General features: G+C 69.9%; 51 protein-coding genes (1 of these 51 only partly in view). 41 read left to right on the top strand and 10 right to left on the bottom strand.

Annotation, left to right across the window (positions count from 1 at the left end):
* The 5 genes in view from CBM2594_RS18050 to CBM2594_RS18030 are tightly spaced (at most 10 nt apart) and all read right to left on the bottom strand, a layout consistent with a single transcriptional unit that may run on beyond the window.
* Positions 1-725 carry the 5' portion of an ABC transporter permease gene (locus tag CBM2594_RS18050; protein ID WP_232346664.1) on the bottom strand. Its footprint begins 100 nt before the window's first position, so 725 of the gene's 825 nt are visible here — the first part of the coding sequence; its start codon is at positions 723-725; its stop codon lies off the left edge, out of view.
* A gap of 10 nt (positions 726-735) precedes the next feature.
* On the bottom strand, positions 736-1,938 hold the full coding sequence (locus tag CBM2594_RS18045) for a branched-chain amino acid ABC transporter substrate-binding protein (protein WP_116358191.1): 1,203 nt from the start codon (positions 1,936-1,938) through the stop codon (positions 736-738).
* Positions 1,931-2,959: a PQQ-dependent catabolism-associated beta-propeller protein gene (locus CBM2594_RS18040; protein ID WP_116358190.1), complete on the bottom strand. Its 1,029-nt coding sequence runs from the start codon at positions 2,957-2,959 to the stop codon at positions 1,931-1,933. The genes CBM2594_RS18045 and CBM2594_RS18040 overlap by 8 nt, the downstream gene beginning before the upstream one ends.
* Positions 2,956-3,735, bottom strand: coding sequence for an ABC transporter ATP-binding protein (locus CBM2594_RS18035; RefSeq protein WP_116358189.1), 780 nt, complete (start codon positions 3,733-3,735; stop codon positions 2,956-2,958). The genes CBM2594_RS18040 and CBM2594_RS18035 overlap by 4 nt, the downstream gene beginning before the upstream one ends.
* Positions 3,732-4,757: a tripartite tricarboxylate transporter substrate binding protein gene (locus CBM2594_RS18030; RefSeq protein ID WP_232346663.1), complete on the bottom strand. Its 1,026-nt coding sequence runs from the start codon at positions 4,755-4,757 to the stop codon at positions 3,732-3,734. Before CBM2594_RS18030 ends, CBM2594_RS18035 begins: the two co-directional genes overlap by 4 nt.
* 293 nt (positions 4,758-5,050) lie before the next feature.
* On the opposite strand from CBM2594_RS18030, the gene CBM2594_RS18025 reads away from it, so the two are divergent.
* From CBM2594_RS18025 to ccmI, 19 genes are all read left to right on the top strand, one after another.
* Positions 5,051-7,504 (top strand): TonB-dependent receptor, encoded by a 2,454-nt coding sequence (locus CBM2594_RS18025; protein WP_116358188.1) that lies wholly within the window; start codon positions 5,051-5,053, stop codon positions 7,502-7,504.
* 101 nt (positions 7,505-7,605) lie between these two features.
* Positions 7,606-7,800, top strand: coding sequence for a hypothetical protein (locus CBM2594_RS18020; protein ID WP_062802722.1), 195 nt, complete (start codon positions 7,606-7,608; stop codon positions 7,798-7,800).
* 81 nt (positions 7,801-7,881) lie between these two features.
* Complete coding sequence (locus tag CBM2594_RS18015; protein WP_116358187.1) at positions 7,882-8,409, top strand: hypothetical protein; 528 nt, start codon at positions 7,882-7,884, stop codon at positions 8,407-8,409.
* A 145-nt stretch (positions 8,410-8,554) separates the two neighbouring features.
* Positions 8,555-9,781 (top strand): phosphoglycerate dehydrogenase, encoded by a 1,227-nt coding sequence (gene serA, locus CBM2594_RS18010; RefSeq protein ID WP_116358186.1) that lies wholly within the window; start codon positions 8,555-8,557, stop codon positions 9,779-9,781.
* Between the two features lie 180 nt (positions 9,782-9,961).
* Positions 9,962-10,282 carry a hypothetical protein gene (locus tag CBM2594_RS18005; protein ID WP_116358185.1) on the top strand — a complete coding sequence of 107 codons (321 nt, stop codon included), beginning with the start codon at positions 9,962-9,964 and terminating at the stop codon, positions 10,280-10,282.
* A 203-nt stretch (positions 10,283-10,485) separates the two neighbouring features.
* A complete protein-coding gene (gene napE / locus CBM2594_RS18000; protein ID WP_116358184.1) occupies positions 10,486-10,650 on the top strand; it encodes a periplasmic nitrate reductase, NapE protein in 165 nt (54 codons plus the stop codon).
* Positions 10,651-10,765: 115 nt separating this feature from the next.
* Entirely contained in the window at positions 10,766-11,104 is a 339-nt protein-coding gene (locus CBM2594_RS17995; RefSeq protein ID WP_116358183.1) for a chaperone NapD, read from the top strand.
* Positions 11,101-13,596 (top strand): periplasmic nitrate reductase subunit alpha, encoded by a 2,496-nt coding sequence (napA, locus tag CBM2594_RS17990; protein ID WP_174078481.1) that lies wholly within the window; start codon positions 11,101-11,103, stop codon positions 13,594-13,596. The genes CBM2594_RS17995 and napA overlap by 4 nt, the downstream gene beginning before the upstream one ends.
* A gap of 26 nt (positions 13,597-13,622) precedes the next feature.
* Positions 13,623-14,123: a nitrate reductase cytochrome c-type subunit gene (locus CBM2594_RS17985; protein ID WP_116358182.1), complete on the top strand. Its 501-nt coding sequence runs from the start codon at positions 13,623-13,625 to the stop codon at positions 14,121-14,123.
* Between the two features lie 12 nt (positions 14,124-14,135).
* Positions 14,136-14,723 (top strand): NapC/NirT family cytochrome c, encoded by a 588-nt coding sequence (locus tag CBM2594_RS17980; protein WP_174078483.1) that lies wholly within the window; start codon positions 14,136-14,138, stop codon positions 14,721-14,723.
* On the top strand, positions 14,720-15,367 hold the full coding sequence (ccmA, locus tag CBM2594_RS17975; RefSeq protein ID WP_232346661.1) for a cytochrome c biogenesis heme-transporting ATPase CcmA: 648 nt from the start codon (positions 14,720-14,722) through the stop codon (positions 15,365-15,367). Before CBM2594_RS17980 ends, ccmA begins: the two co-directional genes overlap by 4 nt.
* A 5-nt stretch (positions 15,368-15,372) precedes the next feature.
* Positions 15,373-16,050, top strand: a complete 678-nt coding sequence (gene ccmB / locus CBM2594_RS17970; protein ID WP_116358180.1) for a heme exporter protein CcmB — start codon at positions 15,373-15,375, stop codon at positions 16,048-16,050.
* Positions 16,047-16,832, top strand: a complete 786-nt coding sequence (locus tag CBM2594_RS17965) for a heme ABC transporter permease (protein WP_116358179.1) — start codon at positions 16,047-16,049, stop codon at positions 16,830-16,832. Before ccmB ends, CBM2594_RS17965 begins: the two co-directional genes overlap by 4 nt.
* Positions 16,829-16,972, top strand: a complete 144-nt coding sequence (ccmD, locus tag CBM2594_RS17960) for a heme exporter protein CcmD (RefSeq protein ID WP_116358178.1) — start codon at positions 16,829-16,831, stop codon at positions 16,970-16,972. The genes CBM2594_RS17965 and ccmD overlap by 4 nt, the downstream gene beginning before the upstream one ends.
* Entirely contained in the window at positions 16,969-17,442 is a 474-nt protein-coding gene (gene ccmE, locus CBM2594_RS17955) for a cytochrome c maturation protein CcmE (RefSeq protein WP_116358177.1), read from the top strand. Before ccmD ends, ccmE begins: the two co-directional genes overlap by 4 nt.
* A complete protein-coding gene (locus CBM2594_RS17950) occupies positions 17,439-19,469 on the top strand; it encodes a heme lyase CcmF/NrfE family subunit (RefSeq protein ID WP_116358176.1) in 2,031 nt (676 codons plus the stop codon). Before ccmE ends, CBM2594_RS17950 begins: the two co-directional genes overlap by 4 nt.
* Positions 19,466-20,008, top strand: coding sequence for a DsbE family thiol:disulfide interchange protein (locus CBM2594_RS17945; protein WP_116358175.1), 543 nt, complete (start codon positions 19,466-19,468; stop codon positions 20,006-20,008). Before CBM2594_RS17950 ends, CBM2594_RS17945 begins: the two co-directional genes overlap by 4 nt.
* Positions 20,001-20,474 carry a cytochrome c-type biogenesis protein gene (locus CBM2594_RS17940; protein ID WP_116358174.1) on the top strand — a complete coding sequence of 158 codons (474 nt, stop codon included), beginning with the start codon at positions 20,001-20,003 and terminating at the stop codon, positions 20,472-20,474. Before CBM2594_RS17945 ends, CBM2594_RS17940 begins: the two co-directional genes overlap by 8 nt.
* Positions 20,471-21,676 (top strand): c-type cytochrome biogenesis protein CcmI, encoded by a 1,206-nt coding sequence (gene ccmI / locus CBM2594_RS17935; RefSeq protein WP_116358173.1) that lies wholly within the window; start codon positions 20,471-20,473, stop codon positions 21,674-21,676. The genes CBM2594_RS17940 and ccmI overlap by 4 nt, the downstream gene beginning before the upstream one ends.
* A gap of 14 nt (positions 21,677-21,690) precedes the next feature.
* On the opposite strand, the gene CBM2594_RS17930 is transcribed toward ccmI, so the two are convergent.
* Both CBM2594_RS17930 and kbl read right to left on the bottom strand, forming a co-directional pair.
* Positions 21,691-22,647 (bottom strand): L-threonine 3-dehydrogenase, encoded by a 957-nt coding sequence (locus CBM2594_RS17930; RefSeq protein WP_116358172.1) that lies wholly within the window; start codon positions 22,645-22,647, stop codon positions 21,691-21,693.
* A complete protein-coding gene (gene kbl, locus CBM2594_RS17925) occupies positions 22,647-23,846 on the bottom strand; it encodes a glycine C-acetyltransferase (protein WP_116358171.1) in 1,200 nt (399 codons plus the stop codon). Before kbl ends, CBM2594_RS17930 begins: the two co-directional genes overlap by 1 nt.
* Positions 23,847-23,961: 115 nt before the next feature.
* On the opposite strand from kbl, the gene CBM2594_RS17920 reads away from it, so the two are divergent.
* The 12 genes from CBM2594_RS17920 to CBM2594_RS17865 all read left to right on the top strand — a co-directional run bounded on the left by CBM2594_RS17920 (position 23,962) and on the right by CBM2594_RS17865 (position 39,258).
* The gene (locus CBM2594_RS17920) at positions 23,962-24,558 is read left to right on the top strand and encodes a helix-turn-helix domain-containing protein (protein ID WP_116358170.1); all 597 of its coding nucleotides are present in this window, start codon (positions 23,962-23,964) and stop codon (positions 24,556-24,558) included.
* A 322-nt stretch (positions 24,559-24,880) separates the two neighbouring features.
* Positions 24,881-25,348 carry a nucleoside deaminase gene (locus CBM2594_RS17915; protein WP_116358169.1) on the top strand — a complete coding sequence of 156 codons (468 nt, stop codon included), beginning with the start codon at positions 24,881-24,883 and terminating at the stop codon, positions 25,346-25,348.
* Positions 25,349-25,675: 327 nt separating this feature from the next.
* Positions 25,676-25,885 (top strand): hypothetical protein, encoded by a 210-nt coding sequence (locus CBM2594_RS17910; protein WP_116358168.1) that lies wholly within the window; start codon positions 25,676-25,678, stop codon positions 25,883-25,885.
* 49 nt (positions 25,886-25,934) lie between these two features.
* Complete coding sequence (locus tag CBM2594_RS17905; RefSeq protein ID WP_116358167.1) at positions 25,935-26,633, top strand: intradiol ring-cleavage dioxygenase; 699 nt, start codon at positions 25,935-25,937, stop codon at positions 26,631-26,633.
* 272 nt (positions 26,634-26,905) lie between these two features.
* The gene (locus tag CBM2594_RS17900; RefSeq protein WP_116358166.1) at positions 26,906-28,048 is read left to right on the top strand and encodes a TRAP transporter substrate-binding protein; all 1,143 of its coding nucleotides are present in this window, start codon (positions 26,906-26,908) and stop codon (positions 28,046-28,048) included.
* Between the two features lie 18 nt (positions 28,049-28,066).
* Positions 28,067-28,696, top strand: coding sequence for a TRAP transporter small permease subunit (locus CBM2594_RS17895; RefSeq protein WP_116358165.1), 630 nt, complete (start codon positions 28,067-28,069; stop codon positions 28,694-28,696).
* Positions 28,693-30,615, top strand: coding sequence for a TRAP transporter large permease (locus tag CBM2594_RS17890; RefSeq protein ID WP_116358164.1), 1,923 nt, complete (start codon positions 28,693-28,695; stop codon positions 30,613-30,615). Before CBM2594_RS17895 ends, CBM2594_RS17890 begins: the two co-directional genes overlap by 4 nt.
* Before the next feature lie 34 nt (positions 30,616-30,649).
* Complete coding sequence (locus CBM2594_RS17885) at positions 30,650-32,116, top strand: MFS transporter (RefSeq protein WP_116358163.1); 1,467 nt, start codon at positions 30,650-30,652, stop codon at positions 32,114-32,116.
* A gap of 494 nt (positions 32,117-32,610) precedes the next feature.
* Positions 32,611-34,020, top strand: coding sequence for an HlyD family efflux transporter periplasmic adaptor subunit (locus CBM2594_RS17880; protein WP_116358162.1), 1,410 nt, complete (start codon positions 32,611-32,613; stop codon positions 34,018-34,020).
* A 21-nt stretch (positions 34,021-34,041) separates the two neighbouring features.
* Entirely contained in the window at positions 34,042-35,415 is a 1,374-nt protein-coding gene (locus CBM2594_RS17875; RefSeq protein ID WP_116358161.1) for a hypothetical protein, read from the top strand.
* 2 nt (positions 35,416-35,417) lie between these two features.
* Complete coding sequence (locus tag CBM2594_RS17870; protein ID WP_116358160.1) at positions 35,418-37,379, top strand: glycosyltransferase; 1,962 nt, start codon at positions 35,418-35,420, stop codon at positions 37,377-37,379.
* A 37-nt stretch (positions 37,380-37,416) separates the two neighbouring features.
* Complete coding sequence (locus tag CBM2594_RS17865) at positions 37,417-39,258, top strand: efflux transporter outer membrane subunit (protein WP_116358159.1); 1,842 nt, start codon at positions 37,417-37,419, stop codon at positions 39,256-39,258.
* Positions 39,259-39,283: 25 nt separating this feature from the next.
* Here the strand turns inward: CBM2594_RS17865 and CBM2594_RS17860 are convergent, their stop codons facing one another.
* Together CBM2594_RS17860 and CBM2594_RS17855 are read right to left on the bottom strand one after the other, a co-directional pair.
* Complete coding sequence (locus CBM2594_RS17860; RefSeq protein WP_116358158.1) at positions 39,284-40,459, bottom strand: DUF1624 domain-containing protein; 1,176 nt, start codon at positions 40,457-40,459, stop codon at positions 39,284-39,286.
* Positions 40,460-40,469: 10 nt separating this feature from the next.
* Complete coding sequence (locus CBM2594_RS17855; RefSeq protein WP_116358157.1) at positions 40,470-42,641, bottom strand: TonB-dependent siderophore receptor; 2,172 nt, start codon at positions 42,639-42,641, stop codon at positions 40,470-40,472.
* Positions 42,642-42,740: 99 nt separating this feature from the next.
* On the opposite strand from CBM2594_RS17855, the gene CBM2594_RS17850 reads away from it, so the two are divergent.
* Complete coding sequence (locus CBM2594_RS17850) at positions 42,741-43,163, top strand: Fur family transcriptional regulator (protein ID WP_116358156.1); 423 nt, start codon at positions 42,741-42,743, stop codon at positions 43,161-43,163.
* 133 nt (positions 43,164-43,296) lie between these two features.
* Positions 43,297-44,172 (top strand): EamA family transporter, encoded by an 876-nt coding sequence (locus tag CBM2594_RS17845; protein ID WP_116358155.1) that lies wholly within the window; start codon positions 43,297-43,299, stop codon positions 44,170-44,172.
* A gap of 20 nt (positions 44,173-44,192) precedes the next feature.
* Here CBM2594_RS17845 and CBM2594_RS17840 read toward each other — a convergent pair whose 3' ends face one another.
* Positions 44,193-44,771: a GNAT family N-acetyltransferase gene (locus CBM2594_RS17840; protein ID WP_116358154.1), complete on the bottom strand. Its 579-nt coding sequence runs from the start codon at positions 44,769-44,771 to the stop codon at positions 44,193-44,195.
* A gap of 78 nt (positions 44,772-44,849) precedes the next feature.
* Here CBM2594_RS17840 and CBM2594_RS17835 point away from each other — a divergent pair, with 78 nt between their 5' ends.
* From CBM2594_RS17835 to CBM2594_RS17800, 8 genes are all read left to right on the top strand, one after another.
* Positions 44,850-45,314 carry a winged helix-turn-helix transcriptional regulator gene (locus CBM2594_RS17835; RefSeq protein WP_116358153.1) on the top strand — a complete coding sequence of 155 codons (465 nt, stop codon included), beginning with the start codon at positions 44,850-44,852 and terminating at the stop codon, positions 45,312-45,314.
* 329 nt (positions 45,315-45,643) lie between these two features.
* Complete coding sequence (locus CBM2594_RS17830; RefSeq protein ID WP_116358152.1) at positions 45,644-46,963, top strand: MFS transporter; 1,320 nt, start codon at positions 45,644-45,646, stop codon at positions 46,961-46,963.
* Between the two features lie 65 nt (positions 46,964-47,028).
* Positions 47,029-49,590 (top strand): nitrite reductase large subunit NirB, encoded by a 2,562-nt coding sequence (nirB, locus tag CBM2594_RS17825; RefSeq protein ID WP_116358151.1) that lies wholly within the window; start codon positions 47,029-47,031, stop codon positions 49,588-49,590.
* A gap of 26 nt (positions 49,591-49,616) precedes the next feature.
* Complete coding sequence (gene nirD, locus CBM2594_RS17820; protein ID WP_116358150.1) at positions 49,617-50,000, top strand: nitrite reductase small subunit NirD; 384 nt, start codon at positions 49,617-49,619, stop codon at positions 49,998-50,000.
* Positions 50,001-50,057: 57 nt separating this feature from the next.
* Positions 50,058-51,299, top strand: coding sequence for an FAD-dependent oxidoreductase (locus tag CBM2594_RS17815; RefSeq protein WP_116359666.1), 1,242 nt, complete (start codon positions 50,058-50,060; stop codon positions 51,297-51,299).
* Positions 51,300-51,339: 40 nt separating this feature from the next.
* Positions 51,340-54,063 (top strand): nitrate reductase, encoded by a 2,724-nt coding sequence (locus tag CBM2594_RS17810; RefSeq protein ID WP_116358149.1) that lies wholly within the window; start codon positions 51,340-51,342, stop codon positions 54,061-54,063.
* 129 nt (positions 54,064-54,192) lie between these two features.
* Positions 54,193-55,200, top strand: coding sequence for a tripartite tricarboxylate transporter substrate-binding protein (locus CBM2594_RS17805; RefSeq protein ID WP_116358148.1), 1,008 nt, complete (start codon positions 54,193-54,195; stop codon positions 55,198-55,200).
* A gap of 239 nt (positions 55,201-55,439) precedes the next feature.
* Positions 55,440-56,588: an MFS transporter gene (locus CBM2594_RS17800; RefSeq protein WP_116358147.1), complete on the top strand. Its 1,149-nt coding sequence runs from the start codon at positions 55,440-55,442 to the stop codon at positions 56,586-56,588.
* Positions 56,589-56,643: the final 55 nt, after the last annotated feature.

Below are 56,643 nucleotides of genomic sequence, written 5' to 3'. Positions count from 1 at the left end.
CTCTGCGGCGCCAGCTGCCCGTACAGCGCAAAGCGGATCGCCTCCACCGCGTGCGTGAACGGGTTCAGCCGCGCCAGCTGGTACACCGCGTCGGCGCCCGATTCCTGCAGGCGCCACAGCGGATACAGCGCCGAGCTGATGAAGAACATCGGGAAGATGACGAAGTTCATGGTCCCGGCAAAGTTCTCCAGCTGGCGCACATGGACCGACAGCAGCAGGCCCAGCGCGCCCAGCATCAGCGCCGCCAGCGTCATCGCGCCCAGGCCGGCCAGCAGGTGCAGCGGCGCGAAACGGATGCCGAACGCCGCCGCCACCAGCAGGAACGCCGCCATCTGCAGCAGCGACAGCAGCGTGCCCGCCGCCAGCTTGCAGCCCAGCAGCCAGCCCCGCGGCAGCGGCGCGGTCAGCAGCAGCCGCATCACGCCCATCTCGCGGTCGTACACCATGGCCAGCGAGGACTGCATGCCGTTGAACAGGGCGATCATGCCCAGCAGCCCGGGCGCGACATAGACCTGGTATTCGATGTAGGTGTCGTACGGCGGCGCAATCGCGACGCCCAGTGCATTCTGGAAGCCCGCGGCGAATACCAGCAGCCACAGCAGCGGGCGCACCAGCGACGACAGCAGCCGCCCGGGCTGGCGCAGGTACTTGCGCAGCTCGCGCCCGCAAACGGCGCGCAGCGCGCGCCAGCGATGGCTCGGCAGTGGGGAAATGGTAGCGGGCATGGTCGGGGGGTCAGGTCGGGGCGCGGCACGCGGTATCGGCCTGGTCGGCGCCCAGGGTGTCGAGATTGTTGAGCGGATGCAGCACGCCTTCGGCGGGCGCGGTGCCGGCCACGCCGTCCGGATGGGCCAGCATCAGCGGCTGGCGCAGCTGGCGGTCCCAGCGCCGGAACGACAGCGGCGGCCCCTTGAAGCCGTCCACCACCACCTGCCCCGCGGCCAGCGCCCGGGCCTGTGCGGCGAAGCCCGCGGGCTGCCGCACCACGCTCTCGGCAATGGCCTTGACCGCGACCCAGGCGGCCCAGTCGTAGCCGGTCATCGGCCGGCCCGCGGCCCGGGCGAAGCGCCGGTTGAGCTGCGGCGCGCCGTTGCGCTCCCAGGCCCAGTGCCAGGCCTGCGCACCCAGGCCGCTGGCGCCCACCACCGGGCGCGGCAGCTGCGTGGCGTAGGGCAGGCCGCGCGCGAACTCGCCGTCGGCGTCGGCGACCACCACCACGTCGTAGTCGACGCCGCCGCTCAGCAGCCTGACATTGGCCTGGTCGCGCTCGCGCGGATCGTTGGACAGGCGGAACACGCGCTGCGCGCTCCAGGCGATGCCGAAGCGCCGCGCCGCGCCCACCAGCGCCTCGCGCTGCGCGGCGTCGGCCGCGGACGGCCCGCTCAGCAGCAGCGCGCGGCGCCACTTGCGCGCGGCCAGGTATTGCATCAGCGCGTCGGCGCGCATGCGCTGGCTGGGCAGCGTATGCAGCAACACCGGCGCGCAGCCGGCGCCGCGCAGCGCATCGTCATCGGCCGAGACATTGAACAGCAGCGCCTCGCCCGGCTTGACCGCGTCCGCCGCGGCCCTGACCGAAGCGGGCGGCAGGTCGAGCAGGATGTAGCGCGTGCCCTGGCGCGCCAGCGCCGCGACCAGCGCCGCCACCTCGGCCGCGGTGCGGGCCTGCTGCCCCTCGACCCGGAGCGACTGGCCCGCGGCCTCCAGCGCATAGCGCGCTTCCGCCGCCGCGACCCGGGCGCCATCGAGCGCAGGGCCGTGCGGCTGGTCGGGATAGCGCTGTGCCAGCCGCCGCGGCGCATGGCGGGCATCATCGGCCTGCGACACCACCGCGACGCGCACCTCAGCGGCGTGCAACGGCGCCGGCAGCGCAAGCCCCAACGCGAACTCCAACGCAAGCGCCAGCGCGCAGGCCAGCACTGCCGGCGCCCGCTCAGTCATCGATCGCCACCGAATGCGGCACGCGCCCCGCCCTGAGCGTGGCCACCGCCTTGCGGCTGGCGGTGTCGACCACGCTGACATCGTCGGACAAGCCGTTGGCGACATAGAGCCGGGCGTTGTCGCGGCTCAGCGCCAGCCCCCAGGCGCGCCGCCCCACCAGCACGTAGTCCTGCACGCGGCGCGACGCCACCTCCACCACCGCGACATGGTTGGCGCGGCCCAGGCCGACATAGGCGTGCGTGCCGTCGCTGGCCGCCGCCATCCCGACCGGGGTCACGTCTTCGGCGCGCATGCCGCGCGGCGCGAAGGCAATGGTCCGGACCACCTCGAGCGTATCGGTGCGGATCACGCTGACGCTGGCCGACAGCTCGTTGGAGACCCACAGCTCCTTGCCGCCGCGCACCAGCAGCAACCGGCGCGGCCGGTTGCCGACGCGGATATTGCGCACCACCTTGCGCGAGGCCACGTCGACCACGTGCACCAGGTTCGCCACCTCGGAGGCCACGTACACCTGGCGTCCGTCCGCGCTGACCCTGACGCCTTCCGGCTCCTCGCCCACCGCCACCGCGAACACGCGCTTGCCGGTGCCGGTGTCGTAGGCCGACAGCAGCGCATCTTCCTCGTTCGATACGTAGAGCGTGCGGCCGTCCTGGCTGAGGTCGAACAGTTCCGGATCGTCGCCGACCGGCAGCGAGGCCACGGTCTTGCGCGTGGCCACGTCGACCACGTCGACGCGGTGGTCGTCGCTGCAGGCCACGTACAGCCGCGCGCGGTCCGGCGACAGCTGCAGGTGGCGCGGCCGCCGGCACTGGCGCCATGCCGCGAGCTGCTGGCCGCTGCGGGCATCGTAGGCGGTCAGCGCATCGTCCTTTTCGCTGGAGACAAAGACCTGGCGGGTCGCGGCGCGCGCGGCGCCGGCCTGGCCGCCCTGGGCCCCCTCGGCCAGGCCGGCGGCAACCAGCAGGGTGGTGGCCAGCAGCCAGGCGCCGGCAAGCCAGGCGGGGGACGGCATCGGGCTCATGCGGTGACCTCCGTTGGCGCGGCGCGGGCGAGCGACGGCGTCATCGCCAGGAACGCGGTTTCCAGCGTCGCGGCTCCGGTCACGCCCAGCAGCGCGGCCGGGGTGCCGTCGAAGCGCACCGCGCCGCGGTCCAGCACGACCACGCGATCGGCCTGCTCCACTTCCTGCACCAGGTGGGTGGCCCACAGCACGCCGGCGCGCGCGTGCCGCGCCCGCCGCCGGCACTCGGCCAGCAATTGCACGCGCGAGGCCGGGTCCAGCCCCACCGTCGGCTCGTCCAGCAGCAGCATGGCCGGCTCGTGCAGCAGCGCGCGCGCCAGCTCGACCTTGCGCCGGCTGCCGCCCGACAGCTCGCGCACCGGCGCCTGGGCGCGCGCCGCCAGGCCGAACCCCTGCAGCAGGCACGCGATCCGCTGCGCCGCCACGCGGCGCGGCAGGCCATGCAGGTCCGCATGGAAGCGCAGGTTGGCCTGCACCGGCAGGTCCAGGTCGATGGCGGGCTGCTGGAACACGATGCCCAGCTGCGCCAGCGCGCGCACGGGCTCGCGCCGCATGTCGCAGCCCATCACCGTGACCTGCCCGGCATCGGCGACGAACAGGCCGCCGAGGATCTGGAACAGCGTGGTCTTGCCCGCGCCGTTGGGGCCCAGCAGCGCGACGAATTCGCCGCGGCGCACGCACAGCGAGACCCCGTCCAGCGCGACGCGGGCGCCGAACGCCTTGCGCACGGCATCGCAGCCGAGCGCCAGCGTATCGCGCGATGGCGCCGCGCTCATAGCTGCCCCCGCGTCCGCGCCGTGCCCGCGCGCGCGGCAAAGCTCCGTTCGGTCTCCCATGCCTGGCGCAGGAAGGCTTCATATTGCGCGGTGCCCAGGTAAGTCAGCTCCTGGTCGTAGCGGGCCAGCTCGGCAAGATGGCGCGGCTGCTGCATGGCGGCGCGGAACGCATCGTGCAGGCGCCTGACGATGGCCGCATCGGTGCCGCGCGGCACGCCGATGCCGTAGGGCGAGTTGTGGACCGCATCGGCAAAGCCCAGCTCGGCCACGGTCGGCACCTCGGGCCAGTGCGCCGGGCGCTGCGCGCTGAACACCGCCAGCAGGCGCAGCTTGCCGGCCTCGACGAACGGCGCGAAGCCGGTGGAATTGACCCCCGCCATCAGCGAGCCGTTGGCCACCGCCAGCATCTGGTCGGCGGTGCCGTGGTACGGCACGTGGAGGTAGCGCACACCGCTGCGGCCCAGCACATCCTCCATCGCCAGGTGGGCAGTGGTGCCGATGCCGGTGGAGCCCACCGTCAGCTGGCCCGGGTGCGCGCGGCCCCAGGCAATCAGGTCGCGCAACGAGCGCCACGGGCTGTCGGCGGGCACCACGATGCCGAAGGTATAGCCGGAGATCATCAGCACCGGCTGGATGTCGCGCAGCGGCTGCCACGCCGTCTTCTGCTGGTGCGGGAACCGGTACACCGTCAGCGGCAGCTGGCCGATGGTGTAGCCGTCCGGCCGCGCGGCGGCAAGCAGCCCGCCCACCAGCGTGCCGCCGGCGCCGGGGCGGTTTTCCACCACGATCGGCTGCCCCAGTTCGCGCCCGGCCAGCTCGGCCAGGATGCGCATGGAGATATCGGTGGCGCCGCCTGCCGGCCACGGCACCACCAGCGTAAGCGGACGCGACGGGTAGGCTGCCGCACCCTCGGCCCGCGCCAGCCCCGCCGGCAGCAGGCCGAGGCACATCGACAGCAGGCAGGCAAGGCAACGGAACATGGCGAAGGCACCGGACAGGTTGGGATGCGCAGTGCTGAGCAAGGCCGATACCATGTGCGACGCAGCAACGCACGCCGCCCGCCCGCGGCCGTTGCCTGGCCGGCCCGGCGCCGCTTTTGGGCGCTGCGCCGCTGCGGCGCGTGGTGCAATGCGCCGCGTCGGCACTGTGCCGCGATGGAACACTGGCCCGCTGGCGCCACGCACGACTGTCCTGTTTTGTGACAGGCGCGCGCCGGCACCATGGCCCGGCGCCGCACGGTACGAAAACTGCTGAGTCCCTCCCGACAGGCGCTGCCCGACGCAGGCATGCGCCGCCTATCCGGAGGAGACCGACCATGCCAGCCATCTTGCGCCCCGCGCCGCCCGGCGCGCGGCCATCCCGCCTGCCACGCCGCGCTGTGGCCGCTCGGCGGCCCCGCGCGGCAACCCGTGCCGCGATGCTGTGCGCGGCCATCGCATTGCTGTGCCAGCGTGCCGCTGTGGCGCAACAGGACACCGCTGCGCCAAACCAGGACACGGTCCTGTTGCCCGAGGTACTGGTCGTCGCCGCCGCGCCGCTGCCCGGCATCGGCGTGGCCAGCGACCTGGTGCCCTACACCGTGCAGACCGTGCGCGGCAGCGAGCTCGGCGGCGCGCGCGCCGGCAACCTGGCCGACTACCTGAACCGCCACCTCGCCGGCGTCAACGTCAACGACATCCAGGGCAGCCCGTTCCAGACCGACATCACCTACCGCGGCTTCCGCGCCTCATCGATCCCGGGCGTGCCGCAGGGCCTGTCGGTGTACCTGGACGGGATCCGCGTCAACGAGCCCTTCGGCGACGTGGTGAGCTGGGACATGATCCCCGAGGCGGCGCTGGCGAGCGCGTCGCTGGTGTCCAGCGCCAACCCCGCCTACGGCCTGAACACGCTGGGCGGCGCGCTGGCGATGACCACGCGTTCCGGGCTGGACTCGCCCGGCTTCGGCGCCGATCTCTCCTACGGCAGCCATGCCCGCAAGCGCGCCGACCTGTCCGGCGGCATGCGCAGCGACAGCGGCTGGCACGCGTTCGCCGCCGGCACGCTGTTCCAGGAACACGGCTGGCGCGACCACTCCGAGGGCCGGCTCGGCAACGTCTTTGCCAAGGCGGGCTATGCCGGCGCCAGCACCAGCTGGGACGCCTCCGTGCTGCACGGGCGCAGCACCCTGACCGGCAACGGGCTGGTGCCCAGCTATCGCGCCGGCGACGGCGGCACGCTGCCCGAGCTCTACCAGGCCAACCGGCGCGCGGTCTACACCTATCCCGACCAGACCCGCAACCTGGTCACGCAGGCCGCGCTCAACGCCCGCCACTGGTTCGACGACAAGACCAGCGTTGCCGCGCTGGCCTACGTGCGCAACAGCCGCCGCGACACCGCCAACGGCGACGTCAACCCCGACTACGAAGACTATGCCGAAGACTGCGAAGACGGCTTCAACGCCGACGGCAGCCCGCGCGGCGACGACTGCGAGATGACCCGCGCCGAGGGCGCGGCGCTGCACCCGGCCGTGCTCAACACCAGCCACATGCGGCAGCAGACCGTCGGCATGGCGCTGAGCCTGGCGCGCGAGACCGAACGCCACGTGCTCAATGCCGGCCTGACGCTCGACCGCAGCCGCCTGACCTATTCGCAATACGCGCAGCCCGGCACTTTTACCGAAGACCGCGGCGTGGTGGCCGACCCCGCCGAGGCCAATGCACTGTTCTCGGGGGTCGGCGGCAACGCGCGCACGCTGGGGGTGTACCTGTCCGATACCTGGTCGCTGACCCCCACCACCTTCCTGACCGCCTCGGCCCGGTGGAACCACGCCAGCGTCAGCAACACGCTGCGCAACAGCGATGGCAGCGAGCAGCCGCGCGAGAGTTTTACCTATCGCCGCCTCAACCCGGCGCTGGGGCTGGCGCAGAAGCTCGGCGGCGGCGTCACGGTGTTCGGCGGCTATGCGCAGAACAATCGTGTGCCGACCGTGCTCGAACTCGGCTGCGCCGACCCGGAGCGGCCCTGCCGGCTGCCGGCCGGCCTGCAGGCCGATCCTTACCTGAAGCAGGTGGTGTCGCATTCGTACGAGGCCGGCGTGCGCTGGCACCCGCGCCCGCACACCGAGGTCACGGCCTCGCTCTATCGCATCGACAACCACGACGACATCCTGTTCCTGCGCGCGCCGAACACCCAGCTCGGCTACTTCGCCAACTTCGACCGCACCCGCAACCAGGGGCTCGACCTCACCGCGCGCCACCGCCTGGGCGCGGTCACGCTGCGGCTGGCCTACAGCTACCTGCAGGCCACTTACCAGTCCGCCGGCGCGCTCGCCGCCGGCGAGCGCACCATCGATATCCGCCCGGGCATGCGCATGGCCGGCCTGCCCCGCCATACGCTCAAGCTGGGCGCGGACTGGCAGGCGCTGGCCGGACTGGTGCTGGGCGCCGACCTGGTGGCGGTATCAGGCGCGGCTTCCAGCGGCAACGAGGACGGGCTGCGCAGCGACCCGCAGGCGGGCGCCGCGCCCCGGACCGCGGACTGGAGCACGCCGGGCTACGCCACCCTCAACCTGCGCGCGGCGTATCAGGTCAGCAAGCGCTTCGAGATCTACGCGCGCGTGGCCAACCTGCTGGACCGCCGCTACGAGACCTACGGCCAGATCGCCAACGACGTGTTTCCCGGCGGCAGCCTGGTGCGCCCGCACGTGGCGCCCGGCGATGCGGCCAGCGCGCTGTTCGTGGCGCCGGGGGCGCCCCGCAGTTTCTGGCTGGGGCTGGTGTTCCGGATGTAGCAGTCGCCGACGCCGCCACCTTCACCATTCCTTACAGACAACGGCGCTGGCAACATTTATTCTCCTGTCGCAAACGGAATCCCCACAACAAGGAGAATGCAATGAAATCCGTCCTGGCCCTTCTGGTCGCGTGCAGCGCACTGCTCGGCGGCTGCGTGGTCGCTCCCTATGACACCTACGGCGGCGGCCCGCAGGGCTGCCCGCCGGGACAAGCCAAGAAAGGCAACTGCCGCGTCGACGCGTACGGCAACGAGTCGTTCTGCCCGCCGGGCCAGGCCAAGAAGGGCCGCTGCTAAGACCGCGCGCGGCCGGTTGCGCCAGGCGGGCCGGCGGCCGGACAATGGCGGCTGCGGACATTCTTTTCGCAGGAGCGCGCCATGCCACCCCGGTCCCTGCCCGGCCGATGCCTCGGCCCCCTCTGTCTGGCCGCCGCCATGCTCGGCGCCTGCGCCTCGCTGCAGCCGGAACAGACCGGCAGGCAGATGATCGGCAGCCCTGAAAGTGCCGTGCGCCAGACTTTCGGACCGCCGACCGAAACCCACCGCCTGGCCGACGGCACCACCCGCTGGCTGTGGTCGCGCCAGCCCTTCGGCCATCAGGTCTACGCCGCCGATTTCGACGCGGCGGGCCGGCTGACCCGCTACCGCCAGATGCTGACCGAGGCCGAAATCTATCGGGCCCAGGTCGGGGTCTGGACCAAGCAGGACGTGCAGCAGCACTTCGGGCTGCCGCGCGAGCCGGTGCAGTACTACCCGCTGATGCAGCGCGAAGCGTGGTCCTGGCGCATGTACAAGGACGGGCTGCAGACCGCGCACTTCAGCTGCTACTTCGACAACGCCGGGGTCCTGCGCCAGACCATGATCATCGTCGATCCGCTCGGCGGCGACGCGCGCCGCGCGCGCTGAGGCCGCTGCCGCGTGGCGACCGCGCGGTGACCGAATCGCGTCCGTATGCGACGGCCGGTGCCAATGCCGGCAGCAGGGGCTCCCCGGCCCGGGTACCGTTTTGCGCGCAGAATGGAGGCGATGCGGCAATGCCCGCCAACCCTCCATGCGGAAAACGAACGTGACCACAGCCATCCTGCTCGAGAACATCCACCAGAGCGCCAATGCCCGGCTGGCCGAAGCCGGCCTGCAGGTCGAGCGCCGCACCGGCGCGCTGGCCGGCGCCGAACTGCGCCAGGTGCTGGCCAGCCATGACGTGGTCGGCATCCGCTCGGCGACCCACCTGCGCGCCGACGATATCCGCAGCGCGCCCGGACTGCTCTCGATCGGCTGCTTCTGCATCGGTACCTCGCAGGTCGACCTGGACGCCGCCACCGCCGCCGGCATCCCGGTGTTCAATGCGCCCTTCTCCAACACCCGTTCGGTGGCCGAGCTGGTGGTGGCCGAAGCGGTGATGCTGCTGCGCCGGATTCCCGAGAAGAACACGCTGGCGCATGCCGGCACCTGGGCCAAGGGCGCCACCGGCGCGTTCGAGGCGCGCGGCAAGACCATCGCCATCGTCGGCTACGGCAATATCGGCTCGCAGGTCGGCGTGCTGGCCGAATCGATGGGCATGCGCGTGGTCTACTACGATGTGCTGGCGCGGCTCTCGCACGGTTCGGCCCGCGCCGCGGGCTCGCTGGAAGAAGCCGTGTCGCAGGCCGAGGTGGTGACCCTGCACGTGCCAGCCACGCCGCGCACGCGCAACATGATCGACGCCAACATCCTGGCGGCGTTCAAGCCGGGCGCGATCCTGATCAATGCCTCGCGCGGCAGCGTGGTCGACATCGCCGCGCTGGCCGCGGCGCTGCGCGAGAAGCGGCTGGGCGGCGCGGCCATCGACGTGTTCCCGGAAGAGCCCAAGACCAACCACGACCCCTTCACCAGCGCGCTGCAGAACCTGCCCAACGTACTGCTGACCCCGCACGTCGGCGGCAGCACCGAAGAAGCGCAGGAGAACATCGGCACCGAAGTCGCGGCCAAGCTCGCGCACTTCCTCGCCACCGGCGGCACCATCGGCGCGGTCAACTTCCCCGAGGTCGACCCGGGTCCGCTGCATGCCCCGGCGCGCCTGCTCAACGTGCACGGCAACGCGCCCGGCGCGCTGGCTGCGCTGAACACGCTGCTGGCGCAGGAAAGCGTCAACATCACCGGCCAGCATCTGCAGACGCGCGGCCACACCGGCTACGTGGTCACCGACCTGGACCGCACGCCCTCGGCGCAGCTGATGCAGGCGCTGCAGACCCACGCCGGCTTTGCGCGCTCGCGGCTGATCCTGCGCGGCGCGGCATAGGCACGCCGCAGCCCACGTCCGCCCCACCTGCAATTGCCACCGAAGTGTCATAAAACCTAAGAATGCTCTGAACCGAGAGCTATGCTGAAGGTAGCCCACACGCAGCTTGGTGGGCCGGCACGGTACCGCGATAAGAATGGCGGCCCGGGTTGGGCCGCACTAACAATCGTGAGGTGAAACATGTCGCTTGATCGGAGCAGGAAGGCCGTCGTCACGCTGCTGGCGGCCGCAGGGATCGGCAGCGCTGCCGCGCAGACCGGCACCATTACGTTCCTGGGGGCGATCGTGTCCCCGTCATGCGGTTTCCGTCCGACCGCGGGCCTGGTGCATGCCAGTTGCCAGCAGCCCTCCGGGCAGACCATCTCGGCACCCTTCGCGGTGGCGCCAGGCCGGCTCATTGGGCCGACGCGCATCGGCGTGGCCGCCCTCGACGTGGCACCGGCACATGCCGGGCAGCGCGGACCGGCGTCCGCCTACCTGGTCACGGTGACCTATCACTAGATGACATTTCCGTCGGGCCTGGCCCGGCACCGTTACCGCAATCGGGGTATCGCGCAGTCGGCGTTGCGGCGCGCGCCGCACTGCGCGCCGTCGTCGACTGCGTGTCGCGAGTGCAGTCTTGACTCCTTCGCTCGCGCTTCCTTTAATGGTGTAACGCGTCGGGTGCCGCGCCTGATCACTTTTTCCGAGGACGTCAAGCTACGATGGAAACCGGTGAACCTCCCGATCCGCAACGCAAGCAAGAAGAACTGCGCAGTTTCCTTTTCCTGACCGCCGTGATGGTGCCGGTGCTGTCCGTCATCATCGTCGCGGGCTACGGGTTCATTGTCTGGATGACCCAGCTGATCAGCGGACCGCCGTCCCACTAGTCGGCAAGGCGGCCCCGCGCAGGCCCGGTGCGGCAGGCCCGCCGCCGCGGGAGCATTTGACAGATAAAAACAAGCTGCAGCACAGACTGAAACGGCATCGAACCGGAGCTTGCGCATGCCCGCAGCAAGACGTGCCATCCCCATCCAGCCGCTGCCCGCGAGCGCAGAGTGGCATATCGCCGGCATCGTGGTCCATGCTCTTCCCGCCAGGCTGGCGCAGGTGCGCGCCGCGATCGACGCCATCGCCGGCGCCGAGATCCATGCCGCCAGCGACACCGGCAAGCTGGTGGTCACCCTCGAAGCGCCCACCGCGCAGGCCATTGCCGCGCACCTGACCTTCCTGCACCAGCTCGAGGGCGTACTGTCGGCCGCGCTGGTCTACCAGCACAACGAAGACGCCGAGGCCATGCACCAGGCCGTCAACCCCGCAATGAACGAGGAGGCAGGCCCATGACCATCTCTCGTCGTGACTTCATCAAGCAGACCGCTGCCGCGGCGACGGCATCGGTGGCCGGCGTGGCGCTGCCGGCCGGCGCCGCCAACATGGTCACCGACAGCGAAGTGACCAAGCTGAAGTGGTCCAAGGCGCCGTGCCGCTTCTGCGGCACCGGCTGCGGCGTCACGGTGGCGGTCAGGGACAACAAGGTGGTGGCCACCAACGGCGACCCGCAGGCCGAAGTCAACAAGGGCCTGAATTGCGTCAAGGGCTACTTCCTGTCGAAGATCATGTACGGGCAGGACCGGCTGACGAAGCCGCTGCTGCGCATGAAGAACGGCAAATACGACAAGAACGGCGAATTCGCCCCGGTCACGTGGGAGCGCGCCTTCGACGAGATGGAGCACCAGTTCAAGCGCGTGCTGAAAGAGAAAGGCCCCACCGCGGTGGGCATGTTCGGCTCGGGCCAGTGGACCGTGTGGGAAGGCTATGCGGCGTCCAAGCTGATGAAGGCGGGCTTTCGCTCCAACAACCTCGACCCCAATGCGCGCCACTGCATGGCGTCGGCGGTGCAGGGCTTCATGCGCACCTTCGGCATGGACGAGCCGATGGGCTGCTACGACGATTTCGAGGCCGCCGACGCCTTCGTGCTGTGGGGCTCGAACATGGCCGAGATGCACCCGATCCTGTGGACCCGCATCACCGACCGGCGCCTGAGCCATCCGAAGACGCGCGTGGCGGTGCTGTCGACCTTCACCCACCGCTCGTTCGATCTCGCCGACATCCCGGTCATCTTCAAGCCGCAGACCGACCTGGCGATGATGAACTACATCGCCCACTACATCATCAAGAACAACAAGGTCAACAAGGACTTCGTCAACAAGCACACCGTGTTCAAGGAGGGCGTGACCGAGATCGGCTATGGCCTGCGCCCGGAGCATCCGCTGCAGAAGGCGGCCAAGCACGCGGCCGATCCGGGGGCTTCGCGCCCGATCAGCTTCGACGACTTCGCGCGCTTTGTCGCCAGGTATGACGCCGATACCGTCAGCAAGCTGTCGGGCGTGCCCAAGGCCAAGCTCGACCAGCTGGCCGAGCTCTACGCCGACCCGAACGTCAAGGTGATGTCGCTGTGGACCATGGGCTTCAACCAGCATACGCGCGGCAGCTGGGCCAACAACATGGTCTACAACCTGCACCTGCTGACCGGCAAGATCGCCACGCCCGGCAACAGTCCGTTCTCGCTGACCGGGCAGCCGTCGGCATGCGGCACCGCGCGCGAGGTGGGCACCTTCTCGCACCGGCTGCCGGCCGACATGGTGGTGACCAACCCCAAGCACCGCGAGGAAGCCGAACGGATCTGGAAGCTGCCCCCCGGCACCATCCCCGACAAGCCCGGCTACCACGCGGTGCTGCAGAACCGCATGCTCAAGGACGGCAAGCTCAACGCGTACTGGGTGCAGGTCAACAACAACATGCAGGCCGCCGCCAACCTGATGGAAGAAGGCCTGCCGGGCTACCGCAACCCGCAGAACTTCGTGGTGGTGTCCGACGCCTATCCCACCGTGACCGCGCTGGCCGCCGACCTGATCCTGCCCAGCGCGATGTGGGTGGAAAAGGAAGGCGCCTACGGCAATGCCGAGCGCCGCACGCAGTTCTGGCACCAGCTGGTCGATGCGCCGGGCGAGTCGCGCTCCGACCTGTGGCAGCTGATGGAGTTCTCCAAGCGCTTCAAGGTCGAGGACGTGTGGCCGGCCGACCTGATCGCAAAGAAACCCGAATATCGCGGCAAGACCCTGTTCGACGTGCTCTACCGCAACGGCCAGGTCGACAGGTTCCCGCTCAAGGAAACCGACCCCGACTACCACAACGCCGAAGCCAAGGCCTTTGGCTTCTACGTGCAGAAGGGGCTGTTCGAGGAATACGCCAGCTTCGGCCGCGGCCACGGCCACGACCTGGCGCCGTTCAACGCCTATCACGAGGCGCGCGGCCTGCGCTGGCCAGTGGTCAACGGCAAGGAAACGCGCTGGCGCTACCGCGAGGGCAGCGACCCGTACGTCAAGGCCGGCACCGGCTACCAGTTCTATGGCAACCCCGACGGCAAGGCGGTGATCTTTGCCCTGCCCTACGAGCCGCCGGCCGAATCACCCGACAAGGAATATCCGTTCTGGCTGGCCACCGGCCGCGTGCTGGAGCACTGGCATTCCGGCTCGATGACGCGGCGCGTGCCGGAGCTGTACCGCGCCTTCCCCAACGCGGTGGTGTTCATGCATCCGGAAGACGCCAGGGCGATGGGGCTGCGGCGCGGCGTCGAGGTCGAAGTGGTGTCGCGGCGCGGGCGCATGCGTTCGCGCGTGGAGACCCGCGGGCGCGACGCACCGCCGCGCGGGCTGGTGTTCGTGCCGTGGTTCGATGCCAGCCAGCTGATCAACAAGGTGACGCTGGACGCCACCTGCCCGATCTCGCTGCAGACCGACTTCAAGAAGTGCGCGGTCAAGATCGTCAAGGTCTAGCCCGGAACCGAACGAGGGGAGACGCCATGAAGCCAAGCCGATCCTGGATGCCGCTGCTGGCGCTGTGCGCGCTGCTGCTGGCGGTGCTGGCCGTGCCCGCCAGCAGCCCGGCGCGCGCGCAGGGCGTGGTCGACGCGATGCGCGGGCCCACGCCCATCGCCGATGAAGCGAGGGCGCCGCTGCTCTACCCGATCGAGAACAAGGACATCCGCCGCAACCGCAACTACACCATGCAGCCGCCGACGATCCCGCACAAGATCGACGGCTATCAGGTCGACAAGGACTTCAACCGCTGCATGTTCTGCCACGCCCGCACCCGGACCGAGGAAACCCAGGCGATCCCGGTCAGCATCACCCACTACATGGACCGCCACAACAACGTGCTCGCCGAGGTCTCGCCACGCCGCTACTTCTGCACGCAGTGCCACGTGCCGCAGGCCGACGCCAAGCCGCTGGTGGGCAACACCTTCGTCGACGTCGAGCAGCTGCTCAAGCGCAAGCCCGGCGCCAAGGGCTCGTCCAACTAGCGGGTGCGCGCCATGCTCGACCTGATCAAGCGTTACTGGCGGACCATCAACCGGCCCAGCGCGCACTTCAGCCTGGCCTTCCTGACGCTGGGCGGCTTTATCGCCGGGGTGGTGTTCTGGGGCGCGTTCAACACCGCGCTGGAACTGACCAACACCGAGCAGTTCTGCACCGGCTGCCACGAGATGCGCGACAACGTCTACCAGGAACTGCAGGGCACCATCCACTTCACCAACCGCAGCGGCGTGCGCGCCAAATGCTCGGACTGCCACGTGCCGCACAACTGGACCTCGAAGATGGCGCGCAAGATGCAGGCGTCCAAGGAAGTCTGGGCCAAGGTCTTCGGCACCGTCGACACCCGCGAGAAATTCCAGGCGCACCGGCTCACGCTGGCGCAGCACGAGTGGGCGCGCTTCAAGGCCAACGATTCGCTCGAATGCCGCAACTGCCACGACTACCAGTCGATGGACTTCACGCGGCAGAGTCCGCGCGCGCAGGCCATGCATTCGACTTACCTGGCCAACAAGGAGAAGACCTGCATCGACTGCCACAAGGGCATTGCCCACCATCTGCCCGACATGTCGAAGGCCGAGGTGAAATGACGCATGCCGCCGCGCCCGTGCTCAGCGCCAGCGGCCTGGCGGTGTCGCGTGCCGGCCGCAAGGTATTGCAAGGCATCGACCTGGGCCTGGCGCCGGGCGGGCTGCTGCAGGTGCTGGGCGCCAACGGCAGCGGCAAGACCACGCTGCTGCGCGTGCTGTGCGGCCTGGCCAGCGCCGATGCCGGCACGCTGCAATGGCACGGGCGTCCGCTGCGCGCCGCCGATCCGGAGTTCCAGCAGGCGCTGGCCTACGTCGGCCACGCGAACGGCATCGACGTCGACCTGACCGCGGCCGAGAACCTGCGCTTTGCTGCCCGCCTTGCCGCCCAGCATGCCGATGCCGGCCAGCGCGCCGACAGCGTCGCGCGCGCGCTCGCCGCACAAGGGCTGGAGCGCGTCGCGCAGGTGCCGGTGCGCACGCTGTCGCAAGGCCAGCGGCGGCGCGTCGCGCTGGCGCGGCTGGCGCTGGCGCCGCGCGCCTTGTGGCTGCTGGACGAACCGGTCACCGCGCTGGATGCCGACAGCTGCGCGCGCTTCCGGCGCCAGCTGGACGCGCACCTGGGCGCGGGCGGCATGGCCGTGATCGCCACGCACCAGCTGCTGCCGGGCGGCGGCGCGGTGCTGCGCCTGGGCGGACCGGCATGAGCGGCATGGCGGGCACGCTCGCCGCCATCGTCGCGCACGATGTGTCGCTGTCGTGGCGGCGGCGCGGCAGCCTGCTCGGCGGCGTGGTGTTCTTTGTCATGGCCGCCAGCCTGTTCCCGCTGGCGATCGGACCGGAACCGCAGCAGCTGCGCGCGCTGGCGCCGGGCATCCTGTGGGTGACCGCGCTGCTGGCCTCGATGCTGTCGCTGTCGCGGCTGTTCGCGCAGGAGCATGCCGACGGCAGCCTGGACCAGCTGCTGCTGTCGCCGCACCCGCTGGCGCTGCTGGTGCTGGCCAAGATCGCCGCGCACTGGCTTACCAGCGGCCTGCCGCTGCTGTTGCTGACGCCGCTGCTGGCGCAGCAATACGGCTTGCCCTTCGGCGCGGCGCTGGGACTGGCGGCGTCGCTGCTGGTCGGCACGCCGGCGCTGAGCCTGATCGGCGCGGTCGGCGCGGCGCTGACGCTGGGCCTGCGCGGCGGCGCGGTGCTGCTGTGCATCCTGGTGCTGCCGCTGTGCGTGCCGGTGCTGGTGTTCGGTGCCGGCGCCGCGGCCGCGGCCGATGCCGGGCTCGACGTGACCGCGCAGTTCTCGCTGCTGGGCGCATGCCTGGCGCTGTCGCTGTTGCTGTGCCCGCTGGCCGCCGCCGCCGGGCTGCGCATTGCCATGGAGACGCCGGCATGAGCCAGCCGCTGCCATCGCTGCCCACTGCTGCGGCGCTGCGGGCGCGTCTCGCCTGGACCGCGTACGCGGCACCGGTACGCTTCTATCCGCTGGCCGGGCGCATGGCGCCGTGGTTCTTCGCCGCCGCGGCGGTGTTCGCGCTCGCCGGCTTGTATGTCGGCTTCGGCGTGGCGCCCACCGACGCGCAGCAGGGCGAGGTCTACCGCATCATTTTCATCCATGTGCCGGCGGCGTGGATGTCAATGTTCATCTACCTGGTCATGGCCGGCTACTGCGCGCTGGCGCTGGTGCTGCGCACGCGGCTGTCGGCGATGATGGCGTCGGCGCTGGCGCCGACCGGCGCGCTCTTCACCGCGCTGGCGCTGTGGACCGGCGCGCTGTGGGGCCAGCCCACCTGGGGCACATGGTGGGTCTGGGATGCGCGGCTGACCTCCGAGCTGATCCTGCTGTTCCTGTACCTGGGCTTTATCGCGCTGGAAGCCGCCATCGACGAGCCGCGCCGCGCCGAGCGCGCCTGCGCGGTGCTGGCGCTGGTGGGGGTGGTCAACATCCCGGTGATCTATTTCTCGGTGCAGTGGTGGAACACGCTGCACCAGGGCGCCTCGGTCAGCCTGACCGCGGCGCCGTCGATGGCGGCCACCATGCTGGCCGGCATGCTGCTGATGACGCTGGCGTGCTGGATGTACACGGTGGCGGTGGCGCTGGTGCGCGTGCGCTGCATCCTGCGCGAACGCGGCGAGGCGCCGCGCGGCCCGGCGAGGGTTTCCGGAGAGCCCTCATGACGCTGTCCACGCTGCTGCCCTACGGGCACCACGGCATCTTCATCGCCGGCGCCTTCGGCGTGAGCGCGCTGCTGCTGGCGCTGGAGCTGGTGCTGCTGGCGCGCCGCTGCCGCGCCACGCGCGAGGAAGCCGGCCAATGACGCCACGCCAGCGCCGCTTCGGGCTGCTGGCCGCGGCGCTGGCCTGCTGCGGCATCGCGGCGGCGCTGGTGCTCAATGCCTTTCGCTCCAACCTGGTGTTCTTCTTCAGCCCGAGCCAGGTCGCCGCGCACGAGGCACCGGTGGCGCGCAGCTTCCGGCTGGGCGGGCTGGTCGCGCCCGGCTCGATCCGGCGCGAGGGCGACGGCATGACGGTGCGCTTCGTCGTGACCGACACCGCGCGCGAGGTGCCGGTGCAGTACCGCGGCCTGCTGCCCGACCTGTTCCGCGAAGGCAAGGGCGTGGTCGCGCGCGGCCAGTTGCGCGCGGACGGCACCTTCATCGCCAGCGAGGTGCTGGCCAAGCACGACGAGAACTACATGCCGCCCGAGGCCGCCGATGCGCTGAAGCAGGCCGGCCAGGCCAAGCCGCGCATGGCCGGGGCCATGGCCGTGCAAGAGGTGCGCCGGTGATCGCCGAGCTGGGCCACTTCGCGCTGATCGTAGCGCTGCTCGTGGCGCTGGTGCAGGCGGTGGTGCCGCTGGCCGGCGCGGCGCGCGGCCGGCTGGCGTGGATGGCGCTGGCGCGCCCCGCCGCGCGTGTGCAATGCGTGCTGGTGGCGCTGTCGTTTGCGGCACTGACGTGGTCCTTCGTCAGCAACGACTTCAGCGTGCGCTACGTCGCCGCCAACGCCAACAGCGCGCTGCCGCTCGCGTACCGCATCGCCGCGGTATGGGGCGGGCATGAAGGCTCGATGCTGCTGTGGACGCTGATGCTGGCGCTGTGGTCGCTGGCGGTGTCGGTGTGCAGCCGGCAGCTGCCGCTGGCCGCGGTGGCCCGCGTGCTGGCCGTGATGGGCGCGATCAGCGCCGGCTTCCTGGCGTTCCTGCTGTTTGCCTCCAACCCGTTCGTGCGGCTGCTGCCGCCGGCGATGGAAGGCCGCGACCTGAACCCGCTGCTGCAGGACCCCGGCATGGTGTTCCACCCGCCACTGCTGTACATGGGCTACGTCGGCTTCTCGGTGACCTTTGCCTTCGCCGTGGCCGCGCTGCTGGCCGGGCGCGTCGATGCCGCCTGGGCCCGCTGGTCGCGGCCGTGGACCACGGTGGCGTGGGCCTTCCTGACGCTGGGCATCATGCTGGGCAGCGCCTGGGCCTACTACGAGCTGGGCTGGGGCGGCTGGTGGTTCTGGGACCCGGTCGAGAATGCCTCGTTCATGCCCTGGCTGGCCGGCACCGCGCTGATGCATTCGCTGGCGGTCACCGAGAAGCGCGGCGCGTTTCGCGCGTGGACCGTGCTGCTCGCGATCTTCACCTTCTCGCTGAGCCTGCTCGGCACCTTCCTGGTCCGCTCCGGCGTGCTGACCTCGGTCCACGCCTTCGCCGTGGACCCGAAGCGCGGCATCTTCATCCTGGCGCTGCTGGGGCTGGTGACCGGGCTGGCGCTGGCGCTGTATGCATGGCGCGCGCCGGCGCTGGCGCGCCGCGTGGCGTTCGCGGCGGTGTCGCGCGAGTCGATGCTATTGGCCAACAATGTGCTGCTGGCGGTCGCCGCCGCCACGGTGCTGCTGGGCACGCTCTACCCGCTGCTGGTCGATGTGCTGGGGCTGGGCAAGATCTCGGTCGGCCCGGCGTATTTCGAGCAGGTGTTCGTGCCGCTGATGGCGCCCGCGGTGCTGCTGATGGGCGCCGCGCCGCTGGCGCGCTGGCGCCACGGCGACCTGCCCGGCATGGCGCGCCGGCTGCGCTGGGCCGCGCTGGCCAGCGCGGCCATCGGGCTGGGGCTGCTGCTGGTGCTGCGCAATGCGTCGGCGCTGAGCGGGCTGGGGCTGCTGCTGGCGGCCTGGTGCGTGCTGAGCGCGGTGGCCAGCGTGGCGGCGCGGCTGCACCACCAGCACGGCCGCCGGCTGGCGGCGCTGCGCCAGTTCACGCCCAGCTACTGGGGCATGCTGCTCGCGCACGCCGGCGTGGGCGTCTTCATCGCCGGCGTGACGCTGGTATCCGGCCAGGAAAGCCTGCGCGAACTGCCGATGCGCGCAGGCGACAGCGTCAGCGTGGGCGGCTATGACTTCCGCTTCGCCGGCGTGACTCAGGCCGGCGGGCCCAACTACGACGCGCTGCGCGGCACGCTGGTGGCCGCGCGCGAGGGCCGGCGCGTGGCGGTGCTCCATCCCGAGCGCCGCATCTACCGCAGCCAGGACATGCCCACCACCGAAGCGGCGATCGACAGCGGCGTGACGCGCGACCTCTACGTGGCGCTGGGCGAGCATGTCGGCAACGACGCCGACGGCAGCGCCTGGGCCGTGCGCATCCACGTCAAGCCCTTTGTCGGCTGGATCTGGGCCGGCTGCGTGCTGATGGCGCTGGGCGGGCTGCTGGCGGTGTGCGACAAGCGCTACCGGCTGCGGCGCCGCGCCACCGACGCGGTCAACGCGCCGGCCCCAGCCGAGGCGCCCACGGTGCCGGCACTAGCCTCCGTCCGCGAGGAGACGCCGGCATGACGCGCTTCCTGCTGCCGCTGGCCGCCTTCCTCGCCCTTGCCGTCGCGCTGGCGGCCGGGCTGCGCCACGACCCGCGCGAACTGCCGTCGCCGCTGGTCGGCAAGGCCGCGCCGGCGTTCCGCCTGCCGCTGCTCGAACCCGAAGGCCGCACGCTGCGCAGCACCGAGCTGCGCGGCAAGGTCTGGCTGCTCAACGTATGGGCCTCGTGGTGCGCCGCCTGCCGCACCGAGCATCCGCTGCTGGTGGACTTTGCCGCGCGCGCGCCGGTGCCGCTGTACGGCCTCAACTACAAGGACGAAGCCGGCGCCGCGCGCGACTGGCTGCGGCGGCTGGGCGACCCCTATGCCGCGTCGCTGGTCGACGCCGACGGCCGGGTCGGCATCGACTACGGCGTCTATGGCGTGCCCGAGACCTTCGTCATCGACCAGCACGGGGTGGTGCGCTACCGCCAGGTCGGCCCGGTCACGCGCGAGGTGCTGGAGCGCAAGCTGATCCCGCTGATCGAGCAGCTGCAACGCCAGGGAGGCAGCGATGCCTAGCCGGATCCGCACGACGCTTGCCGCGTGCCTTGGCTGCGTTGCGCTGCAGGCGATGGCGCTGAGCGAAGCCGAGCTCGATGCGCGCGTGCATGCGCTGTCGACCGAGTTGCGCTGCCTGGTCTGCCAGAACCAGACCCTGGCCGACTCCAACGCCGAGCTGGCGGTCGACCTGCGCCGCCAGATCCGCGCGCAACTGCGCGACGGCGCCAGCGACGCCGCCATCAAGGACTACCTGGTGCAGCGCTACGGCGACTTCGTGCTGTACCAGCCGCCGCTGCGGCCGCTGACGTGGCTGCTGTGGTTCGGGCCGTTGCTGCTGCTGGCCGCCGCCGTGGCCGCGATCGCGCGGGCACGCTCGCGCAAGGCCGCGGCCGGCACGCAGGCTGACGCGCCACTGGACGCCGCCGCGCAGCGCGCGCTGGCGGACCTGCTGGAGGCCTCGCCCACGGAGCGCCGCCCGCCATGACCACCTTCTGGCTGCTGGCCGCCGCACTGATTGCCGCCGCCACCGCGTGCCTGCTCTGGCCGCTGTTGCGCCGCCGTGCGCCGTCCGCTACCGCCACGCCCGAGCGCGCGCTGCTGGTCGACCTCTACCACGACCAGTTGCGCGAGCTGGACCGCGACCTGCGCGCCGGCACCCTGGGCGCGGCACGCCATGCCGAAGCCCGCGATGAGCTGGGCCGCCGGCTGCTGGACGAGGCCGCCGGCAGCAGCAGCGCGCCGGCCGGCGCGGGCGCTTCTCCGCTGCTGGCCGCGCTGCTGCTGGCCTTGCTGCCCAGCGCCGCCATCCTGCTCTACCTGCATCTCGGCAACCCGGTGGCGCTGTGGCGCGCCGACGACCTGCCCGCGGCCAGCGGCAGCGAGCATCAGCTCAGTGGCGCGCAGGTCGAGGGCATGGTGAACCAGCTGGCGCAGCGCCTGCGCGACGCGCCCGGCGATGCGCAGGGCTGGGCCATGCTGGCACGCTCGTACAGCGTGCTGGAGCGTCATGCCGACGCCGCGGCCGCCTACGCGCGCGCGGTCGAGCTGGCGCCGGACGTGGCCGCGCTGCGCGCCGACTACGCCGACGTGCTGGCCAGCCTGAACGGCGGCGCGCTCGACGGCGCGCCGATGGCGCAGGTGCGCCAGGCGCTGGTGCTGGATCCGGACGACCCCAAGGCGCTGGCGCTGGCCGCCAGCGCCGCGGCGCAACGCGGCGACAAGCAGGCGGCGATCGGCTACTGGGAGCACCTGCACCGGCTGCTGCCGGCCGATTCGCAGACCGCGGCGCGCATCGCCGCCAACCTTGCTGCCGCGCGCGGCACCGATGCCGCGGCGCCAGCCCCGAAGATCACCGGCATGGTCACGCTCGGCGAAAAGGCCGGGCGCACGCCGCAACCGGGCGATACGCTCTTCGTCTATGCGCTGCCGACGGACGGCTCGCGCATGCCGCTGGCGGTGCTGCGCCGGCAGGCGCGCGACCTGCCGCTGTCGTTCACGCTGGACGATGCGATGGCGATGCGGCCCGAGCACCGGTTGTCGGGGCAGCAGCAGGTCATGCTGGAAGCGCGGATCTCGGTCAGCGGCAGCGCCTTGCCGAAGGCCGGGGACCTGGTGGGACGCACCGGACCGGTAGCGGTCGGCACCGAAGGCATCCGCATCGCCATCGACGACGCGATCGCGCCTTAGCACGCCGCAGCGGCTCAGCCGGCCAGCGCCGCCCTCAGGTTGGCCAGCATGTCCGCCACCATCTCCTTCAGGCCGTATTGCGCACGCCAGCCCCAGTCCGCGCGCGCGACCGAGTCGTCGATCGAATCCGGCCAGCCCTGCGCAATTGCCTGGCGATAGTCCGGTTCGTAGCGAATCTCGAAGCCCGGCACCTGCTCGCGGATGGCCGCGGCGATCTGCGCCGGCGTAAAGCTCATGCCGGCGATGTTGTAGCTGCCGCGCTCGCCGAGCTGGGCCGCCGGCGCCTCCATCAGTTCGATGGTGGCGCGGATCGCATCGGGCATATACATCATCGGCAGGGCCTCGTCTTCCTTCAGGAAGCAGGTGTAGGGCTCGCCCTTCACCGCCGCGTGGAAGATATCGACGGCGTAGTCGGTGGTGCCGCCGCCGGGCGGGGTCTTGTGCGAGATCAGCCCGGGATAGCGCACGCTGCGCACATCGACGCCATGGTTGGCGTGGTACCAGCGGCACCAGCCCTCGCCCGCCTGCTTGGAAATGCCGTAGACCGTGGTGGGCTCCATCACGGTCTGCTGCGGCGTGTGCGCGGCGGGCGTGGTCGGGCCGAAGGCGGCGATCGAGCTGGGCCAGAACACCCGCTCCAGCCCGGTCTGGCGCGCCAGCTCCAGCACGTTGAGCAGGCTGGTCATGTTGAGGTTCCAGGCCCACTGCGGCGCCTTCTCGCCGGTGGCGGACAGCGCCGCGGCCAGCAGGTAGACCTGGGTGATGCCATGGCGCTCGACCACCGTGGCCAGTTCGCCGCGGTCGGTGGCGTTGAGCATCTCGTGCGTCAGCTGCACGTGGCGGCCGGTGGGCACCACGTCTGAGGTGATCACGTTGGTGCGCCCGTAGCGATCGGCCAGCGCCAGTGCCAGTTCAGACCCGATCTGGCCATTGGCGCCGACGATCAGGATCTTCGGTTTGCCAGCTTCCATCAGCGCAGCCCCAGTTCGCGGCCGGCCTGGCCGAACGCATCCAGCGCCGCCTGCAGCGTGGCCTCGTCATGCAGCGCGCTCATCTGCACGCGGATGCGCGCCTGGCCCTGAGGCACCACCGGGTAGAAAAAGCCCACCACGTACACGCCCAGCTCCAGCAGCCGCTGCGCGAGCTGCTGCGCCTTGTCGGCGTCGTAGACCATGATCGGGATGATCGGGTGGTCGCCGGCCTTGACGTCGAAGCCCAGCTGGTCCAGCCCGGCGCGGAAGAACTTCGTGTTGCGCTCGAGCCGGTCGCGCAGCTCGGTGCTGGCTTCGAGGATATCGAGCACCGCGATCGACGCGCCCACGATCGCCGGCGCCACCGTGTTCGAGAACAGATACGGCCGCGAGCGCTGGCGCAGCAGCGCCACCACTTCCTTGCGCGCACTGGTGAAGCCGCCGGACGCGCCGCCCAGCGCCTTGCCCAGCGTGCCGGTGATGATGTCGACCTTGCCGAACACGCCGCGCGCCTCGTGCGTGCCGCGGCCGCGCTGGCCCATGAAGCCGGTGGCATGGCATTCGTCGATGCCAAGCAGCGCGCCATACTCGTCGCAGAGCGCGCGCATTTCGTCCAGCCGCGCCACGGTGCCGTCCATCGAGAACACGCCGTCGGAAAACACCAGCGTGTAGCGCGCGCCGTCGGCACGGGCCTGCTCCAGCTGCGCGCGCAGGTCTTGCATGTCGTTGTGCTGGTAGCGGTAGCGCCGCGCCTTGGACAGCCGGATGCCGTCGATGATCGAGGCGTGGTTGAGCGCATCGCTGATGACCGCGTCTTCCGCCCCCAGCAGCGTTTCGAACAAACCGCCATTGGCATCGAAGGCCGAGCCGTAGAGGATGGTGTCCTCGGTGCCGAGGAAGACCGACAGCCGCGCCTCCAGCGTCTTGTGCAGGTCCTGCGTGCCGCAGATGAAGCGCACCGAGCTGAGGCCGAAGCCGTGCGTGCGCAGCGCTTCGTGCGCGGCCTCGATCACGCGCGGGTGCGAAGACAGGCCCAGGTAGTTGTTGGCACACAGGTTGATCACCTCGCGGCCATCGCTGGTGCGCACGCGCGCGCCCTGCGGCGTGGCGATCACGCGCTCGTTCTTGTACAGCCCGGCGTCGCGGATGGATTGCAGCTCGTCGCGGATGGACGCGTAGAACGCCTGGGCATTCGGCATGGCTTGGCTCCGGTTGGGGTCGATGGGTGTGCGGGCGGATGTGCTACGATCCGATCGATAAATCGAACACGTTCTATATATCGAACGTTTTGCGCAATATAACGAACATCATTCCATGACGCAAGCCCTGGTCCAGACTTCGCCCGTCGAAGGGCCGCCCGCCGTCGGCATGGCGCTGCAGGCGCTGCGGCAGCAGCAGCGGCTGTCGCTCGACGAACTGTCGCGCCGCGCGGGGGTGTCCAAGTCGATGCTGTCGCAGATCGAACGCAACCTGGCCAATCCGACCGTCGCGGTGCTGTGGCGCCTGGCCAATGCGCTGGGCGTGAACCTGGCGGATTTCCTCGCCGGCGGCACCGGCGAGCGCGCCGGCGGCGGCATCACCGTGGTCCAGCCGCATGCGATCCCGTCGCTGAAGAGCCCGGACACGCGCTGCGACCTGCGCATCCTGGGCCCGATCGAACTGGCCGGGCGCTTCGAGTGGTATGAGCTGACGATCCAGGCTGGCGGCGTGCTGGCTTCGGAGCCGCACGAGTCCGGCACCCAGGAACACCTGTCGGTGCTGAGCGGAGCGATGACGGTGCGCGCGGGCGCCGATGAAAAGAAGCTGCGGCACGGCGAGACCGCGCGCTATGCGGCCGATGTCGCACATGCAATCTCCAATGGTGGCAAGACCACGGCCACCGCACTACTGGTTGTAGTGCATCCGGGCTGACAGGCAAAGGCGGGGGGTTGGCGCGGCGAGGCGCCTGGGAGTGTGCCTGGTCCTGACTTCATGGATGCGCCGGCCCTCACCCCCGCCCCTCTCCCGCGAGCGGGAGAGGGGAGCAAACACGCGGAAAATCAGAGACAGTGGGCTCTCCAGCGACAACGCGTGCGAGCGCAGCCAACACCCGCCACTCACTAGAGACCAACCGAAATACGCTCTATAACAACCCCCACCACCCCACCCACGCACACTGCCCTATAGTCCCGAGGGCCCGCCATCAAATCAAAGCCTGCCCGGGCCAGGCCAAAAAAAAAACCGGAGCCAACGCGTGTCGACAACCGAAGCCTATCTGCTCGATTCCATCCGCCTCGCCATGGAAAACGTGCGCGAGCGCAATACCTGGCCCTTTGGCGCCGTGGTCGTCAAGGAGGGCAAGGTGCTGGCGCGCGCGGTCAACGAAGTGGATTCCAGCTGCGACCCCAGCGCGCATGCCGAGATGCAGGCGGTGCGCGCCGCCAGCCGCGCGCTGGGCAAGCCCGACCTGAGCGGCTGCACCGTCTATGCCAGCGGCTATCCGTGCCCGATGTGCCTGACGGCGATGTACCTGGCCGGCGTCGAGGCGGTCTATTACGCGTATTCCAACGAGGACGGCGCCCCTTACGACCTGTCGGCCGAGCGCGGCTACGTCGAGCTGGCGCGTCCGCTGGCGCAGCGCGAGATGAAACTGGCCTACGTACCGGCTCGCGACGAGGGCATCGACCTGTACGAGGCCTGGCGCGCGCGGCAGGATCAATAAGAGGGACAGAGTATTGCGCGCAGCGGCTGGCGGCCGCTGCGTTGCCCACGCAGCCAGCATGGCCTTCGCATTGTCACCAATGCTGGCTAGTATGGTGATGACGGTGGTGCGACGCCGGATCACATGTAACGGCCCGCCGCAACGCGGAACCGTGCGCGGACCATCCCGTCAAACCAGTGGATTGCATCAGGCACGCGGCATTGCAGCGCAGCATGCGCTGCGCATGGGCCGCGCGGTCTTTCGCGATCGTGTTACGCCTTCTTCGCCGGCGCGATGTCGCCGCGCAGACTCCCAGCAAACGCCCCCCTTCTCACCAAGGAGACGAACGTGCTGAGCCCGCATGAATTTGCCACGCTGCTATTGCTGAGCGATGGCCCCGATTCCCTCGATTCCACCGATTCCCGCCAGATCGATCCCACCGACCTGAAGGCCCTGGTCGACAAGCAATTCGTACACCTGGAAGTCCTGCACGGTTGCCGCCAGGCGCCGCGCATCACCAGCCACGGCTATTCCATGCTCAAGGCCATGGGACGCTGAGGCGCAGCAGCCCAGCGCCCGGCGCCCGCGCAACACCACGGAGGCCACCATGACAGCGGGTCCGGCGCCTGGCGCCAGCGTCCCGGCCGACCCCGATGCGGCGGCGCGCCGCCGCTTCCTGCGTGACCTGGGCCTGCTGGCCGCGGCCGGCATCGGGCCCGGCCTGGCCGGCGCGGCAACGCCTGCCGCGTGCCTGCTGACACCAGCCGCCACCGAAGGGCCCTTCTACCTGGACGACGCGCTGGTGCGTGCCGATATCCGCGACGGCCGCCCCGGCCAGCCCATGCGCCTGCGCATCCGGGTCGTCGACGCCAGGCATGGCTGCGTACCGGTGCCGGGTGCGCTGGTCAGCATCTGGCACTGCGATGCGCAAGGCCAGTACAGCGGCGAAGGCCGCGGTGACCGGCAGGCGCGCTTCCTGCGCGGCGTGCAGCCCGCGGACAGCGACGGCGTCGCCGCCTTCACCTCGGTCTATCCGGGCTGGTACCCGTCGCGCGCCATCCATATCCACTTCAAGGTGCTGCTCGGACGCGCCGAAGCGCTGACCAGCCAGCTCTATTTCAGCGACGCGCTCAACCGCGAGATCCTCGGCAGCCATCCGGCCTATCGCGCGCACGGCGTGCCGTCGCGCGCCACCGCGCAGGACCCCATCGCGGGTTCACGCCCCAACCTGATGGAGGTGCGCCAGGCCGCCGACGCGGCTGGCATGCTCGAGGCCCGCTTCACCGTCGGCATCGCGCGCGTCTGAGCAGGAGGCGCGCGCCGCCACAAAGTGCGCCGGCGCACACCGCGCGGGTAATCCCTAGATTGTGGTTGCCTGTGCCTTTCCTACCATGAAGGGAATCACGGGCCACCTGCACGGCAGCCCCTGCCCGTCCGCGGGCCTGCCGTGCGTCCGCTGGCCCCGCATGCTCCAGTTTTTCCCGACTTTTCCGGTGTTCGCGTCAAAGGCGAGCTGCCTCGGCCCCCCATGGCCGGCAGGCTCGCGGGTAGTCCCACACTCAGCAGAGGGAGACGGTCATGGCATCCAGGGCGAGGAAATCAGATGGACGGAGCAACGGCGTGTCCCGGCGCGGCTTCCTTGGCGGCGCCGCCGGCGCTGCCGCGGGCGCGGCAGCGATGGGCTTCCCGGCCATCGTCAAGGCACAGGGGCCGGTCACGATGCGCTGGCAGAGCACCTGGCCGACCAAGGACATCTTCCACGAGTTCGCCGGCGACTTCGTCACCAAGGTGAACGACATGTCGGGCGGCGACCTGAAGATCGAGCTGCTGCCGGCGGGCGCGGTGGTCAAGGCCTTCGACCTGATCGATGCGGTCAGCAAGGGCACGCTGGACGGCGGCCATGGCGTGATCGCGTACTGGTACGGCAAGAACTCGGCGCTGGCGCTGTGGGGCTCGGGCCCGGCCTGGGGCATGGACCCGAACATGCTGCTGGCCTGGCACAAGTACGGCGGCGGCAAGGAACTGCAGCAGGAGATCTACCGCAGCCTGAACCTCGACGTGGTGTCGTTCCTGTACGGGCCGATGCCGACCCAGCCGCTGGGCTGGTTCAAGAAGCCCATCACCAAGCCGGAAGACTTCAAGGGCCTGAAGTTCCGCACCGTCGGGCTGTCGATCGATATCTTCACCGGCCTGGGCGCGGCGGTGAACGCGCTGCCCGGCGCCGAGATCGTGCCGGCGCTGGATCGCGGCCTGCTCGATGCGGCGGAGTTCAACAACGCCAGCTCCGACCGCGCGCTGGGATTCCAGGATGTGTCCAAGGTCTGCATGCTGCGCAGCTTCCACCAGAGCTCGGAGCAGTTCGAGATCCTGTTCAACAAGAAGCGCTACGACGCGCTGCCGGCCAAGCTCAAGGCACTGATCGCCAACGCCGTGGACGCCGCCTCGGCCGACATGTCGATGAAGGCCATCGACCGCTATTCCAAGGACTACCAGGCGCTGCAGCAGCAGGGCGTGAAGTTCTACGCCACCCCCAACTCGGTGCTGCAGGCGCAGCTGAAGATCTGGGACGAGATCGTCGCGCGCAAGGAAAAAGAGAACCCCATGTTCAAGAAGGTCAATGATTCGATGAAGGCCTTCGCGCAGCGCTCCACGCGCTGGCAGAACGACACCAACGTCGACTACCGGCTGGCCAGCAGCCATTACTTCTCCAAGCGCAGCTAAGCCCGCGGGACGCGCGCCGTGCAACGCCTGCTGCTGCGCATCGACTGGCTCAGCACCTTCGTCGGCCAGGCTGCCTCGTGGCTGATCATCGCGCTCACGCTGATGATCAGCTACGAGGTGTTCTCGCGCTATGCGCTGGGCGCGCCGCACGCCTGGGTGTTCGACGCCAGCAACATGCTGTACGGCACGCTGTTCATGCTGGCGGGCGCCTACACGCTGGCCAAGCGCGGCCACGTGCGCGGCGATATCCTCTACGGCTTCCTGTCGCCGCGGATGCAGGCCGGCATCGACCTGGTGCTGTACCTGGCGTTCTTTTTCCCCGGCGTGATCGCGCTGGCCTGGGCCGGCATCGACTTCTTCGAGGTCTCGCTGGCGCAGAACGAACACTCTTCCATCGCCGCCGACGGCCCGCCGATCTATCCGTTCAAGGCGGTCATCCCGGTGGCCGGCGCGCTGCTGCTGCTGCAGGGCGTGGCCGAGACCATCCGCTGCATCCTGTGCCTGCGCAGCGGTAACTGGCCGCTGCGCGAAGGCGATGTCGAAGAGGTCGACGTCGACAAGCTCAAGGAGATGGTGCAAGGCACGCCCACGGCTGAGCTGGCCGAATCCCCGCCCCCGCGCGACCAACCGCCGGGAGCCGGCCGATGAGGAAGGAACTGTGGTTCGGTGTGGTCCTGATGGCGCTGATCATCGGTGCCGTGGTGTGGTTCATGCCCGCTCCGGGCGACTGGACCAACGGCCACCTGGGCCTGCTGATGCTGGCGCTGATCGTGGTGGCGATCATGCTGGGCTTTCCCACCGCGTTCACGCTGATGGGCATGGGCGTGCTGTTTGCCTGGCTGGCGTACCGCGACGCCAACCCGGAGATCGCGGTGCAGCAGACGCTGGACCTGATGGTGCAGCGCGCCTATGCCGTGATGACCAACGATGTGCTGATCTCGGTCCCGCTGTTCGTGTTCATGGGCTACCTGGTCGAGCGCTCGAACCTGATCGAGAAACTGTTCCGCAGCCTGCACCTGGCGCTGGCGTGGATCCCGGGCTCGCTCGCGGTGGCGACGCTGGTGACCTGCGCGATCTTCGCCACCGCCACCGGCATCGTCGGCGCGGTGGTCACGCTGATGGGCCTGCTGGCCTTCCCGGCGATGCTGCGCGCGGGCTACAGCACCTCGATGTCGGCCGGCGCGGTGACCGCCGGCGGCTGCCTGGGCATCCTGATCCCGCCTTCCGTGCTGTTGATCGTCTACGGCGCCACCGCCGGCGTGTCGGTGGTGCAGCTCTATGCGGGCGCATTCTTCCCCGGCCTGATGCTGACCGGCCTCTATGTGCTGTACATCGTGCTGCTGGCCAAGCTCAAGCCCGCACTGGCGCCGCCGCTGCCAGAGGCCGAGCGCGTGGTGCCGCTGCCGCCAGTGGCGCGCAGCCTGCAAGCGCGCGGCAGCACCCACGCGCTGCCGGCGCTGGGCGCGGGCCTGATGCGTGCGCTCAAGGGCCCGCGCAACGCCGAGGTGCCCACCGCCGTGTTCGCGCGCCAGCTCGGCATCGTGCTGCTGCCGGCGCTGGCGACGGCGCTGGTGATGGGGACGATCTACAGCGCGGTCACCGCGCCGGCCGCGAGCATCGCCGTCGAGTCGCCGCTCTCGCTGGGCGGCGCCGAAGAAAGCAGCGCTTCGGTGGACGACCTGGCGGCGCCGCCGTCGGAGGAACCGGCGGCGCCGGCCGCCGCTCCCGCTCCCGTTCCCGCTCCCGCTGCACCAGCCACACCGGCCACCGAAGCGAATGCCCGGCCGCCGGCCCCGCCCGCCGCGGCGGCCGTCGCGGCGCCGCGCTGGTTCTGGATCACGCTGGCGGTGGCGGGCTTGCTGCTGGTGTACTTCTACTGGCGCTTCAGCTTTGCGCGGGTGGAAATCTTCAAGATGCTGCTGACCTCGTTCTTCCCGCTGGCGCTGCTGATCCTGGCAGTGCTGGGGTCGATCGTGTTCGGCCTGGCCACGCCCACCGAGGCCGCCGCGGTCGGCTCGCTCGGCGGCGCGCTGCTGGCGGCCGCGTACCGGCAGCTGAATTTCCGCGTGCTCAAGGAATCGGTGCTGCTGACGGCCAAGACCAGCGCCATGGTGTGCTGGCTGTTCGTGGGCTCGTCGATCTTCTCGGCGGCGTTCGCGCTGCTGGGCGGGCAGGCGCTGGTCGAGCAGTGGGTGCTGTCGATGAACCTGTCGCCGGTGCAGTTCATGATCCTGGCGCAGCTCATCATCTTCCTGCTGGGCTGGCCGCTGGAGTGGACCGAGATCATCATCATCTTCATGCCGATCTTTATCCCGCTGCTGGACAACTTCGGCATCGATCCGCTGTTCTTCGGGCTGCTGGTGGCGCTGAACCTGCAGACCGCGTTCCTGTCGCCGCCGGTGGCGATGGCGGCGTTCTACCTGAAGGGCGTGGCGCCGCCGCATGTCACGCTGAACCAGATCTTCCTGGGCATGCTGCCGTTCATGGGCATCCAGCTGATTGCGCTGGTGCTGCTCTACGTCTTCCCGGAAATCGGCCTCTGGCTGCCGACCGTGCTGTACCGCTGAGCGGCGCGCCCCGCGTTTCCTATACTGGTTGGCAATGCCAACCGATACCGCGCTCGCCAGCCCGCCTGCCGACACCACCTTCCGCACCGACATTCCCGGGCGGCTCGACCGCCTGCCGTGGTCGCGCTGGCACTGGCGCGTGGCGATCGCGCTGGGCGTGGCCTGGGTGCTCGATGGCCTGGAAGTCACGCTGGTCGGCTCGGTCGGCGCCGTGCTGGAGCGGCCCGATACGCTGGGGCTGAGCGCGACCCAGGTGGGCTGGTCGGGCTCGCTCTACATCGCGGGCGCGGTGCTGGGTGCGCTGGTGTTCGGGCGCATGGCCGACCGGCTCGGGCGCAAGCGGCTGTTCCTGGCCACGCTCGCGGTCTACATGGTGGCGACGCTGGCGACCGCGTTCGCGCCCGACTTTGCCTTCTTTGCCGCCTGCCGCTTCTGCACCGGCCTGGGCATCGGCGGCGAGTATGCCGCGATCAATTCCGCCATCGACGAACTGATTCCCGCACGCGTGCGCGGCCGCGTGAACCTTGCCATCAACGGCAGCTTCTGGCTGGGCGCGGCGCTGGGGGCGGGGCTCAGCCTGGTGCTGCTGGATGCGCGCGTATTCGGCCCGGTGTGGGGCTGGCGCGCCTGCTTCGCGCTCGGCGCGGTACTGGCGGTCGCGATCGTGCTGGTGCGCCGGCATGTGCCGGAGAGCCCGCGCTGGCTTGCCACGCACGGCAGGCTCGAAGAGGCCGAGCGCATCATCGCCGCGATCGAGGCCGAAGTGCGCGCCAGCCACGGGCCGCTGCCGCCGATTGCGCCCGATTGCGTGGCAGTGGCGATGCGCCGGCGCGCCGCCCCGGGCGTGGGCGAAGTCATGCGCCTGCTGCTGCGGCGCTTTCGCCAGCGCAGCCTGATCACGCTGGCGCTGATGGTGGCGCAGGCCTTCTTCTACAACGCGATCTTCTTCACCTATGCGCTGGTACTGTCGCGCTTCTATGGCGTGCCGGAAACGCGCGTGGCGCTCTACATCTTTCCGTTCGCGCTCGGCAATGCGCTGGGCCCGCTGCTGCTCGGGCCGCTGTTCGACCAGGTCGGGCGCCGGCGCATGATTGCCGCCACCTACGTGCTGTCCGGCGTTGGCCTCGCCTTGACCGGCTGGGCCTTCGTGCAGGGCTGGCTCGATGCGCGCACGCAGGCGCTGTGCTGGTCCGCCGTGTTCTTCCTGGCATCGGCCGCGGCCAGTTCCGCCTACCTGACCGCGAGCGAAGTCTTTCCGCTGGAAATGCGCGCGCTGGCGATCTCGGTGTTCTACGCCGTGGGCACCGGCACCGGCGGCTTCATCGCGCCGCTGCTGCTGGGCGCGCTGATCGAAAGCGGCAGCCGCGAAGCGGTGGCCGCGGGCTACGGCTTCGGCGCGGCGCTGGTGATCGTTGCCGGCCTGCTGGCCTTGCGCTACGGCATCGATGCGGAACGCCGTCCGCTCGAGCATATCGCGCCGCCGCTCGGCAGCGACGACTAGCTGCGAGACCACGCCTCGCGCGCGCAAGCGCAGCCATTGGGCCACCACGCCCCTGCACCGCACGCCATGTTAATGCCGTGTTAAGCAGTGCTACAGCCTCCTCTTACACATTCTTACAGCAAGCAAAGGGGCAACTGACTAGCCTTAACTCACCTGCGGCGGCCTGAGTGCGTGAATCTTTGCTTCAGCGGGCCGCCATGTCTTGGCCATCGACTGGCCATTGTTCAACTCTGCCTGGATGAAGCCGGGCAACTCCACGGGCTGCACGCCGCTGCATGCGGTATGTCGGTCCGATTGCAAAGTGCGCCGATACGGCCCAGCCACATCGCGCGTGCTGCAGACAACAAGCTGAATTGGGGACTTGCAAGCCGGGCCACGCGCGACTGCCCTTGCGCGACGCCGCACGCTTGCCTGACGAATACGCTCGCCCGGCATCCATGCGCCGGATGCCGGCGGGGATGCTTTTTGACTTTTGCTTGCCGGAGAACAACACCATGGCCGACCAGCGCAACAACCCGCCGCCGCGCCCTCATCCACTGACCCCGGCCCCGCTGCGCCATCCCCAGGGCGACGGCCTGGTGCAGCGCCCGCAGCCCGTCGCCGTGCCGCTATGGCATATCGTGCCGCGCATGGCGGGCTACGGCGTGGTGCTGTTCATCATCTGGGCCGTGCTGACGATCATGTTTCCAAATGTGTTTACGCGCTCGTCGGAGCGTGCGGTGGTGAACAGCCCGGTCAGCCTGGTGACGTCGCCGGTGGAAGGCGTGGTGATGAAGCAGATGGTGGCCGCGGGCCAGCCGTTCACGGCCAACCAGGCGCTGATGGTGGTGCAGAACCCCAACATCGACCGTTCGCTGCTGGTCGACCTGACCGGCAAGAAGCTCGACAACCAGCAGCGCTATGACTCCGCCAAGGCGCGGCTGGAAAGCAACCGCCGGCTGATGGCCGCCACCGAGCAGGACCTGCAGCGCTACAACAGCGCCGCGCAACGCGAGCACGCCGCGCGCGTGCGCGCGCTGGAGGCGCGGCTGGCCTCGGCCAATGCCCAGGAAGACCAGCAGCAGGAAGTGGTCAACCGCAACCAGAGCATGCAGTGGGCCGGCGCGGTCAGCGAGGCCTACACCAATGCCTCGCGCTACCAGCTGTCGATGCTGTCCAACGCCAAGGCCGCGGCCAGGGCCGAGCTCGACAACGCCATCGGCGAAAGCCAGGCGTCGCGCAACAAGGTCTATGCGTCGTCCACCGACGGCCCCAGCGCCACGCTCGCGCAGCGGCGCCAGGTGCTGGGCGCGGAAGCGGCGCAGCTGACGGCAGAGCTGGAGCAGCTGGAAGCCTACGGCAAGTCCGTCGACGAAATGATCGCCACCGAGCAGGAGCGCATCGAGCGGCTGTCCAACCTGGAGATCCGCTCGCCCGAGCCCGGCACCATCGAAGACCTGATCGCGCAGCCAGGCATGCGCGTTGCCGCCGGCGCCACGCTGGCGCGCGCCAGCAACTGCGCGCAGACGCGCGTGGTGGCGGTGTTCCCGCGCAGCCTCAGCGACAACCTGCTGCCCGGTGCGCGCCTGAACGTGCAGGTCGACGGCGTGACCACGGCGCTGCCGGCATCGGTGGCCGAGGTGCTGCCGCGCGCGCCGGACGGCGACCAGGCGCGCTACTTCGTGCCGTTCCCGCCGATCGAGAAGAACGAGATCTACGTGATCGCCAAGCTCGACCGCCCGCTGGGCAACCTGCCGGCGAAGGCCGGCGCGGCCTCTGCCACCACCGCCACGCCCGGCACGGCAGGCACGGCCGCCGCGGCGGCGCCCGCTGCATCGGCGCAGTCCGGGCACTGCGGCATGGGCCGCTGGGCGCGCGTCACGCTGAACCAGAGCTGGCTGGGCCAGTTGCGCGCATCGCTGTAAGCGCGCGCAAAGGAGAGCCGGATGCGACTGCCGATCCCGACTGCACGCCTGCCCCGCCTGGCCGCCGGCGCGCTGCTTCCCGCGCTGTTTCCCACCCTGCTGGCGCTGTCGCCAGTTGCGGCACGCGCCGCGAACGCTGCAGACGCCGCAGACCCCGCGCAGCAGGCGCTGCTGGCCGAAGGCTGCAAGGCGCTGACCGAGCAAGTCGGCCGCGCCGGCGGCGGCGGCCCGCTGTTCCTGCCTAGCTACGAGCCCGCGCCGGGCGGCGAGCCGCTGGCGCCGGCGCTGCGCAATGCCGCCTTCGTCTACGACAACGCGCTGGCCGGCATCGCGCTGATCGCGTGCAAGCGGCCCGCCGAAGCCCGCCGCATTGCCGATGCGGTGCTGCAGGCCACGCGCCAGGACCGCCACTTCCGCGACGCGCGCCTGCGCAACGCCTATCGCGCCGGGCCGTTGCCGGCGGGCCCGGTGCCGCTGCCGGGCTGGTGGGACGAACCGAGCAAGCGCTGGTTCGAAGACGCCTACCAGGCCGGCACCGCCACCGGCAACGTGGCCTGGGCCGCGCTGCTGCTGCTGGCAGTGCATGACGCCACGCGCGATGCGCGCTATCTGGACGGTGCCGCGGCGCTGATGGGCTGGGTGCATGCCACCGTGCCGGACCCGGCCGCGCCGGCCGGCTATATCGGCGGCTTCTTCGGCCATGAGCCGAAGCAGATCCGCCAGGGCTGGAAATCCACCGAGCACAACGTCGACACCTATGCCGCCTTCAGCTGGCTGGCCAGCGTGCGCAACGAGCCGCGCTGGCGCGACGGCGCGGCGCGCTCGCGCGGCTTTGTCAGCGCCATGTGGCAGCCGCGCGAGGGCCGCTTCATCATCGGCACGCACGACGACGGGCGCGCGCCCAATGCCGCCCCTTCGGCGCTGGATGCCGTGCTGTGGCCGCTGATCGCCTTCCCCGAGCCGCCGGCGGACTGGCGCCGCAACCTGGCGTGGGTCGAGGCGAAGCACCGCGCCGGCGCCGGCTACGGCTTCAAGGGCAGCCCTGACGGCATCTGGACCGAAGGCACCGGGCAGGCCGCGCTGGTGCTGCAGGCCGCGGGACAGGCGCGGCAGGCCGCGCCGCTGTGGCCGCTGCTGCGCGCGCAGCGCGCGCCGTCCGGCATGCTCTACGCCACGCCGCAGGCGCGCATCAGCACCGGGCTGTCGATCGGCCCGACCTCCACCACGGAGGACTTCCACTACTTCCACCTGCCGCACCTGGGCGCGACCGCCTGGGCGGTGCTGGCCGCCGCGCGCTGGAACCCGTTTCGCCCGGGCGGCTGCCTGGACCCGTCATGCCCGCCGCCGGCGATTGCCGCCTCCGGCAACACCGGCACTGCCAACAACAAGGACTGACGATGTTCGCCCTCTTCCTGGAAAACCAGACGCTGCTGGTCATCAACGGCGGCGTGCTGCTGGCCGTGGTGCTGCTGTCGCTGCTGTGCCGGCACGATCGTGCGGCGGACCGCATCCTGTTCGGCGGCGTCACCGCGCTGCTGCTGGGCGTGTACCTGACCTGGCGCGTCCGCGAAACCCTGCCCGACTGGCAGATGACTTTCGCCAGCGTATGGGCGCATGCGTTCTTTGCCTTCGAGTGCATGACGCTGGCCTACACGCTGCTGTCGATCGTGGTGCTGGCCCGCACCAGCAACCACACGCCCGATGCCGACGCGGGCGAGGCCGCGCTGCGCCGCGCGCAGCAGGTGCCGCCGGTGGACATCTTCATCGCCACCTACAACGAAGGGCTGGAGATCCTGGAGAAGACCATCGTCTCGGCGCTGGCGATCGACTACCCGGACTTCCGCGTCTGGGTGCTCGACGACACCCGCCGCGACTGGCTGCGCGAGTTCTGCGAGCGCGTCGGCGCGCACTACGTGACGCGCCCGGACAACGCCCACGCCAAGGCGGGCAACCTCAACAACGGCCTGCGCCACAGCGACGCCGCCGGCGGTGCGCCCTACATCCTGGTGCTCGACGCCGACTTCGCGCCCCATCGCAACATCCTGCTGCGCACCGTGGGCCTGTTCGCCGACCCGCGCGTGGGCGTGGTGCAGACGCCCCAGTTCTACTACAACGCCGACCCGATCCAGTACAACCTGCGCGCCACCGAATGCTGGGTCGACGAGCAGCGCGCGTTCTTCGACGTGATGCAGCCGGCCAAGGATGCCTGGGGCGCGGCGTTCTGCATCGGCACCTCGTTCGTGGTGCGGCGCGACCTGATCGAGCTGATCGGCGGCTTCCCCACCGGCACCGTGACCGAAGACATCCACCTGACCTACCGGCTGCTGCCGCACGGCTATATCACGCGCTGGCTCAACGAGCGCCTGAGCGTGGGCCTGTCCGCCGAAGGCCTGCCCGAGTACATCAGCCAGCGCAGCCGCTGGGGGCTGGGCACGATCCAGGTGGCGCTGACCGCCGACGGGCCGCTGCGCGGGCGCGGCTACACCGGGATGCAGCGCCTGCACTATGTGCACGGGCTGCTGCACTGGCTGTCGCGCCCGTTCACGCTGATGCTGCTGGCGGGGCCGCTGCTGTACTGGTACTTCGGCGTCTCCACGCTGTACGGCGAGCCGCTGCAGTTCCTGGCCTATGGCCTGCCCGCGCTGGTGGCGTACTGGGCGTACAGCATCTGGATCACCGGGCAGCGCGCCTTGCCGATCTTTACCGAGGTCACGCAGATCGTCGCGGCGCTGGCGGTGACCGCATCGCTGGTCAGCGCCATGTTCAAGCCGTTCGGGCGGCCGTTCAAGGTGACCAACAAGGGGCTGGACCGCTCCAAGCTGGTGATCCACGGCAAGTTCGCCGCGCTGTACGCGGGCCTGCTGGGCTTCTCCGCGCTCGGGCTGGGCCGCGCGCTGATGGTCGACCCCGATGCGCAAGGGCTGGCCTTCAACACGATCTGGACCGGGGTGGCGCTGATGCTGTACCTGGCCTCGTTGCTGGTGTGCGTGGAGTTGCCGCGCCCGCGCAAGGAAGAGCGCTTTCCGCACCATGCCGCCGCGCTGCTGCGCGTCGACGGGCGCGAGTACCGCGTCACCACCAAAGACCTGTCCTGCAACGGCGTGGCCGTGATCACGCCGCTGGCGCCGGCCTTCCGCCCCGGCATGGAGGGCGCGCTGTGGCTGGCGCAGACCGGCTGGATCCCGTGCCGCGTGGTGCGCCGCGACGGCCAGCTGCTGGGCATCGCGCTGCATGCCAGCATGGCCGCGCGCCACGCGCTGATCCGGCTGCTGTTCACCGACCCCGCCCACAACATTGCCCGACAAGGGCAGCCCCGGCTGGCGATCTCGCGCTTCATGCGGCGCGCGCTGATGGGCTGACCCCTGCTGCTATCCCTTTCTCTCTCCGGAACGATCCATGCGAAGCCTGCCCCGCCCCCGATGCCGTACGCCCCTGCCGCCACGCCTGCTGCTGCCCGGCGCGCTTGTCCTGGCGCTTGCCGCGTGCACGCTCGAGCCGCAATACCAGCGCCCCGAAGCCCCGATCCCGTCAGCATGGCCGGACGGCGCGGCCTACCGCACTTCGCAAGCCAGGCCGGCCAACGCCACCGCGCAGTCGGCACAGCCAGGCCAGCCGGCGCAGCCCCCCGGCCCCTCTGCCGCCGACCTGGGCTGGCGCGATGTCTTCGTCGACCCGCAGCTGCGCCAGCTGATCGAGCTGGCGCTGGCCAACAACCGCGACCTGCGCATGGCCACGCTGGCCATCGACGAAGCCCGCGCGCTGTACCAGATCCAGCGCGCGGCGCAGTTCCCCACCGTGGAGGGCACTGCCGGCGTGGTGTCGCAGCGGCTGCCGCAACGGCTGCGCGCGGCGGGACAGTCGCCGCAGATCACCACGTACAACGCCGGCATCGGCCTGACCGCGTTCGAGCTGGACTTCTTCGGCCGCGTGCGCAGCCTCAAGCATGCCGCGCTGGAGGAATACATGGCCACCGAGGAGGCGCGCCGAAGCGCGCAGATCAGCCTGGTGGCGGAAGTGGCCAGCGCCTACCTGACGCTGCGCGCCGACCGCGCGCTGCTGCAGCTGTCGCAGGACACGCTCAAGACCCAGCAGGACGCGGCGGAGATGGTGCGGCGCGGGCACCAGGTGGGCGCGATGGCGCAGCTGGACCAGCACCGCGCGCAAACCCAGGTGCAGACCGCGCAGGTGGGCGTGGAGCAGTACACCCGGCAGGTGGCGCAGGACGAGAACGCGCTGGCACTGCTGATCGGCGGCCCGCTGCCAAAGTCGGTGCTGGATGCCGGTGCCGCGCCTGCGAATCCGAATGCCCCCGCGCCCGACCCGCTCGACGCACGCATGCTGATGCGCGAGTTCCCGGAAGGCCTGCCTTCCAGCGTGCTGGTGCGCCGGCCCGACATCCTCGACGCCGAGCACCGGCTCAAGGCCGCCAACGCCAATATCGGCGCGGCGCGCGCAGCCTTCTTCCCGCGCATCTCGCTGACCGGCGCGCTGGGCGTGGCCAGCAGCAGCCTGGCCGGATTGTTCTCGGGCGGCATGGCGTGGGTCTTTGCGCCGCAGCTGACGGTGCCGATCTTCGATGCGGGACGCAACCGCGCCGGCCTGGATGCGGCCAACGTGCGCAAGGACATCAACGTCGCCAACTACGAGAAGACCATCCAGACCGCCTTCCGCGAAGTGGCCGACAGCATGGCGGCACGCGCCACCTACGAGCGCCAGGTGCAGGCGCAGGAAGCGCTGGTGCGCGAGGGCAGCGAAACCCGGCGGCTGTCGGAGATGCGCTTCAAGAACGGCGTGGACGACTACTTCGGCGTGTTCGATGCGCAGCGCCAGCTCTACACCGCGCAGCAGGCGCTGATCACCTACAAGCTGGCCGGGCTGACCAGCCGCGTGTCGCTGTACAAGGCGCTGGGCGGAGGCTGGCGCGAAGTGACCGAGGCCGCGCCGGTGGCCGGCGGCGGGAGCCAGGCGGCGGCCGTTGCCCGGCCGCAGGCAGCGGCGCGGCCCCAGGCGGTGGCGCAACCTCAGGCTGTTGCGCAGCCGCAAGCCGTCGCGCGACCGCAGGCGGGGGCGCAGCCGCAAGCCGTCGCGCAGCCGCAAGCCGTCGCACAGCCGCAAGCCGTCGCACAACAACAGCCCGTCGCGCAGCCGCAACCCGCGGTGCAACCGCAAGCGCCGGCACCGTCCCCGGCAACGGTCCAGCCGGTCCAGCCGGCCCCTGCCGCGACTGCGCCGCGCTAAGGCACGCGCGGCGCGGAGACGCTGGTCAGAAGTATTTCAGCCAGCGCCAGTCGCGCCGCGCCGCCTTCAGCGCGGCGAACCAGCGCACCGCCGGCCACAGCACCAGCGCCAGCACCGCTGCCACCAGCCACAGCTGCCAGACATGGTCGAAGCCGAACACGCGGCCCTGGTTCAGCCCCCAGCGGTACACGCAAAACTGGTACAGGCCCTGCAGCACATACAGGTGCAGCAGGTAGAAGAACATCGGCACCGCGCCGAACACGGCCAGGCAGCGCGCCGCCCGGCCGCCCTGCACGCGCTCCAGCCACGCCAGCAGCAGGCAGCCGGTGCCCAGCGTCAGCAGCAGGAACAGCAGCGACGGCGGGTACTTGGTGACGTTGAGGAAGCTCATCGCGGTATGCAGGGCATCCGCGCCTGGCATCCATTTCTGCTCCTGGCCGTAGCCATTGAGCGCGCGCAGGCCGGCAAACCCGGCCAGCATCGCCACGCCCCATCCGGCCAGCCGCAGCTGCCGCACGCGCGCGGGCACGCCGGTGGCAAACCACGGCCCTGCCGCGTAGCCCAGCGCGATCACGCCGATCCACGGCAGCACCGGGTATGAGGTGCGCACGCGCAAGCCGTCGGCCACCTCGATCCAGGTGCGGTCGTGCAGGATCGCCCAGGGCACGTGCCAGGCACTGTCGACGGGAAAATGCAGCGGGCTCAGCAGGTTATGCCCGGCCACCAGTGCCACGCCCACCGCAACCAGCGCCGCGCGCGGCAGCCACACCAGTGCCGCCAGCGCCAGCATGCTCAGCCCGATGGCCCAGATCACCTGCAGGTAGATCACCTGCGGCGGCAGCCGCCAGGTCCAGGCATAGCCCACCAGGGTCAGCTCCAGCACCACCAGGAACAGGCCGCGCCTGAACAGGAAGCCGCTGACCGCGCGCCGGTCATGGCCGGCGTTGCCATAGAGCCAGGCCGAGACCCCCGCCAGGCCGATAAACACCGGCGCGCACAGGTGGGCCAGCGTCCGCGAAAAGAACAGCGCCGGCGAGATGGCGGCGACGTCCATCGGATCGCCGACCGGCACGTGCAGGAAGAACATGTCCCGCACATGGTCCAGCAGCATGATCAGGATCACCAGCCCGCGCAGCGCGTCGATGGAAAGCAGCCTGCGGGTTGGGCCGGAGGCGCTCCGCGCCAGTGGAATCGGCATCATCGGTCCCTCTTCAGTAGCTCAGCTGCACGCCCAGCCGCACGCTGCGGCCCGCGCCGGGCGCCACCCACAGGCTGCTGTACGAGCTGGCGTAATAGGTCTTGTCGAACAGGTTGCCGACGTTGAGCGAGACGCGCACATGACGGCTGTATTGCCAGTAGCCGTGCAGGTCCACCAGCACGTAGGCCGGCAGCGCGAAGCTGTCCTGCACGTCGCCCGGGCGCCGCCCCACGTAGCGCAGGCCGGCGCCGGCGCCGTAGCGCTGGCCCACCGGGGCCGCGTCTTCATACATCGCCAGCAGGCTGGCGCTGGTGCGCGGCACGTTGGACAACGGCGTGCCGGGGGCGAGGCGGGTGTCCTGCGTGATCTCGGCATCGGTCAGCGCAAAGCTGCCCGAGACGCGCCAGTGCGTGCCGAGCTGCCCGGCCACGTCGAGCTCGACGCCGCGGCTGCGCGCTTCACCGGCGGCGAGATAGAACGACGGATCGGCCGGGTCGGCGGCCAGCACATTGCGCTTGCGGATCTCGAACACGGCCAGCGTGGCGCCGGTGCGGCGGTCGTCGCTGTCGAACTTGATGCCGGCCTCCAGCGCGCGGCCGCGCTCGGGGTCGAACGGCTGGCCGGCGGCATCGGTGCCGGCATTGGGTCGGAACGACTGGCTGGCATTGGCGAACAGCGACAGGTTGTTGCTGGCCAGGTAGCTCACGCCCACGCGCGGCGACACCGCGTTGTGGTGCTGCGTGGTGCGGGTGCCGCGCAGGTGGTCGTCCAGCGACTGGCTGAAGCTGTCGAAGCGCACGCCGGCCAGCACGCGCCAGCGCTCGCCCAGACTGATCTGGTCCTGGGCATAGGCGCCGATATTGTGCTGGCGCTCGTAGGTGTCCATGTTCCACGCCAGCGGCGGCGCCGGCTGGCCATAGACCGGGTTGTAGATATCGATCGCATACGGCGCCGCGGCGCTGGGGTTCTTGCGCAGGATCGCCATGGTGTTGCCGAAGCGGTAGGCGTCCACGCCCAGCAGCAGTTCATGCCCCACCGGGCCGGTGCTGAACTTGCCGGTCACGCTGGCCTGCAGCGAAACATCGTCGGACTGGAAATCGCGGTAGCGGTGCTGGCGCCACAACGTGCGGCCATCGGCGGCGAGCGACGCGGCCTCGCTCGAATGCCCCACCAGCGCGCCGCCGCGGTACGACAGGCCGAGCCTGCCCTTCCAGTCCGGCGAGAACTGGTGCTCCACGCTGAGCTGGTGCGACTGGCTGTCCAGGCGCAGGCTGCCGTCGCCGGGCTCGCCCAGGAAGCGCGAGCGCGGGATGCGGCCCAGCTGGCCGTTGACAGCCACCACGCCGCGATCCATCGGCGTGGTGTAGCGCTGGAATTCCGCCGCGTACTGCAGGATGGTGTCTCGGCCCAGCATCCACGTGAACGACGGCGCCACCAGGTAGCGCTGGCTGTGGATGAAGTCGCGCGTGCTGCCCTGGTGGTCGGCGACCGCGATCAGCCGGCCGGCGATGCCTTCGCCCAGCGGACCGGTGATGTCCGCGGTGGCACGGTAGCCGTCGCGCGTGCCCAGCTCGAAACCGTAGCGCTGCGCGGGGCGGAACTGCGGCTGGCGCGTGACCACGTTGAAGGTGCCGCCGGGTTCGCTGCTGCCGTACAGCGATGAGGTCGGGCCCTTGAGCACTTCGACGCGGTCGATGGTGGCCGCGTCCAGCGGCGCGGTATAGCCGCGGTTGGCGGCGAAGCCGTTGACCAGGTAGCCGGCGCCGGTGTTTTCATGCCCGGTGAAGCCGCGCATGGCAAAGTTATCCCACAACCCGCCGAAGTTGTTCTGCCGCGCCACGCCGCTGACGTAGTCGAAGGTCTGGTCGAAGCGGGTCGCGGCAAGGTCGTCGAGCATGGCGCGCGGCACCACGCGCACCGACTGCGGGATCTCGCGCAGCGGCGTGTCGGTGCGGGTCGCGCCCGAGGCATCGGGCGGGTTGTATGATGCGGTGGCCGTGCCGGTCACCGACACCGTGGGCAGCGTAATATCGGATGGCTGCGCGCTGTCCGCCGCGTCTGCCAGGCCGGACAGCGCCAGCATCAGCGCGGCCAGCGGCCGCCGGGCCGGCACCGGCCGGGACACAACGCGCGGGAAGGAAAGCGGCACCCGGTGCCGGGCATGGCTGGGCTGCGCAAGCAGCATAAGGAACACCCCGAAAAAAACGAGCCGCCGCGGCGGCCATCCGACTGGCAAACCGCGGCGACTCACTAATGATAATAGATTCTCACTAAGATTCTAGGCATGGAACGCATGACCCGTCAACGCGGCGCCGTGATCGACGCGCTGCGCGAAGCCGGCCGGCCGCTGAGCCCGGCCGAGATCCTGGCCGCGGCCCAGCGCCAGGTGCCGTCCCTGGGCCTGGCCACGGTCTATCGCAATCTTCGTGCCCTGCTCGACGATGCGCAGGTGCACGCGGTGGAATTGCCCGGCCAGGCGGACCGGTATGAACTGGCCGACGAAGCCGGCGCCGTGACGCATCGCCACTACTTCCAGTGCCTGACGTGCGATCGCGTGTTCCCGCTGGAAGGGTGCCCCGGCCACCTGGAAGAGATCACGCCGCCCGGCTTCGTGGTGGAGCACCACGAACTGACGCTGCTTGGCCGCTGCCCGGACTGCGCCGGCAAGCCCGGCAAACGGCGCAAGGCCGCGGCGCGGGACCACTGAGCGGCGGCATGGGCCGCGCCTGGCCCAACTGTACTGAGCCGCCATCGCACACCTGTATATGGCGCCCGCGCCGCGCTTGCCGCATGATGCGGCTGCATTCGCGCAGGCCCCACCATTGAGACAGGATTCCACCTTGCAGCACGCCGCCGCCCACCGCCGCTCCACCCTGATCGCCGTACTGGCCCTGACCGGCTCGATGGCCTCGCTGTGCATCGGCACCTCGTTTGCCAAGAGCCTGTTCTCGGCGCTGGGCGCGCAGGGCACCACGGCGCTGCGGGTCAGCTTTTCCGCGCTGATCCTGCTGTGCGTCTGGCGCCCGTGGCGCATGCCGCTGACGCGCGCCAACGCGCGCGCGATCGCGCTGTACGGGGCCGCGCTGGGCGCGACCAACCTGCTGTTCTACATGTCGCTGCGGACCATTCCGCTGGGGCTGGCAATTGCCATCGAGTTCACCGGGCCGCTGGCGGTGGCGGTGCTGTCGTCGCGGCGCGCGATCGACTTCCTGTGGATTGCCTTTGCCGTGACCGGTCTGCTGCTGTTGCTGCCGGTCGGCGATGCCGCCGGCACGCTGGATCCGGTCGGCATCGGCTATGCGCTGGCCGCGGGCGTGGGCTGGGCGCTGTATATCGTGTTCGGGCAGATGGCGGGCAACGCCCACGGCGGGCAGGCGACTTCGCTGGGGCTGACCATGGCGGCACTGGTGGTGCTGCCGTTCGGGCTGGCGCATGCGGGCACCGCGATGTTCAGCCCGACGCTGCTGCTGTTCGGGCTGGCGGTCGGGATCATGTCGAGCGCCATCCCCTACTCGCTCGAGATGGTCGCGCTCAAGCGCCTGCACCGGCGCACCTTCGGCATCCTGCTGAGCATGGAGCCGGCCATGGGTGCGCTCGCCGGGCTGGTGTTCCTGCATGAACAGCTGAGCCCGCTGCAGTGGCTGGCGATCGCCAGCATCATCACGGCCTCGGTCGGCTGCACCATGACCTCGCGCGGCAAGCGCGAGGCCGGCTGAAGCGCCGGGCGCGCGGCCGCTCAGCGCGCGCTGAACCAGTCCGCGGGCAGCCGGTGCGCGCTGCGTGCCGGCTGGGCCAGCGCCAGGGAGACTTCATGCAGGAAGCTGTCCTGCGGGTTGCGGCGGCTGGCAAAGCCCAGCCCATGCAGGATGGAAAGCATGCGGCGGTTCTCGCTGAGCACGTCGCCGCGCAGCCCGTGCAGGCCGGCCGCGCGCGCCAGTTCGCACAGCCTGGCGATCAGGCGCCGGCCCAGGCCCTGGCCCTGCCAGGCATCGGCCACCACCACGGCAAACTCGGCGATCTGGCCGGACACGACATATTCGGCGCTGGCGACGATAGCCGGATCTCCGTCGTCACGGCGGGCGACCACCACCAGCGCCACGCCGTCCCCCGGCGCGGCCAGGCCCGCGACGATCTCGTCCACCACGCGCCCGCCGGTCAGGAAGCGGAAGTAGCGGCTTTCCCGCGACAGCCCATCGACCATCGCGCGCAGCGCCGCGCCGTCCTGGTCCCGCGTCCGTCGCAGCGTCATCTGCGTGCCCCGTGCTGCCGTCCAGCTTTCCGTCACGCCGCAGCGTCCCAGGCTCTGGAGATCCATGCTGCCACCCTCTGGATTCATAATTTGTAGCCAGAGTATAGGAGATAACCTGACTTTTGCAAATGAAGTCAGCGTGCTATGCTTGCCCGCATCATGACCACCACTTCGTCCGATCTCCGCCATTGCTCGATCGCCTCCACGCTGTCGTTGATCGGCGAAAAGTGGACGATCCTGGTCCTGCGCGACGTTTTCCACGGCGTGACGCGCTTCGATGACTTCCTGCGCCGGCTGGAATGCTCGCCGGCGGTGCTGTCGGCGCGGCTCAGGACGCTGACCGACGCCGGCCTGCTGCGCAAGGTCGGCTACCGCGAACCCGGCGAACGCGAACGCTTCGAGTACCGCCCCACCCGCGCCGCGGTGGAGCTGCTGCCGGTGCTGGTCGGCCTGATGCAATGGGGCGACTGCCACATGGCCTCCGACGGCGGCCCGGTCGAGATCCGCTCGCGCGCGAACGGCCAGCGGGTACGCGCGGCACTGGTCGACGAAGACGGCGCCGAGGTCTCGCCGCGCGACATGCAGGTCATTCCCCGCCCCGGCGCCTGACACCGCCAACTTCCTGATTGCCGGTGCCGCACCGCACCAGCGCAGTCCATTGCACTGCACCATGAGCGTGCCGCACGCCGGCCGCCCGCCCCACCACAGCGCATTTCCGGCCGCTGCGGCCCCGGCAGCGCGCCCTTAACGGCCATTGCGCGTCACATACCGGCTTGGCACACCCCTTGCGTAATCGGGTCCGGGCCCGTCAACGGCGACCGGCCCACCCCCACATACACAGCCCCTATCCCATGTAGCGGCTGTCAGGACAACGGCGTCCCCTGAACCGGCTTCACGGCCGGTTTGCGGGACGCCATTTGTTTTTGGAGCAAGTGACGATGACCGGCAAAGCCACCCGCATCGAGCTGCTGAGCTTGAGCACTCCGCAGATGCGCGCCTTCCACCTGACCTGGATGGCGTTCTTCGTGTGTTTCTTCGCGTGGTTTGCCTGCGCGCCGCTGATGCCGGTGCTCAAGGGCGAGTTCGGCCTGAGCGCCGGCCAGATCGCCAACATCAACATCGCCGCGGTCGCGGTGACGATCCTGGTGCGCCTGGTGATCGGCCCGATGTGCGACCGCTTCGGCCCGCGCAAGACCTATACCGCGCTGCTGGCGCTGGGCGCGCTGCCGGTGCTGGGCGTGGCGCTGGCGCAGAACTATGAAACCTTCCTGGTGTTCCGGCTGCTGATCGGCGCGGTCGGCGCCAGCTTCGTGATCACGCAGTACCACACCTCGGTCATGTTCGCGCCCAACGTGGTCGGCACCGCCAACGCGACCACGGCCGGCTGGGGCAATGCCGGCGGCGGCGCCGCGCAGGCGCTGATGCCGCTGGTGCTGGCCGCGGTGCTGATGCTCGGCGCGGACCACGCCTTCGGCTGGCGCATCGCGCTGCTGGTGCCGGGGGTGCTGATGCTGGCGATGGCAGTGGTCTATTTCCGCTTCACCCAGGACTGCCCGGAAGGCAACTACGCCGACCTGCGCGCCCGCGGCATCGAAATCAGCGGCAAGGATGCCGGCAAGGGCGGCGGCTGGGCCAGCTTCCGCGCCGCCAGCGCCAACTACCGCGTGTGGCTGCTGTTCATCACCTACGGCGCCTGCTTCGGCGTGGAGATCTTCATCCACAACATCGCCGCGATGTACTACGTCGACCGCTTCGGCCTGAGCCTGAAAGCAGCCGGCATGGCCGCCGCCAGCTTCGGCCTGCTGGCGCTGTTCGCCCGCGCGCTGGGCGGCTGGCTGTCGGACAAGGCGGCGCGCCGGCGCGGCCTGGATGCGCGCGCCACGCTGCTGTTCGTGCTGATCCTGGGCGAAGGCCTGGGCCTGCTGTGGTTCGCGCAGGCCGGCAACGTGGCGCTGGCGGTGGTGGCGATGCTGCTGTTCGGCCTGTTCACCCACATGGCGTGCGGCGCGACCTACGCGCTGGTGCCCTTCATCGACCGCAAGGCGCTGGGCGGCGTGGCCGGGATCATCGGCGCGGGCGGCAACGTCGGCGCGGTGGCCGCGGGCTTCCTGCTCAAGGGCCTGGGCAACGTGCAGCAGACCCTGACGGTGCTGGGCGTGCTGGCCACCATCGCCGCGCTGTGCGCCATCGCCATCCGCTTCAGCGCCGAGCACAAGGCGCAGGAGCAGGCGCTGTACGACAGCGCGCTGGCCAACTGATTCCCAGGCATCGCCCCACAGCAACATCAGGCAGCAAAGACTGACTACCGGACAAGGAAAGCATCATGAAACTGATCATCGTCGGCCACGGCATGGTGGGTCACAAGTTCCTGGAATCGCTGGCGCAGGCCGGCGCGGACAACCTCGACGTGACCATCCTGTGCGAAGAACCGCGTCCCGCCTACGATCGCGTGCACCTGTCCGAGTTCTTCGCCGGCAAGTCGGCAGAAGACCTGTCGCTGGTGCCGGCGGGCTTCTTCGAGCAGCACGACAACATGCTGCTGCGCCTGAACGCGCGCGCCGTGAAGATCGATCGCGCCGCGCGCACGGTCAAGGTCTCCACCGGCGAGACCCTGTCCTATGACAAGCTGGTCCTCGCCACCGGCTCCTACCCGTTCGTGCCGCCGGTGCCGGGCAAGGACCGCAAGGACTGCTTCGTCTACCGCACCATCGAAGACCTGGAAGCGATGCAGGAATGCGGCGCGCGCTCGAAGACCGGCGTGGTGGTCGGCGGCGGCCTGCTCGGCCTCGAATGCGCCAAGGCGCTGCGCGACATGGGCCTGCAGACCCATGTGGTGGAGTTCGCGCCGCGGCTGATGGCGGTGCAGGTCGATGAAGGCGGCGGCCGCATGCTGCGCCAGAAGATCGCTGCGCTGGGCGTGACCGCGCACACCGGCAAGAACACCGTCGAGATCGTCGACGGCGAGGACGGCACCCATCGCATGGTATTCGCCGACGGCACGCACCTCGACACCGACATGATCGTGTTCTCCGCCGGGATTCGCCCGCGCGACGAACTGGCGCGCGCCTGCGGCCTGGAAGTCGGTGCGCGCGGCGGTATCGCGGTCGACAACAACTGCCGCACCTCCGACCCGGACATCTACGCGATCGGCGAATGCGCGCTGTGGGACGGCAAGATCTACGGCCTGGTGGCCCCGGGCTACGACATGGCCCGCGTCGCCGCACGCCACCTGCGCGGCGAGGCGGCCGAGTTCAGCGGCGCCGACATGAGCACCAAGCTCAAGCTGATGGGCGTGGACGTGGCCAGCATCGGCGACCCGCACGGCACCGTGCCCGGCGCGCGCATCTACCAGTTCAGCGACGACCGCAAGGAGGTCTACAAGAAGCTGGTGGTGTCCGACTGCGGCAAGTACCTGCTGGGCGGCGTGCTGATCGGCGATGCCAGTGAATACGGCACGCTGCTGCAGATGATGCTGAACCGGATCGAGCTGCCCGAGTCGCCCGAGTTCCTGATCCTGCCCGACAGCAGCGGCAAGGCGCGCCCGGCGCTCGGCGCCGATGCCCTGCCCGATACCGCGCAGATCTGCTCTTGCAACAACGTCTCAAAGGGCGAGATCTGCGCCGCCGTCTGCGACGGCTCGACCAGCATCGGCGCACTGAAGAGTTGCACCAAGGCCGGCACCGCCTGCGGCGGCTGCGTGCCGCTGGTCACGCAGATCATGAAGGCGGAGATGAAGAAGCAAGGGATGGCGGTCAACAACCACCTCTGCGAGCACTTCCCGTTCTCGCGCCAGGAGCTCTACCACCTGGTGCGCGTGGGCAAGTTCAAGACCTTCGAGGCGCTGCTGGAAGCGCACGGCAATGGCCTGGGCTGCGACATCTGCAAGCCCACCGTGGGCAGCATCCTGGCGTCGTGCTGGAACGAGTTCGTGCTGAAGGAAGAGCACGCCAGCCTGCAGGACTCCAACGACTACTACCTCGCCAACATCCAGAAGGACGGCACCTACTCGGTGGTGCCGCGCATGCCGGGCGGCGAGGTCACGCCCGAAGGCCTGATCGCCGTGGGCCAGGTCGCGAAGAAGTACGGCCTCTACACCAAGATCACCGGCGGCCAGCGCGTCGACCTGTTTGGTGCGCGTGCCGAGGAACTGCCCTATATCTGGGAAGAGCTGATCGCCGCCGGCTTTGAATCCGGGCACGCCTACGGCAAGGCGCTGCGCACGGTGAAGTCGTGCGTGGGCTCGACCTGGTGCCGCTATGGCGTGGGCGACTCGGTCGGCCTCGCCATCGAGCTGGAGAACCGCTACAAGGGCCTGCGCGCGCCACACAAGATCAAGTTCGGCGTGTCCGGCTGCACCCGCGAATGCGCCGAGGCGCAAGGCAAGGACGTCGGCGTGATCGCCACCGAGAAAGGCTGGAACCTGTACGTGTGCGGCAACGGCGGCATGAAGCCGCGCCACGCCGAACTGCTGGCCAGCGACCTCGACCACGACACGCTGGTGCGCTACATCGACCGCTTCCTGATGTTCTACGTGCGCACCGCCGACCGGCTGCAGCGCACCAGCGTCTGGCGCGACAACCTCGAAGGCGGCCTGGATTACCTGAAGGCCGTGGTGCTGGACGACAAGCTGGGCCTCGCCGCCGAACTGGAAGCCGAGATGCAGCACGTGGTCGACACCTATGAAGACGAATGGAAGAAGGCCGTGACCGACCCCGAGACGCGCAAGCGCTTCCGCCACTTCGTCAACAGCGACCGCCGCGACGACAACCTCGTCTTTATCGAAGAGCGCGGCCAGATCCGCCCGGCCACGCCGGAGGAACGGAACTTGCAGCGCTCACGGCTGAGCCACATTCCCGTGGTGTCCATGCCCGCGAAAGCCGCCTGACCGTGCCCGCAAACAAGGAGAACGTGATGAGCCATCCCCACCATCCCGAAACCTGGACCGCCGTCTGCACCGTACGCGATATCGTGCCCAATACTGGTGTGTGCGCGCTGGTCGACGACCGGCAGGTCGCCGTCTTCCGCATCGGCCGCGGCGACGAGGTCTACGCCATCGACAACTTCGATCCCAACGCGCAGGCCGCGGTGCTGTCGCGCGGGCTGGTCGGCAACCTGGGCGAGCGCCTGGTGGTGGCCTCCCCCATCTACAAGCACCACTTCGACCTGCGCACCGGCGAATGCCTGGAGGCCCCCGAGCACTCGGTCAACGCCTACGCCGCGCGCGTCTATGACGGCAAGGTGTGGATCGCCGCCGAAGTGGCCGTGCGCGAGGCCGAGGAAGAACTCGCCGCCTGATCCGGCGCCCGCCCGATGCTGCCCCAGCCCAACTGCCCCGCCAACGGAGACGCCGGCATGACCCCTTCCGCCAACCCCCGAGCCCGGCCGCGCCTGGTCGTCGTCGGCAACGGCATGGCCGGCATGCGCACGGTGGAGGAACTGCTGCGCCTGGCCCCGGATCTGTACGACATCACGGTGTTCGGCGCCGAGCCGCACGGCAACTACAACCGCATCCTGCTGTCGCCGGTGCTGGCCGGCGAGAAAACGGTGGCGGACATCATGCTGAACACGCGCGAATGGTACGAAGAGCATGGCATCGAGCTGCTCGCCGGCGATCCGGTGGTGGCAATCGACCGGCCGCGCCGCGTGGTGCGTTCCGCCTCGGGACGCGAGGTGCGCTATGACCGCCTGCTGCTGGCCACCGGCTCCAAGCCCTTCATCATTCCGGTGCCGGGCCACCTGCTCGACGGCGTGATCGCGTTTCGCGACATCCAGGACGTCGAGACCATGCTGCATGCCGCGCGCAACCACCGCCACGCGGTGGTGATCGGCGGCGGGCTGCTGGGGCTGGAAGCCGCCAACGGCCTGCTGCGCCAGGGCATGGACGTGACCGTGGTGCACCTGGCCGACTGCCTGATGGAACGCCAGCTCGACAAGCCCGCCGCCACGCTGCTCAAGGGCGCGCTGGAACGCAAGGGCCTGCGCTTTCTTCTGAGCGCGCAGACCGCGGAGATCCTCGGCACCGAACGCGTCACCGGCGTGCGCTTCAAGGACGGCAGCGAGATCCCGGCCGACCTGGTGGTAATGACCGCCGGCGTGCGCCCCAATATCGAACTGGCCGCCAGCGCCGGCCTGCACTGCGAGCGCGCCATCGTCGTGGACGACACGCTGCAGACCTACGACCCGCGCATCTACGCCGTCGGCGAATGCGTTCAGCATCGCCAGGCTACCTTCGGCCTGGTCGCGCCGATCTGGGACCAGGCACGCGTCTGCGCCGCCCACCTCGCCGGTGCCGGCCATCGCCGCTACGTGCAGCAGGCCACCGCGACCAAGCTGAAAGTGACCGGCGTCGACCTGTATTCCGCCGGCGACTTCATCGGTGCGGAAGGCTCCGAAGACCTGGTGCTGCGCGACGCGCGGCGTGGCGTCTACAAGCGCCTGGTGCTGCAGGACGGCTGCCTGGTCGGTGCCGTGCTGTACGGCGACGTGCAGGACGGGCCGTGGTATTTCGACATGATCCAGCGCCGCACGCCGGTGGGCCCACTGCGCCAGCGCCTGCTGTTCGGCAAGGCGCAGTGCGAAGCGCTCGCTGCCTAGCATCATCCAAAGCCATACAACGCCCCCGCACGGAGAACGCGTGAACCTGTCCGACATCCCGGTTGTCTCTGCAACCCTGACCACTACCACCGCCACGACCTGCCCGTACTGCGGCGTCGGCTGCGGCGTGCGTGCCACGGTGCGCGCCGACGGCCAGGTCGAGATCGCGGGCGACGCGCAGCATCCGTCCAACCAGGGGCGGCTGTGCGTCAAGGGCTCGGCGCTGGGCGAGACCGTGGACCTGGAAGGCCGCCTGCTCCATCCCAGGCTGCGCGGCGCCGACGGCCAACTGCGGCAGGTGTCGTGGGACGATGCGCTCGACACCGTGGCCCAGGGCTTCAGCGACATCATCCGCCGCCACGGTCCCGATTCCGTCGCGCTCTACGTCTCGGGCCAGCTGCTGACCGAGGACTATTACGTCGCCAACAAGCTGATGAAGGGCTTTATCGGCAGCGCCAATATCGACACCAACTCGCGCCTGTGCATGTCGTCGGCCGTGGCCGGCCACAAGCGCGCCTTCGGCGAAGACCTGGTGCCGGGCAACTACGAAGACCTGGAACTGGCCGACCTGGTGGTGCTGGTCGGCTCCAACACCGCGTGGTGTCACCCGATCCTGTTCCAGCGCCTGTCCCGCGCCAAGGAAGCGCGCCCGGAGATGAAGATCGTGGCGATCGACCCGCGCCGCACCGCCACCTGCGAGCTGGCCGACCTGCACCTGGCGCTCCGTCCCGGCACCGACGTATGGCTGTTCAACGGGCTGCTGAGCTACCTCGCGCGCGAGGGCCACGCCAACGCCGCGTTCGTTTCCGCCAGCACCGCGGGGCTGGATGAGGCCTTGCAGGCGGCCGACGCCGCCTGCGCCGATCCGGCCGCCGTGGCGCGCGCCTGCAAGCTCAGCGTGCAGGACGTGCTGGCCTTCTACCAGCTGTTCGCGCAAACCGGGAAGACCGTGACGGCGTTCTCGCAGGGCGTCAACCAGTCGTCGGCCGGCACCGACAAGGTCAACAGCATCATCAACTGCCACCTGCTCACCGGTCGCATCGGCCAGCCGGGCATGGGCCCGTTCTCGCTGACCGGCCAGCCCAACGCGATGGGCGGGCGCGAGGTCGGCGGCCTGGCCAACATGCTGGCCGCGCACATGGAGCTGGCCAATCCGCTGCATCGCGAAGTCGTGCAGGGGTTCTGGCAATCGCCGGCGATGGCCGATCGCCCGGGCCTGAAGGCCGTGGAGCTGTTCGAGGCCATCGAAGCCGGCCGCGTCAAGGCGGTCTGGGTGATCGCCACCAACCCGGTGGTGAGCCTGCCGGACGCCGACCAGGTGCGCCGCGCGCTGGCCCGCTGCGAACTGGTGGTCAGCAGCGATATCATCGAGCGTACCGACACCAACGCCGCCGCGCATGTGCTGCTGCCCGCGCTGGGCTGGGGCGAGAAAGACGGCACCGTCACCAACTCGGAGCGGCGCATTTCGCGCCAGCGCGCGTTCCTGCCGGCGCCCGGCGAAGCGCGCGCGGACTGGGACATCCTGTGCGACGTGGCACGCCGCATGGGTTTCAGCGGCTTCGACTATGCCGGGCCGCACCAGATCTTCGACGAACACGCGCGCCTGAGCGCATGGCGCAACGATGCCGCGCCGCGCGCGTTCGATATCGGCGGACTGGCCGGCCTGGACCCGGCGCGCTATGACGGACTGGAACCCGTGCAATGGCCCGTGCCCGCGCATGGCAGCCATGACGCGCGGCGGCTGTTCGGCGACGGCCGCTACGCCCACGCCGACGGCCGCGCCCGCTTTGTCGCCACGCCGCCGCGCGCGCCCGCCCACGCGCCCGATGACGACTTCCCGCTGATCCTGAACACCGGCCGCGTGCGCGACCAGTGGCACACCATGACCCGCACCGGCAAGTCGGCCAAGCTGGCCGACCACTTGCCCGAGCCCTTTGTCGACATGCACCCGCAGGACGCGCTGCTGTGCGGCGTGGGCGAGGGCAAGCTCGCGCGCGTCAGCACGCGCTGGGGCGCAATGGTCGCGCGCGTACGCCACGGCGGCGGCATTCCGCGCGGCAGCGTGTTCGTGCCGATCCACTGGAACGGGCAGTTCAGCTCTGACGCGCGCGTCGGCGCGCTGGTCAATCCGGTGGTCGATCCCGTTTCCGGCGAGCCCGAGTTCAAGCACACGCCCGTGCGGGTCGAGCCCTTCGGCGTGCACTGGCATGGCTTCATGCTGAGCCGCCGCGCGCTGCCGGCGCAAGCGCTGACCTACTGGACGCGCGTGCAGGGCCGCCAGTTCCAGCGCTATGAATTCGCCGGCCGCGACACCATCGCCGACCGCACCGCCTGGGCCCGCGCGCTGCTCGGCGTGACCGATCCGGACGCCGACTGGCTGGAATATGAGGACCGCGCGGCGGGCGTGTACCACGCGGGCCATGTCGTCGATGACCGGCTCGAGGCCTGCGTCTATGTGTCGACACGTCCCGAGCTGCCCTCGCGCGCCTGGCTCGCCGGCCTGTTCGGACGCGAGCGGCTGGAAGACGCCGACCGCATCGGCCTGCTGCTCGGACAGCCGATGGAGAAAGGCGCCGATGCCGGCCCGACGGTGTGCTCGTGCTTCGGCGTGGGCCGCAACACCATCTGCGATGCGGTGCGCAAGCACGACCTGAAAACGCCCGCGGAGATCACCGCCTGCGTCAAGGCTGGCGGCAACTGCGGCTCTTGCGTGCCGGAGCTGAAGAAGCTGCTGGTGGAGGTGCGCGTGGCCGAAGCGGCCTGATCTTTCACCGGGCATTAGGCATCCTTCAGGAGAACCAGATTGCTGTCGCCGCGGCTTGCCGCCATGCTAGCCGCGCAACCGCGACAAGCCGCGCCGGACCCACGGCGCGGCACCAATCTGGAGACAGCAATGAAGGATGCGAAGTACTGGCACGCCGGGCCACGATGGCTGGCGGCTGTGATGATGGCGGCTGCCGCCATGGCAGGCGCCTCCGGCGCGGCAGCTGCCGATGCCTATCCGGCCAGGCCAATCACTCTGGTAGTCCCCTACTCCGCCGGCGGCCCGACCGATGTCGTCGCGCGCACGCTGGCGCAAGCCATGTCGCAAGACCTTGGCCAGAGCGTGGTGGTGGAGAACCGCACCGGCGCCGGCGGCACCGTGGCCGCCGCCTTTGTCGCCCGCGCCCAGGCCGACGGCTATACGCTGCTGATCCACCACAACGGCATGGCGACCGCGCCGGCGCTGTACAAGAAGCTGTCCTATGCGCCGCTGAAGGACTTCGAGTACGTCGGCCAGGTGGCGGACGTGCCGATGACGCTGATGGGCCGCAAGGACCTGCCGGCCAGGACGGTGCCGGAACTGATCCAGTACGTGACGCAAAACAAGGACAAGGTCTCGCTGGCCAATGCCGGCCTGGGCGCCGTCTCCCAGTTGTGCGGTCTGTTGTTCGAACAATCGGTGCACGTGAAGCTGAACGCGATTCCCTACCAGGGCGCGGGCCCGGCGCTGACCGCGCTGCTGGGCGGCCAGGTCGACCTGCTGTGCGACCAGACCACGGCCACGCTGCCGCATATCCAGGCCGATCGCGTGCGGCTGTTCGGCGTCACCACGCCCGCGCGGATCAAGGCGCTGCCGCAGGCTCCCACGCTGCAGGAAGGCGGCCTGAAGGGCTTCGACGTCAAGGTGTGGCACGGCATCTACGCGCCCCGGGGCACGCCCCCGGCCGCAGTGGACCGCCTGACGAAGGCGCTGCAGAAGGGCCTGAAAGATCCGGCCGTGATCAGGAAGCTGGATGGACTGGGTGCGGAGATCGTACCGGTCGACAAGCAGACGCCGGAGGGACTGCGGACTCTGCTGAAGGCGGAAAGCGACAAGTGGCAACCGCTGTTGAAGTCGATGAAGGTAGAGGCCGACTGAGCCAGCGATCCGCTTCCCGACAATAAGTTAGAATCTTCCCATCTTCCGGGCGGACTTTCTGGTCCGCCCATTCCCGCCTGGCGGTGCCCCGCGCACCGTTCCGCCTTTGCGCCCGACGCCGCGGCGCCATTTGATTTCCACGATTTAGCTGGTTTTTAGCCAATGATGCCGTCGCCTTGCGTCATCTTGTATCGCGCTCGGCTATCCGTCTCTCATCTCGAATCCAATGGAGTTTGCGCATGCCATCGCCTTTCCTGTTGCCTGTCCTGGCCGTTTCGGTGTGCATGGTCGGGGCTGCCGAATTCATGCTCGCGCCAATGCTGGCCCCGCTGGCGACGGCTTTTCACACGTCGCCGGCGCATGTGTCGGGACTGGTCTCGGCCTATGCCTTTTCCTACGCCGCGGCGGCGCCGCTGATGGGTTGGCTCTCGGATCGCGCCGGACGCCGCGGGGTGCTGCTCGGCGCCATGCTGCTGTTTGCCGCGGACAGCATTGCCCTGACGCTGGTTCCAACGTTGCAGGCCGCCATGGCCCTGCGTGTGCTGGGCGGCCTGGCCGCCGCCGCGACGATCCCGACCGTCTTCGCCCTGATCGCCGATCGGATTCCGCCGGCGAGACAAGCAGGTGCCATGGGTGGCGTCATGCTCGGCATGACCGTGGGGATCGCGGCTGGACCTGCAGTGGCGGGTTTACTGGCCGAGGCCTGGGGCTGGCACGCGCCATTTCTGGTGATCGGCGGGAGTTGCCTCGCGGCCTTCGCGGCGGGCTGGCGCGTGATTCCGCGCGATTTGCCGGCCAGCCCCGGGATCGGTAGTTCGACCCTTGCCAAGACGTCCGCCGCCGGTATCTTCCGGCTTCTGCTCGCAAAGGGCGCCTGGAATGGCAGCGCCGTGGCGAGCTATGTCTTTGCGGGAGAAGTACTGCGGATGCGATATGGGCTGGAAGTGGCGGCTGTTGGGATCGCCATTTCCGTATTCGGTCTGGGGCTGGGTATTGGCAATATGCTGGCGGGGCAGGCCAGCCGGCGTTACCGGCGCGAAGAAAGCACGCTGGTTTTCGCTACCGTGGTAGTTGCCGTCTCCATGACATTGTTCCTGACGACTGCCATCGGACTGCCGGTCGCGCTGGGATGCCTGCTGATCTGGGGCACGGCACTGGGTATTGCAGCACCTGCCAGCACTGCCATCCTCGCGCAGCGGGCGGGTGCGAACAAAGGCAAGGTGCTGGCGGCGTCCGAAAGCGTCAATAACTTGGCCGTACTGATGCTGTTGCCGGTCGCCGGAAGCGCGTCGGCAACATACGGTGTCACGCCAGCCGCGGCGTTGCTCGGCGGACTCTGCCTGGCTGGCGCCATCATGAGCGCCGCTGTCCGGCGCGCCGCGGCCTAACGCGGGCTAGACCTGCCTTTGTGCCACGCCAAAAACAAAACCCCTCGCAGCGAAC

The organism is Cupriavidus taiwanensis, from assembly GCF_900249755.1.
Lineage (GTDB): Bacteria > Pseudomonadota > Gammaproteobacteria > Burkholderiales > Burkholderiaceae > Cupriavidus > Cupriavidus taiwanensis_D.
This window is presented reverse-complemented; position numbering and strand designations above follow the sequence as displayed.

Bases quoted from the DNA above. Each gene is read 5' to 3' on its own strand.
- CBM2594_RS18045 (WP_116358191.1), bottom strand. From the start codon at position 1,938: ATGACTGAGCGGGCGCCGGCAGTGCTGGCCTGCGCGCTGGCGCTTGCG.
- CBM2594_RS18040 (WP_116358190.1), bottom strand. From the start codon at position 2,959: ATGAGCCCGATGCCGTCCCCCGCCTGGCTTGCCGGCGCCTGGCTGCTG.
- CBM2594_RS18035 (WP_116358189.1), bottom strand. From the start codon at position 3,735: ATGAGCGCGGCGCCATCGCGCGATACGCTGGCGCTCGGCTGCGATGCC.
- CBM2594_RS18025 (WP_116358188.1), top strand. From the start codon at position 5,051: ATGCCAGCCATCTTGCGCCCCGCGCCGCCCGGCGCGCGGCCATCCCGC.
- CBM2594_RS18020 (WP_062802722.1), top strand. From the start codon at position 7,606: ATGAAATCCGTCCTGGCCCTTCTGGTCGCGTGCAGCGCACTGCTCGGC.
- CBM2594_RS18015 (WP_116358187.1), top strand. From the start codon at position 7,882: ATGCCACCCCGGTCCCTGCCCGGCCGATGCCTCGGCCCCCTCTGTCTG.
- serA (WP_116358186.1), top strand. From the start codon at position 8,555: ATGCGGAAAACGAACGTGACCACAGCCATCCTGCTCGAGAACATCCAC.
- CBM2594_RS18005 (WP_116358185.1), top strand. From the start codon at position 9,962: ATGTCGCTTGATCGGAGCAGGAAGGCCGTCGTCACGCTGCTGGCGGCC.
- napE (WP_116358184.1), top strand. From the start codon at position 10,486: ATGGAAACCGGTGAACCTCCCGATCCGCAACGCAAGCAAGAAGAACTG.
- CBM2594_RS17995 (WP_116358183.1), top strand. From the start codon at position 10,766: ATGCCCGCAGCAAGACGTGCCATCCCCATCCAGCCGCTGCCCGCGAGC.
- napA (WP_174078481.1), top strand. From the start codon at position 11,101: ATGACCATCTCTCGTCGTGACTTCATCAAGCAGACCGCTGCCGCGGCG.
- CBM2594_RS17985 (WP_116358182.1), top strand. From the start codon at position 13,623: ATGAAGCCAAGCCGATCCTGGATGCCGCTGCTGGCGCTGTGCGCGCTG.
- CBM2594_RS17980 (WP_174078483.1), top strand. From the start codon at position 14,136: ATGCTCGACCTGATCAAGCGTTACTGGCGGACCATCAACCGGCCCAGC.
- ccmA (WP_232346661.1), top strand. From the start codon at position 14,720: ATGACGCATGCCGCCGCGCCCGTGCTCAGCGCCAGCGGCCTGGCGGTG.
- ccmB (WP_116358180.1), top strand. From the start codon at position 15,373: ATGGCGGGCACGCTCGCCGCCATCGTCGCGCACGATGTGTCGCTGTCG.
- CBM2594_RS17965 (WP_116358179.1), top strand. From the start codon at position 16,047: ATGAGCCAGCCGCTGCCATCGCTGCCCACTGCTGCGGCGCTGCGGGCG.
- ccmD (WP_116358178.1), top strand. From the start codon at position 16,829: ATGACGCTGTCCACGCTGCTGCCCTACGGGCACCACGGCATCTTCATC.
- ccmE (WP_116358177.1), top strand. From the start codon at position 16,969: ATGACGCCACGCCAGCGCCGCTTCGGGCTGCTGGCCGCGGCGCTGGCC.
- CBM2594_RS17945 (WP_116358175.1), top strand. From the start codon at position 19,466: ATGACGCGCTTCCTGCTGCCGCTGGCCGCCTTCCTCGCCCTTGCCGTC.
- CBM2594_RS17940 (WP_116358174.1), top strand. From the start codon at position 20,001: ATGCCTAGCCGGATCCGCACGACGCTTGCCGCGTGCCTTGGCTGCGTT.
- ccmI (WP_116358173.1), top strand. From the start codon at position 20,471: ATGACCACCTTCTGGCTGCTGGCCGCCGCACTGATTGCCGCCGCCACC.
- CBM2594_RS17930 (WP_116358172.1), bottom strand. From the start codon at position 22,647: ATGGAAGCTGGCAAACCGAAGATCCTGATCGTCGGCGCCAATGGCCAG.
- kbl (WP_116358171.1), bottom strand. From the start codon at position 23,846: ATGCCGAATGCCCAGGCGTTCTACGCGTCCATCCGCGACGAGCTGCAA.
- CBM2594_RS17920 (WP_116358170.1), top strand. From the start codon at position 23,962: ATGACGCAAGCCCTGGTCCAGACTTCGCCCGTCGAAGGGCCGCCCGCC.
- CBM2594_RS17905 (WP_116358167.1), top strand. From the start codon at position 25,935: ATGACAGCGGGTCCGGCGCCTGGCGCCAGCGTCCCGGCCGACCCCGAT.
- CBM2594_RS17900 (WP_116358166.1), top strand. From the start codon at position 26,906: ATGGCATCCAGGGCGAGGAAATCAGATGGACGGAGCAACGGCGTGTCC.
- CBM2594_RS17890 (WP_116358164.1), top strand. From the start codon at position 28,693: ATGAGGAAGGAACTGTGGTTCGGTGTGGTCCTGATGGCGCTGATCATC.
- CBM2594_RS17885 (WP_116358163.1), top strand. From the start codon at position 30,650: ATGCCAACCGATACCGCGCTCGCCAGCCCGCCTGCCGACACCACCTTC.
- CBM2594_RS17880 (WP_116358162.1), top strand. From the start codon at position 32,611: ATGGCCGACCAGCGCAACAACCCGCCGCCGCGCCCTCATCCACTGACC.
- CBM2594_RS17875 (WP_116358161.1), top strand. From the start codon at position 34,042: ATGCGACTGCCGATCCCGACTGCACGCCTGCCCCGCCTGGCCGCCGGC.
- CBM2594_RS17870 (WP_116358160.1), top strand. From the start codon at position 35,418: ATGTTCGCCCTCTTCCTGGAAAACCAGACGCTGCTGGTCATCAACGGC.
- CBM2594_RS17865 (WP_116358159.1), top strand. From the start codon at position 37,417: ATGCGAAGCCTGCCCCGCCCCCGATGCCGTACGCCCCTGCCGCCACGC.
- CBM2594_RS17860 (WP_116358158.1), bottom strand. From the start codon at position 40,459: ATGATGCCGATTCCACTGGCGCGGAGCGCCTCCGGCCCAACCCGCAGG.
- CBM2594_RS17855 (WP_116358157.1), bottom strand. From the start codon at position 42,641: ATGCTGCTTGCGCAGCCCAGCCATGCCCGGCACCGGGTGCCGCTTTCC.
- CBM2594_RS17850 (WP_116358156.1), top strand. From the start codon at position 42,741: ATGGAACGCATGACCCGTCAACGCGGCGCCGTGATCGACGCGCTGCGC.
- CBM2594_RS17840 (WP_116358154.1), bottom strand. From the start codon at position 44,771: ATGGATCTCCAGAGCCTGGGACGCTGCGGCGTGACGGAAAGCTGGACG.
- CBM2594_RS17835 (WP_116358153.1), top strand. From the start codon at position 44,850: ATGCTTGCCCGCATCATGACCACCACTTCGTCCGATCTCCGCCATTGC.
- CBM2594_RS17830 (WP_116358152.1), top strand. From the start codon at position 45,644: ATGACCGGCAAAGCCACCCGCATCGAGCTGCTGAGCTTGAGCACTCCG.
- nirB (WP_116358151.1), top strand. From the start codon at position 47,029: ATGAAACTGATCATCGTCGGCCACGGCATGGTGGGTCACAAGTTCCTG.
- nirD (WP_116358150.1), top strand. From the start codon at position 49,617: ATGAGCCATCCCCACCATCCCGAAACCTGGACCGCCGTCTGCACCGTA.
- CBM2594_RS17815 (WP_116359666.1), top strand. From the start codon at position 50,058: ATGACCCCTTCCGCCAACCCCCGAGCCCGGCCGCGCCTGGTCGTCGTC.
- CBM2594_RS17805 (WP_116358148.1), top strand. From the start codon at position 54,193: ATGAAGGATGCGAAGTACTGGCACGCCGGGCCACGATGGCTGGCGGCT.
- CBM2594_RS17800 (WP_116358147.1), top strand. From the start codon at position 55,440: ATGCCATCGCCTTTCCTGTTGCCTGTCCTGGCCGTTTCGGTGTGCATG.